Source organism: Oligoflexus sp. (genome assembly GCF_035712445.1).
Lineage (GTDB): Bacteria > Bdellovibrionota_B > Oligoflexia > Oligoflexales > Oligoflexaceae > Oligoflexus.
The window spans coordinates 1-56,230 of record NZ_DASTAT010000025.1; the positions used below are offsets into that span (position 1 = coordinate 1).

Consider the following 56,230-nt stretch of genomic DNA (forward strand, 5'->3'; position numbering starts at 1 on the left):
CCTTTGAATTCTTGAGAATTTTCAATGTTTGCCAGACTCTCGATAAAGTTCGCGTGAGCATCGTAGTAGGCGCGAAGGCCTTTTTCATTCAAGCCTGTGACCCAGTTCCTCATGTGAGTGCCAGGGCTGGCTGATGTCATCAAGTGAATATTATTCAAAGCAACCTTCTTCACCAGTTCGTCCGACCACCACTGGCGCCCTGCGATTAGATTTTCGATTGTTCCATTTTCCATTATGCGCAAGGCTTTTTTGGAAATCAATGCATCCAAAATTTCCCTGCCGAACTTGCCAAATTCTTCGATGACAAGGCTGCGGGTAGCCCCTACGGTTTCCGTGGCGAAGGCGAAAATGCGATAACGGTCGATATCCGTCAGAGCAAAGGCAATGATGTCAAGCAACTCATCGGTTTGTTGTTCCGTTAGTTTACTGTCTGCCATTTCCTGGACTTCAGCCGGATAGAATTCACCAAGGATCTCCAGGTATTTGTCCGGCTCGATCACCTTCAGGATGCGCTTGGCATCGAAGAACGACAGGCTTTTCTGTTCGCCCGCCTGAAGTCTGTAAACGATCGTATAATCAACGCCGACCTGCTTGGCCAACCATCTCACACTCTCATTTTTTTTGGCGACAAAGGCTTTGATTTTTTCCTGAAGGAAAAAACAAATCGGATGAGCCATAAATAGCTGCTCCCAGGTCGATGAGTTGTGATTGTCTTATTATGTAGTAATTCTATCGCAGCAAGAAGTCAAATTGTACGTGCATGATGGTGAATATTCGTTGTTCTTCGTGAATGTGAATAGTCAATCGTGCGTGGTTTGCGATTGCAAAAGCCGGCAAAAAATGCTGTCACTTCTTCCCGACAATTTTGCAAATGATAAATGACGCATCTTTGATTTCATTATTTAAAAAAGGCGGAGCCTATTTTTTAGGCTCGCGGATTTTGCAATGGCTGAAGAATGTACACGCGGAAAGGAAACAAAACTTGCCGCGGCCGTTTGCGGATTGATATTTACGACTTATCACTAAGGTTAGTTCCCTAATGCGCGTGTCAGTTTGAGGAGAGAAACCATGCTCAGGTTTATCGTTTTCAGTAGCATTGCTCCCCTTGGTTTATTCCTTCTGTCATCTGGCTATGGAATGAGCAGACCGTCCGTGCTCACGTATAAGGAATGCGGATTCGGAGGCAATGCGCCTTTCGAACAGTACCTGGTGAAAGCCGAAGAGTTTAAGAAAAAATATGGCGACAAAGCCAAGATCGAATGGATCACCGAAGATAATTGCCAGGGCGTGACACTTCACTATCACCCCTGATGCAAGGCTGAAGATACTTCCAAAGGCGAAAGCTACCGCTTTTCTCCCTTCCCAATATCCCCCTTTCCCGCTCTTTCCCGCGACCGGCGTGCTGGATCCATAGAGGATTCCGGCACCGGTACGGGCTCTTCTCATGCGTTGAGCTGAGATTTCGCTTTTTTGAAAAATGCGTAGCGGGACTTGCTGAACAAATCTTTCCAAGTGCTACATCTTTCGCTCTGACCCCACCACCTTATTTGCCTTCCTTTTTTGAGGCGATTCTGAGGCGATTAAAAAGACCATAAAAATCGCGTATATTCCCAATAATTTCCCTGGTTTTAATAGGTGTTGAAGCGACGGCTGAATCCTGCTAGACACCTTCTGTTGTTCCTATTTCCAATCGCGAGGTTTGCTGTGTCGCTCGCAGAATCAAGCCCTTATTTTTCCCAGATGGCCGGTGGTGATTACCTTCAAATCATTGCCCGTGCTGTGGATTCGCGTGATGCGAAGCTGAATCCTGAGGATATCCCTTGGGTCATCGGGGCTTTGACTTTGGTCGGACGCAACATGGAAGCGGATGGTATCCTGCAACGCTGGATGCCGCGCCTGTCAACGGCTCAGCTGATCATTGCGCGTTGTTTCCTGGGCTCCGCTTTTTGCCGTGAAGGTCGTCAGGATCTTTCACGCAAACTTTTCATCAGCAACCTTCGCGACGCCAAAGCCCTCGGCGACAGCCAATCGCTCTGCTTTGCCTATCAGGGTCTTGGATTTTACCGCTATCGTCAGGGCCGTTTGCATGCCACGCGGCTTTGGGCTCAGGCCGGAGCGAAAGAGGCGATTGCCGCCGACTTTGATTACGGTTATGTCCTCACCATGGAACTCCTGGGACATTCCCAATTGAATCTTGGTCAGATCCACAGCGGTTTCCGCACGCTGTCGATGGCTCGGCAGAAAGCCCAGGCTTTGGGTCGGGGCGCGCTGCTTCAGGCCATGGATCATACCATGGTCATGTACCGCTCGGCCTTCGGCCTCGGCAAGCACAGTGACGAAATCGTGACTGTCCTGCAGGAAACGATCACCCGCTCGTCCTATGAAGACAGCTATACCCAGGCGTCCCTCAATCTCGAGCTGTCCCGGGTTTTGCTCCTTCGCGGACAGCTGCGGCGATCAAAGGCTCTTTTGGAGCGAACGAGCGAACTCGTCTATCGCATCGATAATCCCAATCTGGAAATGAATCATAACCTTCTGCTGGCGCATATCCTCCGAAAGCAGGGTGAAACGCATCAGGCGCTTAGTCTGGTCCGTGCCGCACGGCATCGGGCCCAGTCCCGCTCCGATCTGAGGCAGCATATTCGCGCCCTTGGGTTCGAAGCGCAGCTGCTTGGTGAAATGGGCCGTGTCTTTGATCAGCAGGCCCTACTTCCCGATATTGAAGCTCTTACACGGCGCTGCGGTGGTTTGATCAGCTGGCGGATGCTGCAGCGCATGCGCGGAACTCCGGGCAATAACAGTCGGCCGGGTGATGATCCCCTGGGCGATCTTGTGGATCAGGTGAAATTTTATCCGGCTGCGGCAATGCAGGACGTGGTGCGCAGCGGCTGGCTCGGCTTCCTTCCGAATGTTTTGGGATTAAGGCCGCATGAATCGGCTTTGGTTTTTGATGTGGAGCCGGGCTCGGTCACGATCGTGGATCGTGGTGAGGTCGTTCATCATGTCGAGGGCTGCTCAGGCCTCATGCGCAAACTTATCAAGTGGCTGGCCAAAGGGGAAAGCGCCAAGGAACGCCTGACGTCTTCACTGTGGGGTCGTTCCTATGATCCAGCGCGTCATGACAAACAGATTTACGGATTGGTGGCCAAGACCCGACGTTTTCTGGGAGCCTATGGGGAGTGGATTGAAGCGAGTGAAAGTGGCTACCGTCTGCGTCCGCAGATCCGGGTTTTGACCCAGGACCTTCGCACGCCGCAGCCGATTTCTCTTTTGCAAAACGATGCCTCCGAGCAGGAAGCGCTGCCGGCATTGAATGTTCGTCAGGCCACAGTGCTGAGTTGGATGCGCGCCGGCGAGATCATCGAACCCAAAGCCATCTGCGATCGCCTCAAGGTTTCCGATGCCACGGCGAGTCGGGATTTAGCGAAACTATTGGAGCTGGGCCTTGCCTATCGCATGGGCAAAGGCCGCACCACACGATATGCCTACGGGCCTACGTAAACAGGACAGGAGTATGCAACATGGGTACACAAGTGGGAAACGCAACGCCGATTGACGACGTCGCAGCCGCTGCCTCGGATGCGAGGATTGAAGAGAACGCAAGCGAGGCCGCAGCCGTGGACGAAGCCAGCTGGACGGAAGCAGGTGGCAACGATTACTGAGGTCGATTTACGCCGCGCCCTTGAGAAGGCGGCGCAGAGTTAAACCATGCAGTGTGAGTGCCGTCATTACGTGGATTCCCGGCAGCCAGATGTAGGGAAAATAGGCGACAAAGGTATTGGCCGGTTCATTCAAAAATACACGGAAGGGGAGCGGTGCGGAGAGCACGGCGATGCTGACGATATTGATGAGGAGCACGAGGCCGAGGATGGACTGTGCCCACGCCCATCGTTTCACCTGCGGAACATGATTCCAAAATCCTGCCAGAAGTAGAGCGGTGATGGCGGAAAGCATATCCAGGTTGCGCCCATGCCAGGTCATTTGAATGGGCGCGAGTCCCTCACGCCAGGCAAGATCCAAAAGAATTTCAGGCAGTATGCGAAAACCCTGCAGTCCGATCAAAACGCGCAGGGGGACGTGTTGAACCACGCTTCCACCCCAGGGTGACAACGTTACCCCCAGGCTCGTGATCAAAAGAGCCGCGATGAAAAAGAAAAAACGCGGCGGCATGGAGTTGAAATCCGCAAGAACCCCGGATGCCCCGAGTATGCCGCTCAAAAGAAAAATCAAGGCATAGCCCCCGACTCCTGACCTCAGGTCCGCCGGGTCCGGGAGATATCGTTTCATGGTAAAAATCATGAGCGCAGCCGTCAGGAAAGCGGAGACGATCGAAAAGCCTGCTGTCATGTCATAAACCTCCTTAAGACCTTATCCGACTTTTTTATCCCCACCCGCAATATTTGCTTCGGCCGGGCGTCCTCGCGACAGCCGGAACCCTTTACCCGGCCTGGAATACACCTTAAAATTGAGACAAATCATGCGCCTGCCATGGATCATGGCCTTTCTGACTCTTGCAGTCGCCTGCGGACCGCAGCACGACGAATCCGTGAGTGAAACAAAATGGTTGACCGGAGCTGGACCCGCTCGCGGTCACGAGGATATTACGCGCTTGGCCGTAGACGAGGCGAATGATGCCCTGCAGGGGTTGATCGGCCAAAGGCCTTATCCGAAGATCGCCAAAGGCGTGGCCGGTGCGGATACCGGGAACATGATGGTGCTTGGCAATTATGAATCGGACTTTGATACGCCGAGGATGAGGGACTTTCATCAGGTCGGCAAAGTCGATTGGCATAATGAGGGGCGCATCCAGCATATTCACAGCTTGCGGGATTTCGTCGACCAGGTGCCTTTGGATCTGCGCCCATCCTGCGAAGCGATTCGGAGCAACATCATCCAGGCGGCTCGCCTTGGCATCGAGCGGTATCAAGCCGGTGATGTGGAAACAGGCCGCTACTGGCTTGGCCATGCGACTCATGTTATTCAGGACAGTTTTTCAGTAGCCCACGCGAAACGTGATAAGGCCGATCCTCGACATATTTTGGATATCTGCGTCTATGGATTCAAATATGGAAATGTCTGTGAGCATGCTTCCGTCGATCTTGATGATCGTGTCTGGCGCTCCACTTTTTCCTGTGAATGGAATCCGAACAAGCGTGATAAGGGCTGTCTGAAGGATGAAGCGCAGAATGCCGTGAACGCCACGGCGGCCTTTTTAGTCAACGCCGGTGAAGCTATTTTTGCTGGAAAACCTTTGGACGAAAGCTTGCAAGGCTATTTCGCCTGCGACACCGCCGGCCCGCGATAGGAGTTTGGATCATGAAATTACAATGGAAAATTTTGGGCGTCTCGGCCCTGCTGTGTACTTTAGGTTCCGCGTGCGGGGACATTGTCAAAACCCGCAACCCCATCAAAAAAGTCAACACACCGGAACCGGAGGAAAAAGAGTCGAGCCTTTATGGAGTCTGCACGAATTTCCAGGGCGCCTGGACAGTCCAGTGCCCCCAGCCCATCGAGGGTGTGCCAGCTTCCTTTCACATGCTTCAGTATTTCTGCGATCTCTTCATCGCTCATCCTCACGACCTTTCTTTTGAAGGCCAAGCCTTGAGCTGGTCGGATGCTCGCGACTCCATCACGCTGCGTTCGGAAAACGATACCCTTGTCCTTGAGAAAAAAGACGGTGTACGCCAGGGAACCTGGACCCGCGGCGGGCAAAGCTGCACGATGAGCTGGCGGCGTAAACCTTAAGTAATTCCGGATGCGTCTTCGCCTTTGTTCCCTTATTAATTCCGGATGCGTCTTCCTCCTTGTTCCCTTATCATGCGAAAAAATGCAAGGAGAGGGGACACTGTGGAAGCCTGGCAAACTCATGAGGTGACGAATCAGTCACCCGCGCTTTTGGACTACAATCTTTATCTTCAGGATCATGCTCTGCGCGAGGCCTTGCAGCGCGAAGGTGCGTCTTGGGCTGCTCCACAATTGGAGCAGTGGGGCGCTGAACTCGGTCGCGCTGAGGCCCATGACAACGGTCGCCTGGCCAACGAATATCCGCCCGTACTGAAAACTTTTGATGCCCGCGGTCATCGCGTGGACCAGGTGGAGTTTCATCCGGCCTGGCATCAGCTTTTGCATGATGTCGCCCGACGTGGTCTTCATACAGGCCCATGGTCCGAGACGCGACCTTCGGCCCATGTGGCCCGGGCTGCGGCCTATCTTCTGCAAACGCAGGTGGAAACGGGAACGCTTTGTCCCACGACCATGACCTATGGTGTGATCCCTGTGCTGCGCAAAGGTCCGACCTGGGTGCAGAGCTGGCTTTCGACTCTCTATTCCAAAGAACATGATCCCAGGGACCTGCCCTTTTCCATGAAAAAAGGCGGACTTCTGGGAATGGGCATGACCGAGAAACAGGGCGGCTCGGATGTCAGGAGCAATAGCACGGAAGCGCGGCGCTTGAACGGCGACGAATATCTTCTGCGCGGTCACAAATGGTTTTTCTCGGCTCCCATGTGCGATGCGCATCTGGTCCTGGCTCGCAGCTCATCCGGTTTATCCTGTTTCTTCGTTCCCCGCTGGCGACCGGATGGCAGTAAGAATGCGATTCACATTCAAAGACTGAAACATAAACTCGGCAATCGTTCGAACGCATCCAGCGAAGTGGAATTCCATGATGCATGGGCTATCCTTTTAGGTGAAGAGGGGCGGGGCGTTCCCACCATTATTGAAATGGGCACCTACACAAGGCTCGACTGCGCGATCGGAACAGCTGGACTGATGCGCCAGGGCTTAAGTCAGGCCTTGCATCATGCCAACCATAGACAGACCTTTGGCAAAAAGCTGTGTCACCACCCGCTCATGCAGAATGTCCTCGCTGATCTGGCTCTTGAATCCGAGGCTGCAACAGCGCTTGCCATGCGTCTTGCGCGCGCTTTCGATCAGCAGGAAGATGAAGCGGAAACGATAGTCCGTCGCCTTCTGACACCCGCGGCCAAATTCTGGGTGTGCAAGCGCGGCTGTGAATTCATGGAAGAGGCCATGGAGGTGCTCGGCGGCAATGGTTACTGCGAGGACTATAATCTGCCGCGCATGTATCGCGAGATGCCGGTGAATTCCATCTGGGAAGGTTCCGGCAATATCATGTGCCTGGATGTTCTGCGTGCTCTGCAGAAAAATCCGCGAGCCATGGATGTGCTCGCCCATGAAATGCAAGCAGGCGCCGCGCACCCGCTTTTGGATCGGCATCGCGATGGAATCATGCAGCGCCTGAAAACGGAAACGGCCCAGGAAGCCATGGCCCGTCGCCTGACCCAGGACCTTATCCTTGGCGTCCAGGCTGCACTCCTTCTACGCCATGCCCCGCCTTATGTTGCCGAGGCCTTCTGCCAGTCGCGTCTGGCTCATGACTGGGGTTATACTTACGGCAGTCTTGGTCCGACTGTTCATTTTTCTGCAATACTGGAAAGGGCCTGGCCCACGCGCGGGTAGCTTTTTGCAGGTTTTTATCAGCCAGTTTGTACCGAAGCGGGGATTGCCTACGAAACCGTCCCCAGCTTCTGAACTTTTCCATGCGTTTCCCCAGGCCTTTGGTTAAGCTGAGGCCGGAAACGTCCAGCCAAGAGTTGTGGTATGAGCAGCACGCTAAAGCTTCGTTCGGAATGGCCCGGCCAGTGTCAAAGACTGATTGTGAAGATTGGTTCGGCGGCGCTGGCGCATCCGGAAACGGGTGTCGATCAGAAAAAAATTGAGCAGATCGTCGCCGACTGCGCCCGGCTTTTGCAGCAGGGGATCGAAGTGATCGTCGTCAGCTCGGGCGCGATCTCCATCGGGCGTCGTCATATCCCGGCCGAGGCGGATGGCAGCATCGCCTATCTGCAGGCCTGCAGTGCCATCGGTCAGCCGCTCCTCATGCGCTGCTATACCCAGGCCTTTCATCACCATCAGAAGCAGTGCGCCCAGGTCCTGCTCACGCACGAGGATGTGCGCGATAGCAAAAGAAAATTGAACCTGAAAAACATGATGAACAAACTGCTTGAAGCCGGCATCACTCCGATTCTGAATGAGAATGATTCGGTGAGTTATGCCGAAATCACAGTCGGTGACAACGATCAGCTGGCGGCCATGACCAGTGAGATGATGGATGCCGATGGGCTGATCATACTCACCACGCCCGATGGTCTTTACGATCGTGATCCAGGTTTGGGTGACGCTCAGAATCTGCGGCTGGTGGCTTTTGATGAGCGATTTGAAAAGCTGAATCTGGCCGGAAAAACCAGCGTCGGACGCGGCGGTATGCTGACGAAGCTGGAAGCCGTGAGAAAGCTCACGCCCCTTGGTATTCCCGTGATCCTGGCCACCTTTAAAAAGGATCAGCCCGTGATCGCCGCGCTGGAAGGCGGCGGAACATTTTTTGAAGTCAGTCCGCAGGCCACACGCAAATCCAGGCACCGCTGGCTGACGGCAAGCGCAAGGCTCGGCGCCACGATTAAAATTGATCGCGGTGCCAGTGAAGCTGTCTTGAATAATCGTTCTCTTCTGCCTTCTGGTATCCATCGCGTCGAGGGTAGTTTCAAACGGGGTGATTGTGTCAAAATCCTTTGCGGCAATCGCATCGTGGCCCTGGGGCTGGTGGAATATTCAGCCAGTGAACTCCGGAAAATTCAGGGCCGTCAGAGCCAGGAGATTGCCACGATCCTGGGCCACTGCCCGTCGAAAGTTGCCGTTCATAAAGACAACCTCGTGATTCGGGAGGAAAACCATGAGTGACTTCACTCGGGATGATTTATTGGAAAAAGCCCGCGCTGCGCATGACAGTGCTGTCAGGTTGCGCCGCTATCAGGAAAAAGATCGGCGGAATGCGATCCTTGCCATTAAAGATGCCTTGATCGCTTCCCGCGCTGATATTTTAAAAGCCAACGAGAAGGATATTGTCGCCGCGCGTCGGCACGATCTGTCCGAGGCCATGATTGATCGACTCACCCTGACCGAAAGCCGGCTCAGATCATTGGCGGATGCCCTGCAAACCATAGCCGAAAGCCAGCCGGTCCTTGGGCGAATCGATGAGCAGCACACCCGCGCGGATGGACTTATCGTTCAGAAAAAGCGGATACCCTTGGGCGTGATCGGCGTTATTTTTGAAAGCCGGCCGAATGTTCTGATTGATTGCACTGCCCTGGCTATCAAATCAGGCAATGCCATTCTTTTAAAAGGCGGCAGCGACGCCGCGCATTCCAATGCTATCCTCGGGCAGCTGGTGCAGGGTGCGATGGCTCCCTTTATCCCCCGGGAATCGGTGCAGGTGATTCCGAGCGGGGATCGACAGCTCACCATGGAAATGGTGAAGCTGGTTGGACTGATCGATCTGATTATACCCCGCGGCGGCGAAGGATTGATTCGCATGATCCAGGAGCATGCAAGGATTCCTGTGATTGCTCATGCCAAGGGACTTTGTCATCTTTACATCCATGCTGATGCCCCCCTGGATAAGGCCCGCGCTATCGCGTTAAATGCCAAGGTGCAAAGGCCTTCCGTCTGCAATGCCATCGAAACGATGCTGGTTCATGAGCAGCATGCCGGCGCTTATCTGAGTGATCTTCTGCGCGCCCTGACCGAGGCCGGTGTGCGTCTGCGCGTCGATGAAAAAATCTGGCAGCTGGGTCCGGAGTCAGGCTGGGAAAAAGCCGTGGCCGAAGATTGGGACACGGAATATCTGGACAAGATCCTTTCGGTGCGTCTGGTCGCTTCCGAAGATGAGGCGATTGATCACATCCTTCAGCACGGCAGTCATCATACCGAGGCGATTGTCTGTCAGGATCAAGGGGTCATCCAAAAATTTGAAGATGCTCTGGACTCATCCTGCCTTGCCATCAATGCCAGCACCCGCTTCAATGATGGCGGCGAATTGGGACTGGGGGCGGAAATCGGCATCTCGACCACCAAGCTCCATGCTTACGGACCCATGGGCGCAAGGGAATTGACGACGACGCGCTTTGTGGTGCAAGGTACGGGTCACTGCCGCAGTTAAGTTGTGTACCGGTATTCAATAAAAAAAGCATATGCTTATAAGCAAATTGTGCTTGTGGAAATTCGAGCGCTCACCTACTTCTGAGCTACATTTCGCATGAGAAAGGGCCTGAAGTATGAAGCCAATCGCAATTTTCTACGAGCACCCCGACTGGTTTAAACCTCTTTTCGCCGAGTTGGATCGCCGCCAGCTGCCTTATGTGAAAATCCCTGCGGACCAGCATGGCTTTGCTTTGGCCTCTTCGGAAGCACCTTACTCCCTGGTGTTCAACCGGGCCAGCCCCTCCGCCTATCTGCGCGGACGCGGCAATATTACGTTCTACACTCAGGACTGGCTCGGCCAGCTCGAAAGCCAGGGTATACCTGTGGTCAACGGGACCAAGGTCTACGGCTATGAAATTTCGAAAATCCGTCAGCTGCAGCTTTTGGAGCAGCTGAAAATCCGATATCCGAAATCCTGGGCCATCAATCATCCAAGCGCAGCTTTGGAAGCGGCCAAGGACCTTCGTTTCCCCATCGTTGTGAAGGCCAATATCGGCGGCAGCGGCGCGGGTATCGTTCGCTATGATAGCTTCGCGGATTTGGAGTCAGCCGTGAACGAAGGTACGGTGCCGATGGGCATCGACGGTGCGGCCTTGGTGCAGGAATATGCGAAACCGGAAGGCGGACACATCGTTCGCATCGAAGTACTGAATGGCGAATATCTTTACGCCATCCGCGTCTATCCACCGCAAGGCACCTTCGATTTGTGCCCTGCTGATGCCTGCCAGACCTCGGACGGTCGGGAGCTGGTGCGTGCGGCCTGTGCGATCGATGCACCCAAACGCGGCTTGCGTGTGGAGCGTGCGGATCCTCCACGCGAGATGATTGATGCGGCCGTGAAGATTGCCCGTACGATTGATCTGGATGTCGGCGGTATCGAATACCTTGTCGATGAACGCGACGGCCAGGCTTATATTTACGATATCAACGCGCTGTCCAACTTCGTTGCGGATGCCGTGAATGTGATCGGCTTTGATCCCTTCGCCAAACTCGTGGATTATCTTGAATTCCGGGCCCGGAGGTCGGAATCATGAAATACGGGTTTTGGATGCCGGTCTTTGGCGGCTGGCTGCGCAACGTGGAAGACGAGGGCATGGAGGCGAGCTGGGATTACGTCAAGCGTCTGACCCAGGCCGCGGAAAAGCTCGGTTATGATTTGACTCTGATCGCCGAACTCATGCTGAACGACATCAAAGGCATTCAGGCTCCGTCCATGGATGCCTGGACTACGGCTGCGGCCTTGGCTGCCGTTACGGAAAAACTGGAACTTCTGGTGGCCGTGCGTCCGACCTATCATGCGCCGGGACCTTTTGCGAAACAGGTGGCGCAGATCGATCAGATTTCGCAGGGCCGGCTCTCGTTAAACGTGGTTTCCTCCTGGTGGAAGGACGAAGCCAAACGCTTTGGAATTCCTTTCGACGTGCATGACGATCGTTACGCGCGGACCACGGAATGGCTCCAGATTTTGGATGCTGCGTTTCATGAACCTGAAGTGTCCTTCCACGGCCGTTATTATGATATCGAAGGTTTGATCGTGGAACCCAAGCCGGTACGCAAACCCCGGCCTTTGATCTATGCCGGCGGAGAATCGGAAGCGGCCAAGAATATGATCGCCCGCATGGCCGATGTTTACGTGATGCACGGTGATCCCCCCGAGCGCCTTCAGCCCAAAATTGCGGATATGAAGCGCCGCCGTGAATCCTTTGGTTTGCCGCCGATGCAATTCGGTGTAGCCGCGTATTCCATCATCCGCAGCACGAAGGCGGAAGTGGACAAGGAAATCGCCCGCATCACGGACGTCTCGCCGGGATCGAGCGGCTATGCGAACTATCAGGATTTTATCCAGAATTCGCAGCTGGATCAGGTGCTCAACCTCGAAGATTACTCCGTATCGAATCGCGGATTGAAATCTGGACTGATGGGAACGCCTCAGCAGGTGATTGACCGCATCGGATCCTTTGCGGATGTGGGTGTGGACCTTTTCCTTCTGCAGTGCAGCCCTCAGTTGGAAGAGATGCAGCGCTTCTCGGAAGATATTATTCAAAAACTTTGAAGCCATGATTATAAAAAGCCCTGGCGGACGATGTCAGGGCTTTCTTGCGTCTCCCGCAACAGGGCCAGGACGAATGAACTGAAATTGCCCCGACTCCGGCAGCCCGTGATCTTGAGCACGCTTTGTTTCTGAAAAAAACAGACAAAAGTGACTTAGTGCTTGTGAAAATAGCTCCCAGTGCTAAATAGAGGCTGCACGCACAATGGGAGACCGCTCACATGAAACGCACACAACTCGCTTGTCTTTTGTCCCTGCTCATCAGCACCTCGTCGCTGGTCGCCGCACCGTTTCCCTTCTTTGAAGGCAAGGTTCAGGTGCCCTTCAGCAATCATGGTTCGCTCAGCGTTGAAGTCCTGGATCAACGCTTTTTGAAAACCACCGACAACGGCAACCCCCACAGTGAAGAAATCGTTCTTGATTTGCAGACCGGTCGCATTGAAACGACCACGGTTGACTACACTCCGAATGAAACCAAAGTAACCACAAGCTATGAACCCGCTGATCAAGGCGGAGCTTATCTGCCCTATCGTCGGCAGCTGACCGCGTTGATCGGTGATGTGGCTGGGGTTCAGCAAAGGCTTGGTTATTTGGGTAAAGAGGTTAAGCAGGCACGGAATCCTGAGATGATCGCTGTCCAGCAGTATCTCGAGGATATTCGCAAAGCATCCGATGATAGCGCCCCTGATTCTGTGGCCCTGACCTGGATTCCCCGCGATCTTCGTCGCGATGTGACCTATTCCATCACAGTGGAATATCTGGCTCGCGAGAATCGCCAGCTTCTCGCGGAAGCTTTCGGAGGTCAGCCGTCCTGGAATAAATCGACGAGCGTTCCCGTTTCGAAAGGCTATCAGACCAAGGATATAATCATCAAGATTCCTGCGGATGCACCTCTTGACATTGCTGGTTCCATCGGTGCGGCCCTTGTTCCTGCTGGCGCCAAGGCTTCGGATGATAAGTTGGCTGAAAGTTATCTGCCGGCCAGCTTTAAAAAGACACTCATGATCGTCAGCACGAGCGCCTCGTTTCTTCCGTTCAACAGTCCGCGTTTGGCTGTCTATACCAACTTCTTCTGTCCGAAAGACTGCGAAGTTCGCGTGGACATTTTCAATTCCGCCGGACAGTGGATCACCAGCGCTAGCACACCGGCCGAGACCTCTTCCAATCCCTTTGTTGAGCAGTTCAAACAGGTTAACATTCCTGCCTCGATGCTTCCCGTCGGTCAGGACTTTACCTACTTTGTGAAGATCCTGCCACTCGGTGGAAGCTGGGATCAGTACTACGACCAGATGCGCGGCAGCTTTAAAATCGGCAACTAAATGGTCAGGGTGAATGGGGTCTCTCGTTCACCCTTTTGATTCCCCTTGCGCCCGCACTGGGAATAATATGTAGTAAACTTACACAATCCCCGCCAGAAAATCTGGACAAGTAGCCAAATAAGCGTAATTTTAGCTGTTTTGGCTGCATAGTCAGTGGTTTTATGTTGCTTTCCAACGACCAATTGCTAGATTGCGCCTCGCAATGACTAGCTTGGTCATAAAGACTCAACCCTACTTGGAAAGCACACACACTATGAAGCACGGTATGCCTGCCCTCGCCGCCCTCATCTTTTTGAATGGCTGTGGTCAACCGAATCACACCAGCACAACTCAGGAAGCCTGGAATCGCCGCAATGATCCGACCATCATGGGACTCGATGTGCTGACACGCAAATATCAGTACGAGACCAAATTCGATCAACTGGCGTTGAGCGCTGCTCTTCCGAAAACTCCCTGGAGCGATTATTACTGGCCGACGTATAAAGGTGGCCTCACCTATCGTTGGGCCCAGAACAGTGATGATCAGGCTCGCTATGCGTATGCGACCAAAGCATTTTCTGAACTGACAGCAGCCGAGATCGCCGTGCTTTCTCCTGCAGAAAAATATGACCTCTATATGGGCTTTGATGACTATCGCACAACACGCGCCGAGCGCGAGCGCACCGGAGCCCTGAAGCGCATTCCAGGACAGGAAGGTTACGATCCCGAACTGAGCCCGATTCCAGGCTGGGAAGGCCTTTGCCATGCCTGGGCGCCGGCGACTCTGGCCTTTGATGAACCTCGCGCTGTGACCTTGAAAAATAGAGCCGGCGTGGACATTCCTTTCGCCTCCTCCGACATCAACGGTCTTCTCACCATGTTCCTTCATCACGCACCTTCACCTCGCGTCAGCTTTTTGGGTGGACGCTGTGAAGAGGATCTCAGCTCCATTCAGGACCAGATTGATGAGATCCAGTATGCTTATGAAGGCAGCCCTTACGCCAGCTGGACTGAAGAACAGAAGACAGCGGAAATCAAAAAACTGCAGGACGAGCTGACCGCCAAGGGTGAGCAGATCGAATGCCGGGATACCAATGCCGGCGCGTTCCACCTTGTGATCACCAACCAGATCGCAAAACTGAAAGAAGGCTTCGTTGCGGACGTCACGCGTGATGATGAAGTCTGGAATCAGGCGGTCTATGGTTACGAAGTGAAGGTTGAAGAAGAAAAAAATGGCCGCTCACCCGACGCCGCACCGCGGACCGTCAAGGAAGTGACTGTGACCACCACCATGAAATACATCGTGGAAGTCGGTTATCATCAGGAACGCGGCGGCTATGATCACGAATCTTCGGAAGCCCTTGTCGATTATCGTTATCGCCTGGAACTCGACCGCGCCGGCAACATCATCGGCGGGAAATGGTTGAGCTATGAACGTCCTGACTTCCTTTGGAAGCAGGAAACACCCAAGTTCGAAGGCGAATTCACAGGCGTTGAAGAAATCTATAACGCGGCTCGCGCACTTTAATACTTATGCTCCGCGCTCCCTGGATACGTCCAGGGAGTTTTTTTGCCTTCATCATTGACCATACAGCCAACAAATAATTCAAAGTCTTTTGCAAGAGCCTGACTGGAGTGATTTTGCCGTCTCGCAGCGGATTTTTCTGTTGCTAGACTAAGAGCGCAGTCATAAAGAGGTGGGGTTCATGCGCAGGCTTCGTTGTCTTCCGTTTTTTATTCTGATCATAAGCTGCGGTTTTGATCAAAGGACGAGCCGGCTCGCAGCAGGTCGTGAAGCCAGGTATCTTCTTGCGACCCCTGAAAATCTTTCCGATGGGTTTTGGAACGCCATCAAAAATCCTGCACTCCCGCAGGACTTTCTTCTGCAAAGGCAGGCAGGCTGGGACTTCTGGGCAGAAATGCTCCGCCCCTTGCATGCGGCATCCCACCCTAATTTTTTGGTCTGGCAGAGCTGGTATGGACGCGAGGACCTGCAGCGCATCTTTCGGCATCTTTACGAAAATCTTGGACCCGCCGGCCGCCGTGAACGTCGCGAACTATCCCCGACTGTCATTCAGGACGGCATCCGCTGGAACGATGAGCTGCAGTTTCATGATGCGGGTTGGGATGCAAGGCGCTTTGAAGAATGGTTCGCGCGTTATGATACGGACGAAAAGAAGCGCTCCATCCCTGGCATGCAGAAGATCCTTTTCAACCAGACCGCCCTCACTTTTCTTTTGCAGAATTATGAGCGTCTTGAAATTTGTCAAAAAGAACGGCAAAGGCAAGGAACCTGCGAAGACCTTCACTGGCCGGAGCGGGCGGTCTTTTTGAAGACGGCCTGGCGGCGGAGCGAGCAGGGCTTTCTGGTCGAGCGATTTCCCACCGCTGTGGATGATCTGCGGCAGCAGTGGCAGGAGCCCCAGTGGACAGCCGGTGAACGGTACGAGCCCGCAGCGGACGAATCGTTCGCAGTGCGTCTGCCGTCCGGGCAAAAATTTCATCTTACGGGTTTACACGCGTCCTTGCGTCTTGAGGCGAATTGGTATTGGACTTCCCTTTGGCTTGGCCCGAAGGGCGCGGACGATTTCGCCAGCGATCAGGGTGATCGTTTGAATGCTTCATGGAAGCCGTATCGACTCTGCAGCGTGTACGGCTGGTCAGAGCCTTTGCGTGAGCAGACGATGGATGATCACTGGCCGCAGCCCCTTGCCAAGGTCGCCCAGCTGATGGTGGATCAAAAATTATTCAATTGGTGCAGCAATCCCTATCTGGAGCCTGGACCTAACAATCACAAGACGAACTGCATCGGCTGCCATCAGTATGCCGGCCTGAATTGGACCCAGCAGGATTTTCGGCAGCGCCTGACCGATGACTTCACGAGCCTGGTTCAACGCAATTCTGTTCATGGTCCCGCGGATTTTGTCTGGTCGCTTTACGCCGGCCCGGAGCCCCTGATTCAGCCCCTGATGGACGATATCGAATTTTTCGATGTTTACGATCCTTATCAATAACAGGAGTCTTGTCATGAAAATGGTCTCTCTCGCTTTTGGGGTGCTTGGCACCTTCCTGCTTTCGGCCGGACCGCTTCAGGCTCAGGATGGATTTGAACGCGCGCAGAAGGTGGCGGGCATACTCGGCATCGGCCGTGATGGTGCCTGCAGCTCATGCCACGCGATGAATTCCGAGCAGACCATGCGGCGCTGGGCGCGCAGTTACTATCGGGTGGAGCAGCTCTGTCTCGATGATCAGGCTCTGACGCCGAAGGAAAGACTCTACTGCCTTGCGGATCAGCCCGTGGATCAGGAGCTGAATATCAAAGCCTCCAAACTGGGTTTCTGGAGCGCGGGCCTGCATCTGGGCACCATGAACACGATCATGCACGATGCGCTGGGTTCCGAAGGCGCCCAGGCGCTGCAGGATAAATTGCGTCAGAGCACTATGATGCCGCTGCGCGCCCCCACACTCCTGACCGAAGCCGACTTCGGACTGGTGCAGGAATGGGTGTCGCAGGGCATGCCTTACCTGAATGAACTGCTGTCGCCTTACCAGGGTCCAACCCAATGTGAATCCATGCTGGCTCCTGGAATGAAGGATCATTTGATTCAGATGAAGAACTGGGGCTGGAAGAAGCGCAACGAAGATCGCGGAATGCTGATGTTTGCCTGCTGCAGCGATCAGAGATCCTGCTTCCGTCAGCAGCGCAATGGCCAGGACATATTCCCCGATGTGGGTGCCATCCCGGAATTTGCAGCCTGGAAAGCGGATTCCAGCGCTGAATTCCGCCTACTGACGGAAGTGGGTCAGGATACGGATTACTGGATTCGTTCATCCGCTGATGGCCGTTTCATTGCCTATGGTGGTTCACCGAGCGGCGTGGTTGATCTGCAAAGTCTTCTGACCCAGGGCGATCTTCGCCGAATTTCCGTGGACGCCTTTTATGATCCGGCTTTTTTTCCTGATGATTCCGCGTTTGTGTTTCAAGGCTATGGCACAGGCATCTGTTCAACCAGTCTTTTGAAAAATCCTTTGACCACGTCGATCGACTTTTCGGAAGATGCGTGCACTGCGGGTGATGATGTCAGGATTCCTTTGTACCAGGCCGTAGGCGCAAGTCTGGATGGGGCCGACTACCTGGCGGCGACTGGTGATTTCCGCAGTGATGATGGCAGCGGTGGGGTTCCGTATCGGGTTGCAGATGGGCGTTCCAAATTGCTGCTGCAGCCTTTGGAATTCGATGGCTCCCGCTGGAGCCGCGGCGAAGCCCAGAGTTTTGATACGCCCTGGGAAAAGGATTGGGGCCTTGCACCTTCGAATCAGCTTCTTTTGAGTCGCCTGGAAGGGCGCGTGGATAATGAGCTGAGGCATATCGGTTATCAGCTTTATCAGCTGCGGAAGGATGTGAGCAATCCCGAAGCTCCCAGCTATGGCAAGGACCTTGTCGGTCGCCTCTGTTTCGATGGTTTGAAAGTCGGCTTCTCGTTCGATGATCGCTTCATTGCGAGCTATGGCTATATCAAGCCCGATCAGTATGCGCTGCTCGGTTATGCAAGCGCCGATGATCCTGAATTTCAATCCCGTTTGAATGCAGGCACGGCCAATGTTTTCCTGTTTGATCTGTGGACGCAGAAGCTGCATGTCGTCACGCACATGGGCCCAGGACAGTACGCGCTCTTCCCTCACTTCCGTTCAGACGGTTGGATGTATTTCATGGTTTATGATCAAAATAGTGGCAAACGCCGCTTTGTGACTGTGAACAATGCCATTCTCCTTCAGGAACAAGCACCTCTGCCTTGAACACAGGCATTCCAGGTCCGATCCCGGACCTGGGCATTTTCATCCCGTTGATAAGCATGAATCGTAGCCGATGGGGGAGACCTTGATGAACTCTTGTCACTTATGAGAGCGAGGTCTTAATGAAACATTTACAAAGGCTTTGGGCGTTTGCTTCGATCCTTGCGCTGCCTTATGCCCCCAGCTTCGCGGCGACTCTGGACTGTCTCACGGGAGAGCCAACAGCCGAAGAGATTCAAAGCTGGCGTCAGGATGCAGCGCTGCAGCTGGAGCAGGGATTGATCACCGAGCGTGGTCTTGCGACGCAGATTCGAACCTGCTTTGGCGCGCAGGTCCCGGTCTGCCTGCAGAAGATGAATGACTATGTGACTCGTAATGATACGGCGCCTGCATCCATGGATAGCCCTGTCCGTTCCTCGGCCGCGAAACAGCCTCCCTCGGAACTTTTTCTGAATGGTACGGCCAATTTCGAATACAAAATTCCCGAGGACATCGAGGAACGCGCGGCCACACTCGGCTGGCCCGCTGTTCGTTATAAAAGTCGGCATTCTGGAGGATTTGATCGTGATACCTCGTCCCTGCTCATGATCCATGTGCCGGGTGATCGCGTGAATCCGCCGGTGAATTATGATCGCTGGCTTAACTTTGCGCTTCCCGAAGATCCTGAAGACCAGGCCATGAATCCGACTCCGGCTTCGCCTCTACCGTCTGCGGCGGACTATGCTGCCGAAGGTCGCGGTGAAGTCTCTCTTCCCAAAGTTTTCACCATGGTGTCCCTGGATCGGCGTCTGGATAATAAGCCGGCTCAGGTTTATTTCCAGCGCTTTCTGCGCAACGGGCGCGGCAGCATAGCGTTTAAACCCGAAGGCAATTCCGATCCGAAACGCTGCATCAGCTGTCATCCCAATGGTCTGAGGGCCATCAGTCCGCTTGGATATCATGTGCGAAAGGATGAAAATATGATGAACGAGGAAGCCTGGAAAACCGTGCAGGTGATCAATGAAGCCATGGTGAAGGCGGCAGGGCAGAAAACGGTGAGCTGGCGTGATGCTCCTGTGAGTGCCTCGTCCACACAGCGCAAAAATCTTTTGAATCCCTCTGCCCATGGCCCAGGCGTTGGACCTTTGGCTCCTTTGAACGGTCGCAGCCGCACTGTGGAATTTATCAATCAGTGTGCGCAGCGCCGCCGCTCGATTGACCTGCGTGATATCTTTGGACGTGCACCCGGCCGCGGCAATGTCTATCGCCTTTCGAGCCGTCCCCAGATTGATGCTGCCAAGGTTTTGCGCTTTATGAGCTGCGGCGGCTGTCATGGCAATGCCTCCCGCGCACCCCTGAACACCCTGACGGATTGGGCTCAGATCGACTTTAAAATTCTGGTCGATCAGTCGATGCCGCTCGGTGCCCATAGAAATCCCCTGGAGTCGAACACAGGGAATGTTCAGGATGCTCTGAACGCGGACGAGCGTATCGCCCTGGCCAACTGTCTGCAGGCGGAATTCGAGCTGGAAGTGCAGGAAAAAACCGCCTGGCTGACGCAAGGGACGTGTCAGTGAGTTTGGGAATGGGATAAGATAAGGCTTTATCCCAGAGAGGACGATGATGGAGAATATTTTTCATCCGTTGATAAATCTTTCGTCTCCGTTTTGTCCTCTTTATCTTCTGCCTACGGTCGGGTTCGCTGTTCTCTGGCTTCGCCATTCTCAAAGCTGGACGTTTCAAGAGGCGGTCGATTACCTTTGGCAACAAGGTCGCGAGAACAGGCGCTTCATCGGCAGGGATGGACTGTGGGCTCTCTTTCAGATGCTTTGCCTCAGAGTGCCTTTGGCCGCCTGGCATTTGGCACTCTTTCAATGGGCTTATGAAGCGACCTTGGGGCTTTCTCCAGGCGCCGGCTGGGGTTTTGCCTTGGATCACGTGTGGGAAGCTTTGCTGGGAACCGTCCTGACCATGCTGGCCATTGATTTCGCCGCCTATGCCATGCATCGTGCTCTGCATGATCTGCCCGGACTCTGGTGGATTCATAGGCTCCATCACGCCACCGAGTTTCTGACTCCTTTTTCCACTCTGCGGCAGAACCCGCTGGAGCCTCTTCTTTTGAGTGGTGCGCGGGGTTTGGCCGCAGGCGTGATGTTGGGCGTTTTGCACCTTCTTCTGCCGAATGAAACACCGATCTGGACTATTGCTGGAATGGGGCCGGGATTTTTTCTTTATATGTTTACCGTCAATCTTCATCACGCACCGCTGCCGATTCGCTATCCCAAGGCCCTGCGCATGATTTTGATCAGCCCTCATATCCACCACATCCATCACAGCAAGGCACCGGAGCATCACGGGAAAAATTTTGGAGTGATTTTTTCGTTCTGGGATCGGTGGCTGGGAACCTATTGGGATCAGGAGGTGGGCCTTGGAGAATTGCAGTTCGGAATCGAGGCGTGATGCCGAACCCGAAAGTTCGGCTTTGCATCATTACCAGGCGCCGCCCATGCCGGATTCCTGCTTTTCCTCGTGAGCTGCTTTTGCTTTCTCCCACACGCCGCCCTGGGCCGTGCAGTCCTTTTCCTTTTCCTTCGGTTTCTTGCCTTTGACTTTGACTTCGGCGCCATCTTTCATGCAGACCCGCTTGGCTTTTGCAGCGGCGGGATTGGCAACGGAAAGACCTGCAATGCAAACGAACAGAGCAGCGACATAGGACGCGATTCTCATAGAGACCCTCTTAGGGTTGGATGATTGGGGACGTAGGAAAATGCTAGCAAATGACGGGACGAGGGACCACAGTTTCTTAAAAAATCCAGGGCAGGTGGCCGTCGTCGGGGACGGTGGAATCGTCGGTGTGCATCGTCGTTGTGCGGCAGGTCTCCTGCGGCGGACCATGAACACGGCCGCAGGTCTTGCAGGGTTTACGCCGCCGGAGCAGAAGCAGCCGGCCGGCCGAAGCCTGAGTGATCCTGGGCTTTTTTGCTGACTCGGGCGCCGGCTGCGAGGATTCTGATGTGTGTCTATTGGACATGCAAACCCCAAAGGAGATCGTTCGACACGAACAGAACGCGGCTCATGGAATTTTGCTGCATCGTCCTTGGGGTGCTGTCCTCGTCCCTTAGCGTCGGCTCCGAGCCTGGCAGGATGCGGCGTCGGTCCGGTCGTATTGATTCCAGCCCAGTTCCACAGCGAAGAGCGATCCATCTGCCATGCGCTTGTCATTCTTCTGCATGTGAATCCAACGCTTGGGATTGAACTTCAGTGTGTTCTCGCGATCGAGCGTCTCATAGGGTTGATTCTGATCGCGGCGCGGCTTCGGAGCCTTGGGAGCCTCGCAGCGCCAGCTGTTGTCCACGAGCATGCCGCTGCACTGGTAACGGAAATCTTCGAAGGGGCCGTAAACGGTTTGTTCCCAAACTTCATTGGCCGCATCTTTCAAACGCCATTCTTCCCGCCAGTGAATTTGCTCGCTGCCTTCGATGACGAGATAGCGTCGCAGATGCCAGACAGCATCGGCCTGACTTAAATCCGCGCGTTCCAGGACGGGTTGATAGAAGGCATCATGATCACCGTTCTCCACGAAGTTAAAGCGAACCGAAAAACAGCCCGCCATATTCTGGATGAAGGATGGAGCCGTGTCGGCAGCGGCCCAGGTGCTCATTCCCAAAAGATAGCCAAGCAGTCCCAACTTGATAAGGCGCATTTTTTCATCACTCCTGCTGAACATGTGGAGACTCATCATAGCAGAATGCAAAATAAAGAAACGAAGGAAAATTACCTGGCCCACTCTGCGGATTATCGCGGGAATGAAGAAAGCGGAAGGTGGATTCACGCAAGGCGTATCCGATGATGAGACGAACAGGCAGCGTCTGCTGGTTTTGTCATCAGAGGCTTCACGGACGGTGAGTCGTTCACAGATTCGCCTGAACCTGATGGCCTCTTCGCGGACGTGAAACCTGGGATCGAACCCTGGAGCCAGGGTCGATCGCGATCGAGGATAGAGCGGGCCCTCAGTGACGTCTATTCACTGGGTGTCGTGGCGCTGGGATCGAAGGGGTCGATAGTATCGGTAGGATCGATGCCGGTAATTTCCGCGATGCACGAGACAGCGCCTGTCATGATCACCTGCGTGTCTCCGCTTTGCGCGGCCTGTTTGAAGATGGCCTCATTCTGCACGGCATAGTCGGCAATGCAGGCCATCAGATCATAAAAAAGACAAACGCTTTGATTCAGAATGCCGGTTTCGCCGTCCATAAAAGAACCTTGGAAGGCTTCCTTGATGTCATCCTTTTGCGCCTGGCTCAAAGGCGTGCCGCTCAGCTGCTCCCATGCTGCGAAGTATCGGGCGAAGGCATTGCTCGCGCTGCAGGATGTGGAGGTGAATTCAAAGCTTTGATAGGTGAATCCACCCGTGGCGCCATAGGTCTCATTGATGAATGCAGCTGCGCGCGCGGGCACGGCCAAGGGAACCGCAGGCCAAAAGCCAGCGGAAGGAAAGGTGCCGGCGCTGAACCCTCCACCACCGGATGAGCCGCCACTGGCACCGACGAGCTGAGTCTTCTGAGCAAAACGCAGGGAACTCATGCGCAAGGCTTCCTGGGAAACCTGAAGGTCCTTGCCATGGGATCCGCGGCAGCTCATTGTATTCAAGCCTGCGACAGCCAGAAGGCCGAGCAGGCACGAGTATTTCCGCATGCGTGGGACCTCAGTAATAGAAATTGACGGCTAATTTCCCGGTTCCGGTTGCATAGGCGCTCTTGCCATCGGGAAGGGTATTGAAGCCAAAGCCGCCTTCACCGGATACCGAAAAATCCTTCAGCAGAACAAACTCAAGGCCAAGTCCACCGGCAAGACCAAAAAGAGTATCGTCCTTACCTTTATTCGCGGCGCCTCCGTTCTTGCCAAGGCTCAGCTGACCAAAACCATAAAGATGGAGACGATCCTTCTGCGCGAAGTAGCTCATGTATTTGCCGGCCAGGCCAAACGATGAGGTCTCTGCAGCCGAGTCACCGCCCAACAGCAGATAAGCGCCGACAGCGGTATTGGGAGCGGTAAAATACTTGGCTCCGACATAGCCTGCGCCCATGGGGCTATTGCCATCGGGAAAACCAAAGCTGAAGCCATAGCGGCCTTCGGACAGATCAAGGCCGTCACCACTCATATGCGTCGAAGGCGGATTATGATGCATCATGGGTGCTGGTTCAACAGGAGCAGGAGGCGGAGGTGGCGGTGCAGGAATTTTAGGCTTTTTTGCGCCTGTCGGGGTCTGAGCTGCTGCCAGGGATGCACTCAACACGAGGGTTGAAATCGAAGCCGAAAAAGTCCAACGCAAGGGATGCCTCCTTCAGGTATACCATTTTTTGTTCGATCATGTGCTGGTCATGGTACCTTTGATTGCTTGCGCGGATCAAGCGGGATTGCATCATAATGAAGGGGAGACGAAGGCCGCGTGAACGTCATGTATCCACGCGGCGCTTTCCAGGAAGTTTAAAACTGAGGATGGGCATCAGCGCAGGGATGCGCAGGATGGCTTCTGTCTCTATCCGCGTTCACGCCGCGGTAATAATCGGAAAGTTGGATCTGGTATTTCTCGTCGACAGCATGATGCTTGTCATATGCGGGTGAGTTTTTCACCTGATCACGGGTCATGCCGACCACGATTTGCCGTTCAGGCCAATCGACTTTTTGAATCAACGCGCGATCGATGACGACAAGGCCGCCTGGCCACCAAAGGCGGGTATCAGCGATCAGATGCGTGATGCGCCAGGATTCAGGTTCCAGCAAAAGATCCTCGACCTGGCCGATATCGCCATCGCTCGCATGAAGTCCATAATTCTTCAAATCCACGAAACTGCGAAGATTCGGTTCGCCGTGACTCTGCTCTTCAAATTCCTTCTCGAACTGCGATGAAGCGGGACCACCATTGGGAGCCGAGGCATCACGCGGGAAACTGTAGGTCTTCGACCAGGGAAAAAGTCCCGTGGGCGCCATCCAGTAGGGTGACCAACCATAGTACTGGCTCAACTGGATTTCGCTCATGCGGGACAGAGGCTGGCCCTGCTCCGCCGCGGGGCTGTTTTCAATCTGCATTTGCGAAAGTCGAGTGACCATGGCGCCGCGCGCCTCATCAAACGCGACCAGCGATTCGGAGCCGATCAGAACATCGCGGCCTGTCAGCCAACCCCCGGTATCCACCACGAGGTACCGCAAGGTCCAGCTGGAATCATCAAAGTAAAGATCCTTGATGCGACCAACCACTCCATCCGTCGCTTCCACTTTTTGATTCAGTATCGAATCCGCCCGGTAAAGCATGAGTTACCCTTTCTTTCTTATTTTTGCGGCTGTTTTTTGGCGTCAGTTTGCGATGGGCCCTGAGCTGTGACCCCTTGAATGACTCCGCAGGCGATACGATCACCGGCTGCTCCGGCTGGCTGCGATTTTTCATCATCAACTTTCGCATGGACCACCACAGCCTTGCCGATGATGCTGTTCCAATCGGTAAAGCCATTGACATTGGGAACATCCAAAGTGAGATAGCCGACGCCATCTCCTTTCACTGTGATATTGCCCAAATCGCCCACGTGGCGAGCTTGAGCCGTGGGGCCCGCGTGAGGCGCGCCCGTGGGATTGAAGTGCCCACCTGCGGAGGAAGCATCGGCAGCGCTGCAATCGCCTTTCTCATGAATATGAATGCCGTGCTTGCCAGGTGTGCCACCTGTGATGGAGGCAATCACCTGCACAGCATTTTGCACGCGGCTAAAAATCACGGTTCCCGATAGTTTTGATCCGCTTTTCGGAGCCAATGTGGCTTCAGCAAAAGTGACTCCTTGCTTCAGGTCCGAGGCCATTTTTGCTTCGGTCCTTTGCTCGGCGTTCTGTTTGAGATCGCGGGTATTTTGGGTCTGAGCCCAGGCTGGGGCAGTGACGAGGGTCAGGGCAAGTACGCAGAATTCTTTCTTCATGATTCCGTCTCCTGAAAAGAAAAAGGCCAGATAAGTGGGACCGGATGGGTCCTATCTTTATATAGCCGAGTCTTTTTGCAGAAAACAGTGTTGCAAATATGTGATGAGGATGCGGGATATTTCCTGCAGGTCAGGCGGGCGTTGCTCCGAGCGATTGACGCAAAGCCTCATGATTCTGGGCGACCGAGGCCAGGGTCACGCTATCAAGCGTTTGCAGAAAAGCATCGCGGGCTTTGAAGAGCGCCGGCTGAAGGCCACAGATTCCGGTGATCGGACAGGTGTTCGATGTGCTGCTGAAGCATTCGACAACTTCGAAGTGAGGCTCCATGCGGCGGATGACTTCACCCATGGAAATCAATTCCGGATCACGGCCGAGGCGCAGGCCTCCGTTGCGGCCGCGTGTCGTCGCAATAAACCCAAGCTGTCCCAAACGATGCACGACCTTGACGAGATGATTTTCAGAAATTTTAAAAGCACGCGCAATCTCTTCGATGGACGAGCGCGGAGCGTCACGGGCGGCCAGATATATAAGGACGCGACAGGCGTAATCTGCATGCAGTGAGAGTTGCACAGGTTTCGAAGCTCCCTTTTCTTTTTAGGGTTGCCAACTTAGGATCTAAAGATATATTACGGTTACACCTTATTCAATCTCAAAATGGAGTTTAACATTTATGACAACGCTTTATCAAAAACTTGGTGGTCAGGGCGCTGTTGACGCCGTCGTCGAAACGTTTTATCGCCGGGTTTTGACGGATGAACGCGTGATGGATTTTTTCGATGATATCGATATGGATGAGCAGATCACCAAGCAGAAAGCATTTCTGACCATGGTGTTTGGCGGCCCTGTGGCTTATAGCGGAAAAGATATGCGCGATGGTCATCGCCATCTTGTGGCCCGCGGTCTGAATGATCAGCATGTCGATGCCGTGGTTGAACTTCTTGCGGCCTCGCTTGCCGAGCACGGCGTGAATGCCGACGACATTGAAGAGGTGGCCAAGATCGCGAACAGCGTTCGCAATGATGTTTTGAATCGCCCCAATTGAGTAACGCGATGAACTTTCATATTCAGTATCAGGGACGCACGGTGCCCTTGAATCAAGGTGAAACCGTCCTGGAGGCTTTGGAAAGAACAGGGATTGACGTCCCATCTTCATGTCGGGCAGGGGCCTGTCAGACCTGTATGATGCGGGCCACGGAAGGTTCGGTGCCGCATGCGGCGCAGGCGGGGCTGAAAGAGACTCTGAAAAAAAGTGGACACTTTTTATCCTGCATCTGTCGCCCGGCTCAAAATCTGGTCTGCGAACCCGCGCATACTGCGGATTTTCGCGGGCCTGTGACGATCCAGGAGATCAGGCCACTCGGACCGGATGTGGTGCTCGTTCAGTTAAGCCGTCCTCCGAATTTTGATTTCAATCCGGGACAGTTTGTGACTCTGCGTCGCGCCGATGCTGTTTCACGCAGCTACTCGATCGCTTCCCAGCGGGCGGCGCTGGATACGCTGGACATTCATGTCCGCCGTGTGCCCCAGGGACAGCTGAGCGGTTGGTTTCATCAGGAGGCGAGGCCTGGTGATGAACTCTGGCTCGAAGGGCCCAAGGGAGACTGCTTCTATTATCCGGGCAATCCTGAGGAACCCCTGCTTTTGATCGGAACAGGCACCGGGATGGCTCCGCTTTTTGCGGTAGCCCTGGACGCCTGTCAGCAGGGGCATACCGGGCCCATCTCCATTTATCATGGAGCGCTTTCCGCAGACCGTTTCTATCTGGTTGAAGAACTGCAGGAACTGACCCGCGCGTTTCCGCAGATTAGCTATGTGCGCTGCGTTCTGAAAGGCCCGGCCGAGTCCGGCATTCAGGTGGGTGAATTGAAGGATATCGTTCTGTCTGGACTCACTGATCCCAAACAGAAGCGGGTCTATCTTTGCGGGGATCCGGGGCTGGTCCGAATTCTGAAGAAACAGATTTTCCTGGCTGGAGTCAGCATGAATCGCTTGCATGCGGATCCTTTTGTCGGCACGGGTGCCTGACGACAGGGCGCTCGAAATTTTCTCGACATTGTTCCGGCTTTTTATGTTCTGCCAAACAAGATCGATTTTTGCGCCCGGCTTTTCTCAGCTCCTCAACCTGTGCAGCCGATACGTAAAGGCTGAGCAAGATGAGGAAAGCCCTATGATTCTGCATGTTTTTATGTGCTTTATGGCCTTCGCGATGACCCTGTCCCTGGAGGCCAATCCGAGGCGTCCTGTGACCCAAGGCGTTTTGGATTTAACCGATTGGGATGCGAAGCAGCATCCGGTGATCCCGATGGGCGGCGAATGGGAATTCTATTGGTCGCAGCTTTTGGAGCCTCAGGATTTTGCGAGCGGAAGACCGAGCGGCCTTGAATATCTGGGAGTGCCCGGGGGTTGGTATCGGCATTCCGAGCATCCGGAAAAAGGCTACGCAACGTATCGACTGCATGTGAAGTTGAAAGAACCGCAGGAGATCGCCTTTGCCTGGCCTCCTTTCTGGTCGGCCTCGAAACTCTTTGTGGATGGCGAGCTGATCGCCACGAACGGTCGTGTGGGTCCGAGCGATGATCCCAAGCATTACGAACCAGGTGTCCGTTCCGGCCGTCAGGTGTTTACGCCGCGCTCCGCGGAATTTGATATCGTGGTGCAGACGGCCAGTTTTGAATTCTTTGTCACGGGCATCGCTGCGACGCCCCACATGGGAACTCTGGAAGGCCTTACGCAGCTGCGGGAACGTGAAATCTTCGTCGATCTTTTTCTGATCGGCAGTCTCATGATCATGGCCATCTATCATTTCTGCCTCTATGCCTTGCGAACCCAAGCGCGCTCGACGCTTTGTTTTGGAATGATCTGCCTCTCGTCCTCTTTCTATATGTTTGCCGCCTCCAGCCGTTCCCTTTTGGTTATGTTTCCTGAGCTTTCCTTCCGCACACAGATTGTACTGTTCAACTCCTGGATTGCGGGCATGCCGTTTTTCGCTTACTTCACCTATGAACTCTTTCCCAAATTCTTCTCAAAACGCATGGTTTATTTCGCTGCTTTGACGGCCTTTCCCTTCTACACGTTCATCCACCTCACCGAGCCGCGAACTTTTGTGGATCTGACCGTCTTCATGCAGCTCGTCGCGATGACGATAGGCGTCTATTCCGTCTATGCCGTAACCCGCGCAGTCCGGGCCCATGCCGAAGGCTCTCTGCTCTTTTTAAGCGGCACAGCGATCTTCGTCACCGCATCGTTCCATGACATTGCGCTCGCCAGCGGCCGCTTCACCTTTGAATCGTATCCTATGGGCAGCGTGGGCATGTTCTCCTTCATCTGCTTTCAATCCATCCTCCTGGCTCGGCGCTTTTCCCATGCCTTTGTCCGGGTTGAAGTTTCAGAAATGGAAATTCGCAAACTTTCCGATGATTTGCGGGTGGAGCGCGATCATGTTGTCTCGATGAATGCCAATCTGGAAAACATCGTGGACGAGAAGACCCGTGATATCCGTTCGATCATGGCCCATATTCAGCTGGGCATCTTCGCGATAACCCGCGATGGGTTCCGCATCCATAAGGACTACTCGCAGCATCTGAAGCAGCTCTTCGAACGGGAGGAGCTTGCCGACGCGGATGCCTGCACCGTGCTCTTCGAAGGCGTGAATCTGAGTTCGGATGAAGTCAGCCAGGCTGTGAATGCTCTCGCGGCCTCGCTGGGTGAAACTTTGCTGGCTTATGAAATGAATGCGCATTGCCTGCCGCGCGAGATCAAAAGGCGCCGGGCGGATGGCCAGGATCGTACCCTGGATCTTTCGTGGAACCCGATTGCCAATGACGAGGATGTCATTGAGAAGATACTGGTCACCGTGCGGGACGTGACGGAACTGCGGGCCCTGGAGGAAGAGGCTCATGATCGCAAAGAGGAGCTGCAGTTCATCGGCGAACTGATCAACGTCACGCCGGAAGCGTTCCGGCGCTTCATTCAGAGCTGTCATGATTTCATCTATGAAAACAGAAAGCTCCTCAATTCGCAGAGCCTTTATCAAAAGGATCTTGAGGTGCTGAAGGTCCTCTTCATCAACATGCATACCATGAAAGGGGCCGCGCGTTCCCTTTACTTTAAGAAGATGACTCGCATCTTCCATGATGTGGAGCAGTATTATGCGCTGCTGCAGCGCGATCCGCAGACCCGCTGGGATATCGAGAAGATGAAGCGGGATCTCGATGAAGTCGAGCACATCGTGAATACCTACGCCGAAATCAATAAGGATAAGCTCGGCCGCAAATCCGGGGATGAAAGGGATATAGAACTGACGGAAGGCCAGGTCATCAGTCTCTATCGGAATCTTTCGTTCTTTGAAGCTGATTACAGAGAGCTTGTTCGGGCCAAGGATGCCAGCGTTTTGAGCCAAATGAAAAATTCCCTCTTTCCTTTGATCTTCACTCCGGCGGAAAGCGTTCTGATCGAGATTTGCCAGTGCGTCAGCACCTTGGCCAAGGATTTGGAGAAGGCGAGGCCGGTGGTCCGCATCCAGGCGGAAAACTTTTTCATGACAAGGCGCGGCGAAGATCTTTTGCGCCGCGTTTTCGTGCATATCCTGCGGAACTCGATGGATCATGGGATTGAAAAGCCCGATGTGCGCAAAGGCAAAGGCAAAGGCAAAGGCAAGCTTGAAGCCGGCCTTATCACGATTACGATGGAAAAGCTTTCGGACGTCGTCGTCCTCCGTTATCAGGACGATGGACGCGGGCTTGATATCGAAGCCATCCGCAGCCGGGCCAGAAGCCAGAAATTGAGCGAGTATCATGATCAACTGTCGCTGCAGGACGCGGCCGAACTGATTTTCTGCTCGGGTCTCTCCACGGCCACCAAGGTTGGGGATATTTCGGGCCGTGGCGTGGGCATGGATGCCGTCCGCAAATACTTGCGCAAGGAACATGGTGACATCGAACTGCAATTGATCGATCCGCGCTCCGTGACAGGAGGGTACTATCCCTTCCTTTTCGTTATGCGACTGCCCCTGGATCTTTTTGCATCGGCCGAGGCGATCCCGGTGGAGGAGGCAGCGTGAGAAAAGACCCAGACAGCGCGCAGCGTTAGCACGAAAATTTAACTCATCTCGTTGCGGATTTTGACCGATAGGGAAGCAAATGGCAACGCGGACCTAAGGGGTAAATTTATGAAATCGTTAGTAATATTTTTGGCTGCCTGCGGGATTTTAACCGCCTGTAAGGATGATTCTTCCCAAAAAAGCGAAGAGCAGGGGCCCACGGCCGCTGCGGAATCGACCCCGGTGGTAGAGGATACTTCGCAAAGCGATTTCAGTCGCTACTGTCGCGAAGAGGTCGAGAAGGGTGCGGGCAGCGAGATCAGCGTTTATACCAAGCTTTTCAACGCCCGAAACTGCACCGAGCTGGAGCTGAACCTGCAAAAACAGGCTCAACCTTATCTAGCCAAGAAAGATATTAGCGATCTGAAGCCCCTCAGCTTTTTTACTCATTTCACCTCACTTGATTTGGCTGATAACAGGATCACGGATCTGAGTGCTCTGAGTGCCATGAAGAAACTCGATCGCGTCGACATCTCGGGAAACCCTGTCAGCAGCCTCGCCCCCCTGGGTGGGTTGACTCAACTGCGGACGCTTAACGCCAATGCCATCAAGGCCACCGACTGGAGCAGCGTCGCGCCTCTGACCGCCCTTACGACTCTTTGGGTCAAAGGCAATGCGCTGACGGATATCAGCTTTGTTTCCGGTATGAAGGCCCTGCAGGATCTTCGACTTTCTGAAAACAGCATCAGCGATCTGAGCGCTCTTTCCGGGCTGACCAAGGTCACGATGCTCGAAATCAAAAAGAACAGGATCACCGCGCTGACGCCTCTGGGTTCCATGGTGGAGATGCGGGAGCTTCTTTTGAACGACAATCAGATTACGTCGCTCGCACCGCTTACGACCATGACCGGACTTGTCACGCTGGAAGCCCGCAACAATCAGATCGCGGACCTTTCCCCGGCGCTCAGTCTGACCAAACTCAGCTATCTTTTGGTTTCCGGTAACCAGATCAGCACCGTAGCCCCCGTGAAGGATATCAAGGTGGTTTCCGAGATCGACCTTGCGAACAATCCTTTGGGAACGAGCGTGGCAAAAACAGCAGCCAATTGTCCCGCCGATGCGACTACCAATATTTATATTCGTGAATTTTGCACGGCTACACCCTGAGCTTGGGCTTCGTCACAAGCGAAAGGCGGAGTTTAGTCTTCGCCTCTTCATCACAAGCGAAAGGCGGAGTTTAGTCTTCGCCTCTTCGTTATAGGCTCCCATAATTTGCAAAGCGTTGGCTTGACCAACGGAAAATATAAGAGATGAACATGAGAAGGATAAGCAGGGGACCGGCGCTGGACCAGCTGGGGTCGATGAACAGCTGAATGACGGAGCGCTGGAACAGGGCGAGCATCACGCAGCCTGGTATCATGCCGATGAGTGTGAGCAGAAGAAAACGAAGAAAGGGCACTCCAGCGGCACCAGCGGCCGCATTCACCAGCATATGCGGGGCAATGGGCATCGTCTGCAGCAGGCAAAGTGCAGCAAGGTCGCCCTTTTCCAGAGCTTTATGCAGGGCGGGAAAAAAAACACGACCAAGAGTCCGACCACCTGCATAGGCCACGGATACAAAGATGATCACAGCGACAACGATATAGGGCAAAGCCTCCAAACTTGGAAAAAAGCCAGCGGCCAACAGAATAAGCAGATTGATCGGGGCAAAAACAAGATAGGCAAGCAGATAAAGGAGAGGGATCAGCAGCAGCCCCGAGAACTGAATGGTCATGCCATGCCAGGGGCTTTCCTGCAGCGGCTGCACCATCCACACATGGGACGCGGCAATGCTGACAGCGGCGAGTCCCGTCATGACAAAGGTCAGAACCCGCGACGGAATTTTCAAAGGTCGCTGAATCGCTTCGAGCGTCCGCCCCCAACGGTCCAAAGCCAGTTCCATAGAGGTCGGCTGATCCATATCGAGCCACTGCGCATCCACCCAGGGAATGAAGTCTTCAGGCGCAAGGCGAATCTTGAAATCGGCCAGATGCTTATAGGGCGAAATCATACGCAGACTTTCAATCAGCGGCGTCAGGGAAGCAGCGTGTTCGAATTTTCGCAGCGCATAGTCCACCCTGTCATTGGCATAGTGGGCTATGATGAAGGCAACGGCCTGCCGAATGCTTGCCTGAAGATGAGGCCGATCACGGGCATCAATCGTTACGTTGCATTCGGTATCGAGTCCCATCGAGCGGTTATTGAGATTGGCCGAACCCAAAGTCAGAAAGCAGTCATCCACCACCATCAGCTTGCTGTGCACGGTCACGTACTTATAGATGGGCAGCAGTTCACGGTCGAAGGGATAAAGGATCCTCAGCTTTCCCTTGTGATCGTGATTCGTCATCTCCGTCAGCGCCAGGGCCTGCAGGTGGGTCATGGTTTTTTTTTCGAGCCAGGGTCCGAGGCGCTCGGGAAGTATGATGAAAATATCCGGGGGCATGGGACGCGACAGCACGCCGCAGAGGACCTCCACAAGGTGTCGTGAAGTCAGGTACTGCGTTTCAATGAAGACGTATTTTTCAGCGCTTCGTAAAAGGTCCTTATAGAGTTCCGCAATCTCAAGCGTCGCCCGCGCCTTGCGAAAACCAGGATCGGTGACCGAGATGCTGACGGGAGTATTCCGGAACGTGGCAATGGCGTCGCGCCCGTCCAATTCTATCGGGGCCATCCCGATACTCGCATCGACGGGTCGCAGCTTCTCTTGCGTCAGCTTCCTCCAACGTTCACGAAAAAGCCAGGCGAGTTGCACGGCCGCAGGACCGGAGAGCCCCAGCTGCGTATCATGATAGGGCTGATAGGAGTGTCCTTCTGGATCCTTGCGCAAAGGATCCAGAGCCCTATGTCGGCAGCTATCCCAGCGGCGTATGGTCAGATCAATGCCGCCCACGAAAGCCAGCTGATCATCCACGACCACAACTTTTTGATGATGCGATCCCCCCAGCGGATGACGGGAGTCGGCTCGAAAATGAAGACGGGGATGAGTCCATCCGGTGAACTTGAAATTCTGCAGCCTCTCCCGCTCCATGATGTAAAGCGGAGCCGGTCGCCAGGTCAGCAGATGAATATGAAGCTCAGGCGTCTTTTGCAGAATTCTTTGTAGAAACGCCAGCAGAGTCCAGTCCTGATGGGAATCTTCCGGCCGGGGCCGCAGCTGGGTCTGGGTATGCAGGTCCCAGCCCAGGATATAGATCGAATGCCTGGCTTGCGCGCAGGCGTGAATGAAAGCATGGAAATAGGCTTCGCCATCACAGTAGAGGCAGCAGTCATTGCCCTGACTGGAGGATGAGGAGTTTTTTTCAGTCCAAAATGAATCTTGCCGAGCCGTCATTTGGTATTTATCCGTGAGCACATGAGTTGATCAAAGTCATTCTCATGCAAGACTCAATCCTTAAAGGGCTGCTGCAGGACGCCTCATGGGTACCTGGCGTAGTCCGCTGGGCAGAGCGCGCTCACCCCGGCCTGACCCCTTCATGATAGGCAGTATCCTTGTTCACCAGCCAAGGTTCACAGAGCGTTTGACCTCGTGCAATATTCGCGACACAGAGCATTGCGGTCATCATCGGCATGACCCTGGTTGTTATATTTATGCATTCCATTCCGTCCCACCAGGTGCAGGCTCGGGTAGGATGGAGCGATTGCCGTCCGCAGCGTGTCCACATGCCGGGCATACTCATCATCCCAAACAAGAAGCATTCCAGCCCATAGATAGCGCAGCTGCTGTGCCGCAGCCGAGGAAATCACCTCATCGACCATGAGGACCTGTTGTGTTCCATCAACACCCTCATGAATCAATTTCCAGCCACCGTCCCAGGATTCCAGACTCTTCATGGTTTGCCCCATTCGAAAGGATTCGATCAAGGTTTTGATCACAGCCCCTTTCTCTTCCATCCCCTGGTTTTCCCGGTCTTTGAAGGAGGAGAGGACGCGGAATCCCGCCGCATTTGCAAAGCAGGCAAGCGGCTGTGAGGCCCGCAGGTCCGGTCCACATTACCGATGAGCTTTCGTGTCTTGAGCGTGCGGTACGTTTCAAGTGTGTTTGAGAGGGCGCTGCATGAAAGCCTCTGCAAGAAACTAAGCAGCATCCTGTAGGCCTGAATTTTTGTGCCTTGCAATCAAAGCGGTCCTCTCTCAAAGTTGTATCGTCTCCATGCTTCCAATGATAAAGGGAGGAATCTTTATGAACACCAGACGGCATCCTTGGGCCACCTATGGGCTGGCCATAGCCGGCAGTTATTATGCGGTCCGCGCGCTGCGCACGGCCTTTCGACTTCAGAGCCTTCGCGGCAAGATCGTGCTGATCACCGGCGGCTCCAAAGGCCTCGGCATGATTCTGGCGCGGGATTTTGCTTTGAAGGGAGCACGCGTTGCGATCTGTGCACGCAGCGTTGATGAGCTGGAAAAAGCCCGATCCTGGATCCATAAAGAAGCAGCGGCTGCAATTCTGGCTGTTCCCTGCGATGTTTCGCAACGCGATGAAGTGGAGCGGATGATCAAGCATGTCCAGCGTGTCTATGGGCCGATTGATATCCTCATCAACAATGCGGGCACCATCGCCGTCGCGCCTTTGGAAGCAACCACGGTCCAGGACTTTGAGAAGGCTCAGAACGTCATGTTCTGGGGAATGCTCTATCCGATCCTGGCTGTGCTGCCCACCATGCGTGAGAAAAAATCCGGACAGATCGTGAATATCACATCCATCGGATCCATGATCAGCATTCCGCATATGATTCCCTATAGCAGCGCGAAGTTCGCAGCGCTTGGACTGTCGCTTGGTCTTTGCACGGAACTGAAGCCCTCTGGGATACAGGTGACGACGATACTTCCTGGACTGATGCGCACGGGCTCTTTCATCAACGCGGAATTCAACGGGCGAAAGGAGGCTGAATACAAATGGTTCTCGATCGCCGCCTCCTTGCCTTTCCTCTCAATCTCGGCCGAACGCGCCGCCCGCAAAATCATGAATGCGGTCGTGAATAGGGACAGTCTTCGCATCCTGGGACTGCCGGCGCAGATCGCAGCGACGATCCAGGCGAACTTTCCGCGGTTGGCCGTTCAGGGTTTGAGTCTGATCAATAAGCTTTTGCCCAAAGCCGATAGCCGCATGCAGAGCTATGAGGCCCCAACCGCCGGACGGAACCTTAAGGCCAGCGAGCCGGTGTCGCTGCGAGTTCTGAAGGGCCTTGGCCATTCTGCTGTTCAAAGCTATCAAACCTGATCCTCGACATCGCCTCAGGCTCCAGTCTAGAATAAGCCATTCAAAAAAGATCCTGTCCAGGTGCCGTCCTCTGATGGCGCCCGGGCACATGCTTATGGACGATGGCTGCTGCCTGTGGAGAACTTGGCGAAAAACCTGATTGATATCGGACGTGCGCCCTCGGTCAAGGTCTGGCAGGCTCCTTCGGGGACCGAACATTCGCGCCAGCTTTGGGCCGCGGAACTTCATTATCTGGATGGGCTCTGGTACATCTACTATGCGGCGTCTGATGGCAACAATGCCACGCATCGCATGTACGTTTTGGAAAGCATAGGTCAGGATCCCACCGGGCCTTACCGCTTCAAAGGCAGGATCGCAGCGGCTACCGATCGCTGGGCCATAGACGGAACTGTCCTGGAGCCAGGAGACGGCCGCCGCTATTTTGTTTGGTCGGGCTGGGACGGGGACGAGAATATCCAGCAGAACCTTTACATCGCGCCCATGCAGAATCCATGGACCCTGGGGAGTGCTGATCCCAATACCCTGCGCATGGAAGCCGAGCAGGCGAACCTTAAGAATGTGACCACCCGACGCGCGAGCCAGGCTTCGGGAGGCGAGGCGGTGGCGCCACGGGACCAGGCGGGCAGTTTTCTTGAGTTTCATTTTGAGATGCCGCGCAGTGGAACCTATCAGCTTGATATTCGTTATGCCAGTGGCGCAGGACGCGACAGCACGCATGAAATGAGTGTCAATGGTGGACTGCAAACCTTGCGTTATCCGCCCTCGGGCTGGAACAATTTTCAGACTCTTCAGGTCTTTGTTCCGCTTGTCGCTGGATTCAATCGCATACGCTTCATCCATGGCGCAGGGGGCGCGGAGCTGGATGTCATCGAGGTGAAAACTATCGGCAGTGACCGCGTGGTCCTTTCCATGCCCGAGGCTGAATTCGAGCGCCTTGGCGGTCCCGCTTATATTAATGAAGGGCCCCAGGTCCTTATGCGAAACGGTAAAATACACATTATTTATTCGGCAAGCGCAAGCTGGAGCGATGACTACAATCTCGCTCAGCTGAGCTTTCAGGGCGGCGACCTTTTGAATCGCAACCGCTGGGTCAAGCGAGGGTCGGTATTCGCACGCACGGCTGCTGTCTTTGCTCCGGGACATGCGTCTTTTACGAAGTCTCCCGATGGTCAGGAGATGATCTATCACGCAGCCCGGTATCAGGGAGCCGGGTGGGATCGTGATGTGCGGGCGCAGCCTTTCACCTGGGATGCCGCGGACAATCCGGTTTTTGGTCGACCGTATTCTTTGGTCGACCAACTGCCCTGGCCGTCGGGGTCCCTTGTGCATTGAAGCGGTGCATAAAAATTTGATTTCCCTTCACAGCGGCTTTTCGTTACAACAGTGTCATGCAAGGCAGGGCATAAGTATAAGCGGATGAACATCAAGGAAGATGGGGCATGGAAGATTACTACAAATTTTTTAAAGACGACATGATGGAAGAGGAACTCGTCGAAGACGAGCATGAACCTTTGACCAGCGCTTTGAAGGAAATCATAGGCGATGGCGCGGAACTGAAAAAACTACTGCTGGCCGCGAGTGAAGACGGTTTTGCCGCGCATCGCGACGAAGGTTATGAAGAGGAGGACGACGGAGAGGATTTTGAAGTGACCGAATATCCGACTTACAGCCTGATCGGCTGTGACCTCTCCACTTCGGATGTTTACAAGATTCAGGATCCTGATTCCAACCGCAGGCCTTGATTTCAAGGCGAGGGACGCAGGACTTTGCGATGCATCATTTCCCGGAGAAAGTCCTGCGCCTCCGAATCCTGCGCTTTGAGAGGCGCAGGATTTTGAAAGCCTTCCAGGAGTGCTTTCTGCTGGGAACCCAAAGCCAGGCGGAAATAAAGCGAACGCTCCGGGTTTTGAAAACGGTATTCCAAGACGAAGGCTTCCCCGCTGGGAACAAAACTCACATTGGGGCTCAGGCTGAACAGCCCCTCTGGGTCAGCCCACAGCGCATCATGAGCCGTGAGGCAGTCCTCCCAAAGCGCCGCGAGATCAAGAACCTCTTCCCACTCCGCGTCGTCCTCTTCGACGATATCTTTTTGCTCCTCGGGAACGGCGCGCATAAGGGCCTGATCAAAAAGGTGAGGCTCTTTTATGTTTTCCTGCTGCGCAATCGACCAGAGCTGATCCTGATGCCGGTGAATCACCGCCGCGCAGGCCAGGAGTATGTCTTTCTCATGACCCCAGCCTTGGCCCCAGATCTTTTTTAAAGCCTCGGGATGCCAGCCTTGGGAAGTGGAAGCCCGCGAAATCTCCAATGCGAGTTCGTCGAGCGCACGCAGCGAAGCATCCAGATCAAAGCCCACCTGCCGGAGGGCCCATTGCGCCAGCCGCATTTCCAGCTGCGTACCCAGCGTTTGAATCTGGCTCCAGAACAGCTCGCCCGCGTGGCCGTGGTCCTTTTTGCAGAAATACGTGGAGCACACGGAATTCCTGAAGGCATGCACACGGCAGTAGCCGCTTGCCGGATCCAGCATGGGGCAGAGCACCTTCTGACTCTTGCCGAAAACATCGTGATATTCGTCATCGACGAAATCAAGCCATTGCCGCGGCGAGCTGTGCATGCCCTCCGGCAGGACCATCCCGCGCTGCAGAAGGTCATCGACCGCGCGTTCCCCGTCCGCTGTTCGGCAGGCAAGTCCGAGCAGAAAATTGCTGATCCTGGGATGATAGGTGCAGCAGCGATAGTCTGGACGCCAATCATCATGGCAGGATTTCGGGCAGTTCATGCAGCTGGCCTGTCTTTCATCTGGAAAGCGCAGTGCAGAGAGCTTGCCTGGCATCATGGCCCGCCAAATCCCAGGAAAGGTTTGGCGTCCGAGATAGAGCGGCTGCAGCAAAGGATCATCCTTCATAGGAACTCTTCGTTTTCCATTCGCGATAAAGATTTTCGACCTTGCTGCGCGCCCAGGGTGTTCGGCGCAGAAAAGTCAGACTGGATTTCACGCTCGGGTTGACTTGAAAGCAGCGGATGGGAACCTGCTGGCCGAGGTATTCCCAGCCATACTGCGTGACTAACTCAGTCAGAAGGGCTTCAAGAGTGACGCCTTCCAGGGGATCCTTTGATCTTGGCTTATCCAAACGATGGTCCTTGCTCATAGCAAAACAGTTAGGGAAAAGACCCCCCCTCTATATATGCAACGAAGCGCTTTTTGACTAGCGAAGACTTTTTGACGGCAAAGACGCAGGTTTATTCAAGAACGCCGGCATGGATTGCAAGGCCCACATCCATGGTCATGGGAAAATCGCCGGAGCGTTTTGAACGAAGGAAAGCCAGGGAACATTCGATGACGCGCTCACACACGGGTTCAGAAAAAAGCCGGGTCGGCAGCGTGGAGCTCCAATCCAAAAGTCCCCAGTCCATGGGATCCAGGAATTGGGCGATGATCGACGCCTTTTTCACTTCACCGCGTTCCATCTGGGGATGGGCCGTGTGCCCCAGTCGTGTAATGCGACGCAGGGCCTGAATTTTTCCATAGTCGGTGCTTTCATGGAAAAAGTCGAAGAAGACTTCCGCAATGCTCTCGGGTGTGTCGAGCTGCAGAAAATCCCCTCGTTTGCCGAAGTATGTGCTTTTCCACTTCTGCACATCGATCAGAAAAAGAATGGACAGCGTGGCATTTTTTTCGATATAGGAATCACGACTGAGGCTGCCGGGCACGAGACGTTGTCCCATTTCCATCAGCTCAGCGCTGAGTCTTTCGAGATTCGGATTCGATACGGCTTCGCGAAACTCAAGATGGCACGATTCAAAACCTGCATTCATGTTCTTGGGCCCCGTCTGCTTAGTGAGCTATAGATTAACAGTTATACAAGCTCCGGCCGGCCGGTACGAAGTTCTATTTGAAAATTGCTGCAAATATGGCGAATGCAAAATCGTTCACGCTGACCATTGCGTGCAGTTTGCTCATCTTAAGAGCCCATAATAATTCGCCAAAACCTGGACTGAGAGGAAACGCGACGACAGGATCGAGGGTGGTGGCGCGCAGGAAATTTTGCGATTTCAAAATGCCTCTTCATGCATGTTTATCAGGCAATCTTCTCGATGCGCGTCTGTATGCTTTGCAGGGCATCGGGGTTGGGAAGCACGATTTCAATCCGCAGGCCTTGGCCGCTGCGGCTCGTGATATGTATCGAGCCCTTCATGGCTTTGACGGCGTCGGCAAGAGCCGACATTCCGACTCCACGCCCTGAAATGGTCGTAATTTCGTCTGCCGTGGAAAAACCAGGCATGAAGATAAGTTGAGACAGTTCGGATTCGTTTGCCTTGGCAGCATCCGCAGAAGTAAGCAGATCATTTTTCAAGGCTTTGTCACGGATGCGATCATAGTCCAGGCCGCGGCCGTCGTCCTCGCATACGATGCGGAATTGTTCTTTATCCAAGGTGAAAATAATCTGCAAATGCCCCACTTTATCCTTGTCGCCGCGATCTTCGGGCAGTTCAATGCCGTGATCCACTGCATTGCGGACGAGGTGAATCAAATTCCGCAGGACTGGTGCGTAGGATTCATCAATGCGAATATGCTGACCTTCGATAGTGCACTGCAGCTCCTTGCCGAGCTTGCGCGCGATATAGGACGCGGTCATAGGCAGGGGGCCTGTATAGCTGCGAATCGGCTTCTGATGAGACCGCTGGTAGAGTTTGATCAGATCGGAATGCTGCGGATCCGGAACGTTACGATTGATGTACTGAATGATTTCCCTATAGTCATCGGGATGCATTTCCAGGACATCGGTTTCCAAGCTATCGACGCGCAGGATTTTATCGTTTTCACTGAGGAACTCATCCATCATCTCGGAAAGTCCCTGAAGCTCATCGGCCTCCACCTTGGACTTGCTTTCCAGTTCGTGAATGCGATCCGCCAGGGCTGTGATCCCGAATGTCCCGAGATTACCTTTGAGTGTATGCAGGAAGATGCGAACCGGACCCTGCTCACCCGACTCGATGGCTGCGACCGCGACCGCGACCGCAAGGCTTTCGCGGAAGTCCTTCAGGAAGACTTTGAAGGCCTCGCGTTCCTGGATGATCGACAAGAGGGTCTCATTATATTGAACCCTTTTCTCGGCTTCCTGCAGGCTGCTGACGTCATGAATGGTGAAAAGAATCGCTTTGATGCGGCCATTGTCCTTGTGCCGAAGCTCAGCTCCGGACACACCCAGGGTCAGACCATTGATACGAACCCGCGGCGGAATTTGCGAGAGACTCACTGCTGCCGGGAGTTGATCTTCAAAAACCTGGGCGACAGCCTGCTTGAAACAGACGCGGGTCTGATCATCGGTCACCAGGACTTCACTCAGAAGCTGGCCAGCGTGCAGTTTCACCCCGAGAAGATGATGACAGGATACAGTAAAGCCCGGCAGAAGACGGCCGGAGCGATCAATCAGCAAAAATCCAGAACTCACGTTGGCGAGGATGGTATTGATCTGCTCGGTGCGTTCCTCGACCTTCTGTTCCAGCGCTTCATTCAATGCTCGTTCTTTCCGTTCGGCCTCTTCCGCCTGATCAAAGGCTCGATTGAAACGACGGGAGAGGAGGACGGCCTGCGAGAAGGTCAGCAGAAAACTTCCGACATGCGAAAGGGGAACGGTATCTATCAGCTGCTGCGTTTTCAGAATATCATTGGTCGCGGTCAGGAAAAAGGCACCGAATCCTGCCAGGAAGACCCGAGCCCCCTCGCGCTTTCGCTTTATGGCAAAACCGATAGCCACGATCTGGCTCAAGCCCGCGATCAGGATCAGAACCTGATAGAAAAGCAAAAAGTGCGGATAGACCTTGGCCGGCGTGATGACGATCAGCCCAAGCCAAATCAGGGTGAGGATCGCGCTCGGGATGTTCAGCTTTCTCAAAAATTCCTGGGGGAAGAGTTCGCGGATCAAATAGATCAGGGATACAAAGCCAAGGGCGATACCGGAATATTCAATTTTGATCTGCAGCTCAAGCGGAGTTTCAGGAAAACTGAAAGTCAGGAGTTCCGCATTGCCGGCAGACAGGGAGCGGAAGCCGAGCGAAAAGGCAAAAAGACCAAAATAGAAGGTGCTCATGCTGCTGGGCCGGAGCCACCAAAGATAGAAATGATAGAAGGCCATGATCAGCATGGCGCCAAAGGTAATGCTGTCGAGCACCACATCCAGGATATAATCCTTCAGGATCGAAACCTTCGGACCGATGATGACGCCCCCGTTACCCCCGTGATCTATGGTGGAAAAATTGGACTGCTGGATGGTGATGGTATTGACGCCCGGCTTTGGAAGAAAGGTGTGAAAGATAAGCCGCTGGCGCGCCTTGGTTTCTTTCCCATCGCGGGATAATTCGCCGATGCGCGCGATCTCTTCATCGTTCACCCAAACGCGAATAGCGGAACGCAGCTCAGGAAAACGGAGGGTATAGATCTGCTCAGGATGAGCCGTGAATCTGAGGTGATAGGTGGCAAAGCCTTCTGAGCCTTCGACCACACCTGGAATACCCAGTTTCGACCAGCTGGTGTCGGGCGCAACATAAGCCGAGACTCTGCCCTTCGCGGCGCGGAGGTCATCCGGGGTCAGATACTGCTGCCAGTAAAATTCCCATTCCCCGCCAAGCTTCAGTGAATCGCGATGCTCCCAGGTTTCTGTGGTCAGATCACAAAAACCTTTCTGCGCGCAGGCGCTGCCCTGGGGCGCACCCAGGGCGAAACCCAGAACGGCCAGGAGGAGGATACGAATGTGGGGCCACACCATCATCAGCTTCAGCCTCTATGAATCTGATCAGTTCTTCGGTTCGCCTCCAGAATTTATGTAGTTTCGAGGTTCGCTGAGTTTTGTCTTTCGATAAAAAACCCGCATTTTTATGCCGGGAGTCCTGGTCTTCGGAGGGTCTAACAAAACGAACTTTCCACGCGAATTGGACTGCGCTATCCTCCCCCCTTTCACAGTCCTGGAGTCGTCCGAATGAATGCTCAGTCCTATCGCGTTGATCAGCTGCCCCTCCCGTTTCCCTTCTATTTGAAAGCCGTCCTGGGTCGCCGGCAGTATAAGGAAGGCCAGAGCCTGCCGGCGACGCGCATCGAATGGTCGAACTTTGAATTTTCGGCAAGCGCTGTCGCGGCCTATGCGAAAATCTGCGCCTGGCCATGGTCAGGACGGGAGCTGCCGCTTCTTTTCCCGCACTCCTATTTCGGTCCTTTGCATCTGAAGATGCTCACCGACGAAAATTTTCCGCTCAGGGTTTTAGGAGGCGTTCATCTGCGCAATCATGTGATTCAGCGAAGGCCTCTACTTTTACGGCAGCGTTATGATGCGGCGCTTTTTTTCACAGAATCCCGGCGACGTCCCCAGGGTCTGGAAGTTGATTTTAAGACGGAGATCACGCAGGGTCCTGCTCTCGTCTGGGAAAGCAGCACGACTTTTCTTTTCCGTCGCAAGTTCAAAAGCGAGGATGCCGAACATTCCCGGGCCAGCCTTCTGCAGCATCTTCCCGATCCGCAGGACAAGGCTTCATTTCCAGTCCCTGCTCTGAGCGGCAAACAGTTCGGCTGGATCACCAAGGATATCAATCCCATTCATATGTCGCGCTACCTCGCCAAGGCCTTTGGTTTTGAGCGGGATCTCTGCCACGGTATGTGGGCCTTGAGTCGAAGCCTTCCTTTAGTGGACGGTGTCGATTGGCAAATGCCCCTACGGAATGATGTCAGTTTCAAAGGTCCGCTTTACATGGAACGTGACATCACCGTCAGAGTCAGTCGCAGTCAGCCGGAGCTGTTTGAGCTTCATAGTGCGGGTAACGAAAGACCCTGTGTCCTGGGTTCTTTCAAAAACGTGAAGGAAGATGAAAAATTGTGAAGTGGAATGGGCAAAAATAACGACATGTTTTCCATAGCCCTTTGTTCGGATCTCCTTCATAATCGCTCCCATTCAACGGAATAAATTCCTTATATTTCGCAGGAGCAGGACCATGAGACTTTGGGCAACATTCGTTATGGGTTTGTATGCATGTACTCAGGCCGCCGTAGCCGCGGAACAGAAGACGATTCCACCCATTCCCGCAAACTGCGCTGCAGGCGTTGCGGATAAGGGCTATTGCTCGGAGGCCGTGATTCCCACAGGAGGCTTTCCCTTCTCGATCCGCTTTTTCGTGGTTGTGGAAAAGGAAGTCTATCCCTCGGGTGATGAACTTTTAGCCAAATACCTGGCCTTCGATCAGTGGCCAGCCTATGCCGCGTCCACCGGCTCCGATAATTTGATATTCGCAAAGAGCGTGCGTATGGCGGATAAGGTCGATGCTCAGAGCCAGCCTGTCTTGCGCCAGTACTTTGATTACAAGCTGAAGTCACCGATTGGCTATCAAAGGATTCGAGGCATCATGCATAATCAGCGTTTGAAAGAAGCCTATGCCGGGGCGGAGTCCACTACGGAATTTGTGGTGCAGACATCCGGCCCGCAGGAGGTTCCCGCCGGAGAAAAGCCGCTCAATGGTGCGGAAGGATTGAAGCTGCAGACCGGATCTTTAAATCTTGTGTCCTGTGAAGGCACGGGCCTCTGTTCCGATCAGCAGTGGATCGTCATCTATGAATCCACGATCACGCCTGCCATCAACCTTCTGCCCAAAGTCGTTTCCGCATCCGTGGAAAAAGGCATAGCCGATGTGATTGTCGGCATGCTCTTCAACTGAATCATGGAGCCCTATGCTTGCGTGGGGCTTATTTCGCTGTCTTCACGCGATCGGCTCTTTCCTGGGTCACAGCCTTGCGCGTGATTTTCGCGACCAGCGACGGCAGATACATTCCGAGTTTATTCGCAATCTGCGCCCGTTTCGGCAGGACGATGATATCCTCGTTGCGTTCGATAGCCGCAAGAGCTTCCTGGACAAAGCGATCGACTGGATACGGTGGTCCGCCTAGCTGCCCTAAAAAGCGCCGCACGTTGGGTCGCCAGTCGAGGCTTGGAAGACCGGCATTTTCCGTGCGGTCAAGCAGCGGCGTTTCGATTGCAGCGGGACAGAGAGCGCTGACGCGAACTCCATAGGTTTCAGCTTCAAAACGCAGACTGCGGGTCAGACCCACGACCGCGTGTTTGGTCATGCAGTAAGGCGCGAACAGTGGAACGGCTCCGAGTCCGGCCAGGGACGCCGTGTTGATAATATGACCGCTGCGTTGCTTGACCATGATGGGGTAGGCGCCTTGAATCCCATGAATCACGCCACGGATGTTGATATCAATAATGCGGTTCCAGGCTTCAAGCGGAATTTCATAGGCCTCGCCATAGATTCCAATGCCGGCGTTATTGAACAGAAAATCCAGGCGGCCATGGCGTTTGGCAACATCCTCGCATAGGGCGGCCACGGCGCGTGGATCACATACATCCAGGGTCAGCGCTTCCGCTCGGCTGCCACAGGCTTTGGCTGTCTCACGCACCGCGGCCCCTTCGATATCCGTGGCGATCACAAGGGCCTGACGCCTTGCCAATTCCAATGCGAGCTCCTTGCCAATGCCCGATCCTGCGCCTGTTATGATAACTGTCTTCCCTTGCCAATAGCTCATCTAGAGTCCGCCTTTCCCTGTGAGAGACTGTGAATTGTGCATTCCTTATGGTGGATCCTTTCGGCCGATCCTGCAAGAGCCGGGCATTGAACCAGCTATGTCATTGAATTCAAAGATGTTTATCCAGGAATTCGTTTTTTCTTGCAAACTGCGGTCAATTGGCGTATTACGGGTTCATGCAGCCAAAGTGGCTGCGCTGAGCTGTTGCTGTTGTGAGGTTATTCATGAGCGCACGTCGAACCAAAAAGCTGAAGAAATTCATCCTGCCTTTGACCTTCGTGGTCGGACTCGCGTCCTTTCCCTTGGGCCAGTTTCTTTTTCATCAAAGCAAAAAAGCCGCGACATCCGTCGGTCTTTTGGAGAAGAAGACCGAGAGAAAGTCTTCACGACATGTGAAAGCACAAAAAAGAAGCCATAAGATTGCACGGAATAAAGCGAAGACGCAGAAGAAGATCGCGCGCGGACGTTCGAAGCCTCAGCGGGAACGCTACGCGCACTGAAATAAGTTGCGGTTAGCGGCCGGCGAGAGCCGCTTTGATATCCGCAATGTTGCTTGCTGTAAATACGGGCTGCACACCGCGATGAGCGACTTTGGCTCCCGTCGTATCATCGATGGTCGATGTCTTGGTCAGAAGTATTCCATTATCCTTGTGACAACCTGCAGTCTCACAGTTGGCAGTCAGGATTGCAAGTCCACTGGTTGCATTGCCTGCTGCGGCTGGAGGCGTTCCAGCTGGGGGCGTTGTCCCAGTTCCGGGTGTGCCGGTCGCAGGCTGAGGCGTTCCTGTCGTCCCTGGTTTTGGAGTGGCAGAGGCTCCACTTCCCAATTTTTCCTTATAATCGGTGGCTGTTGGTTTCGCTGGAGCACATCCGATCCAAGTGCATGCTGATACCAGGAGCAGAGTTTTCAGTCCTAAGCCGTACATGATTTCAACCTCATCGTAATAATCGCGGGCCCGCGAAAGAGTATCGGCTTTTCAAAGCGGAAACTTGAATATTAAATTTTTTAGGCGTGATATCCGCGAGAAATTGCTGAAAAGGCAGGGAAAGGGACCTCTGCAGCAGCAGCAGTCCCTTCGGAATTTCAGATCTCTTTGATCAGGTCTTGATCCTGCAAACGGACCTGAGGGCCATAGAGCCCCTCCGGTTTCCGCGTGCCGGCGCTGATGACCATGGCGACCTCAGCCTTGGCAGGCAGGTTCAAAACCTTCTTCACTCGCACAGCATCAAAACCACCCATGGGGCAGGTATCGTAGCCGTGAGCGGTCAGCGACAGCATCAGGGTCTGAGCAGCAAGAGCCGCCTGGGTGTGACCGAAGATGCGATGGTCCGCTTCATTCACCGGCGTCCGCACCGTGGGTTTTTTAAGTCCGGTCACGAAAAAGCTGATTCTGCGCAAGATGTTCATCAGCCCCAGAGGACCGCGCGTCATGATTTTGGGAATAAGGGTTTTATAATAAAAGTCGACGGAAGCCGGCAGTTTCCGATCGCCCGCGGTCATGACGTTCAGGAGCTTTTGCAGATTTGATTGCCAAAGATCCGAGCGGGCCGCGACGACGATCAATTCCCCGGCAGTGGTCGCTGCAGGTTGTCCAAGACAGGCCTCTGCCAGCGCCTTTCTCCGCTCGGGATCGCGCACCCAATAAAGCTCGTAGGTTTGAAGATTGGACGAGCTAGGAGCCAGAGTCGCTTCCTTCAAAGCTTCCCGCATCACAGCCTCAGGAATGGGATCGCCTGTATAAATACGGATGGAACGGCGGGCTCTTAAAACCTTCTGGAATGATTCGAGATGGCTGCCCGCGAATTCAGGCGAGGGTACAAGAGAGGCATCCTCGGGGGGACTGAAACGTGCGCTACTCATGCTTTTAAAGACGTCAGACTTGGAACTCATGGGCTTTTCTCCAGCTCAGGGAAGGACCTCGATCTGAGGGGGAATGTAAGCATAGCCTTGGGTCTTGGCAATAGGTCTTTTGCGATTAAGTTGTGTGAAATATGAATCCGGCGGAGTTTCGGGGTCTTGGGGTCAAGAGAGGGCAGAGGTACCAGGCGCGTTAAGACCTCTGCCCCCGAGTGGCACCCTCCCACGGGGGGAGGAGTTGAAGTTGAGATCAAGGCATCAGCATCGAAGATTGGACAGGAGCGTCGACGTTCACGGGTTCGGCGGCGGCAGTCTTTCCTATTTCAGGATGCGTGCCTTTCCTGGGACATCCGCCAAGTCCTTGAGATTTGAAAAGGCAGCGGGATCCATCGGAGCAGGAGCGGGTCCAGCTGCCAGGCTACTTTTTACGCCTTTTCCAAAGACTCCAGGACCTTGGCAGAAAGGGGCTTTTCAATTCTGAACGATCAATCCGTGAGGCCCGAGGACAGTCCACTCAAATGATGGGAATGGATGGTTTTTTATGGAGTGGATGCGCAAGGGATCACTCAGGACTGTCCGATGTTTAAGCTTGAAGAAGGCCGATTTCCATCAGGACTTTTTTCACCAGCTGATGCCAATTTATTCGGGCTCCCATGCGTGCAAGCACGCTTTCGCCTAGGATGGAGCCAGCATTCGTGAAGACATAGCGCGGATCCAGCTGGACCTTCTTCGTCAATCCCTTCTTCAAAAAGTATTCCGCAAGGTTCACATGGCCCTCTTCAAAAAAAGTCCTTTCCCTATCGAAGGCATAGGGAGCCATGAGTGAGGGGCTGATCGCTTTGACAAACTCCTCGAAGGGCATATCCCTCCGATCAAAGAGCCGAAGGGTCATGGCCAGTTCGTAGAGGCTGGCGTCATCACCTTGGAAGCGACTGACCATGATGGCTCCGTAAACTGTCTTCAGGTCCTGGGGAATTTCCATGCAGGCGCCGAAATCAAGGACGGTGATGGTCTCCGGAGTCACGATGAAATTAGCAAGGTTCGGGTCGATATGCTGATTGCCGTGTTTCAGAAGAGCCAGAAGGCTGAAGCGGAGGATCCTCCTGGCGGCGGCATTCAGCTCCTCCTGCCCGGCTGTTTCGATGAAGTGATCCAATCTGTGACCTTCCGCAAATTCCGTGACCAGGACCTGATCGGTGCTGAGATCCTTCAAAACCCTGGGAATCCGAATCTCGGGATCACCGGCGAAGGATTGAGCAAAGCGTTCCTGTGCGGCGGCCTCCTGCTGATAGTCACATTCCCTTTCGAAACGTTTGGTGAACTGCTCGATCATCACGTGCAGGTGTTCGGCAGGAATGAACTGCCGCAAAAGTGGAGCGAAGAGTTTCACCAGACGTAAATCCGAACGAACGGCGTCTTCGATTCCCGGATATTTGAACTTGATCGCCAGCTGAGTCCCATCGTGCATGACGCCGCGATAGACCTGGCCTATGGACGCAACAGCGATGGGGTGGGCATCGAATTCTTTGAGAACACGATCCAGCGGCTGACGCCAGGCTTTGGCCAGTTGCTCTTCAATGTCCGGCAGCGGCAGCGGCCGGGCATCATCATGGATACGCTGCATGATGGCCTGAGCATCCTTATCGACGAAGTAGCTGGCCGCGATCATCTGCGCGATTTTCATGGCCGGGCCCTTGAGTTCGCCCAGGACCAGCTCGAAGTCCTTCATGAAATCTCGAAACACTTGCTGCTGCTGTTGAGCAAAGGCTTCAGGCTCCAGATTTCGAAGATAGAGTTTTGCGACATGAATGGAGCAGCGGGCCATGGTCTGCGCCACTTTCAAAAAGCGCGGCGTGGTTCCCGTATAAAGTTTCTGCTGACCGCGGAACGCTTCCTTGCTGACGACGATCGGCAGGGATTCGCTCATATCGCGCATGACGCCCAGGACGTCGGGGAACTGCCCATCGGAGAGGCGGAGAGACTGCGTGCGGTATTCCTCATGCAAGACAGAGGCGAAGGTCAGCTGCTTGATGCGGATCAGCCAGCGAATCGCACAGGCTAAAAACAGGAGAGAACACTCGGGATCGGGGGACGCAGCGAGTGTCGTCAGGCGTTTTCCGAGTATTTCGAAACGCTGCTGAAGGGGTGTGCTCTGATCATGGAGAAGCTTCAAGGTACTGAGCAGCTGCCAGGCGAAATCCGTGCTGACTTTCCATTTGCCGGCGTCCTTTAAAAATTCCCGTCCTGGGCAGGCTCCCAGCCACAGAAGACTAAGGCCAAGGCTCGGGCTATCCAGATCCTGACCTTGGGCATTTAAAAATTCATTCAGAATTTTCGCGTCCGCCCCTTTTTGTATGCGAGCGAGTACGTGTATCCACTGATAAAGGGTAGCTGCCTCAGGATTGTCCGTGAATTCCTGAAGAAAGGCAGTGGCGTGAAGCAGAGCCTCGTCGCCTTCGCCGCTCAAACGATAGGCGCGGATCAGAAGCTGCCAGGCCTTGTCGCGGGCGAAGGTCGGATCCATTTCGATCATCAGGGCTGTATGCAAAGCGACTTTGGCTGTTCGCAGATGGCCGAGCATCCAGGCCTGCTTTCCACGCAGCCACGCGCTGGGTTCATCATGGCTGCGACCATCGCGGCCCATATATTCACCGAGCATGATCTGAACGGTGCTTTCCCAGGCCTGTCCGCTCTGGGCGGTGTTCTGGGCCATGGCCTGATAAAGACGGAAATAGAGATGGCTGTGATGCGAGGTGACCGGACGTATCTGACAGAATCCGAGGCAGGTTTCCGCGAGTTCCAAAAGCCGGGTCTTGTCGCGATCCTTGATCGACGGGACGTTTTGATTCAGATCGAGGGCCAGCAGCACGCGGAAGTAAGTGTCGAGAGCATCCGCTTCGGTCTGGATGCGCGCGGACTCCAGATCGGAAAAAAGTTGGAGCAGGGCTTCTTTTTTCGAGCCGAGCGCGAGATATTTCTGCCGGACTTTCGTCTCGCAGTTTTGCAGCAGCTCGGTTGAAATCTTATATTTCGCCATCGCGACCCTTGCGTCCTGTTCGGGGTTCCTTGGCTTTTTTCGGTTTTTTTGTGAAAGACCTGAGGCAGAGATTCTTACAGAACGTAAGAAGTCCCAGGCTGGGGTACCTGGGACGGAATGCGGCCCTGGGGGCTTATTTAAGGATTTCCACCAGCGCGCTCAGATAAAGCTGAGCATTATCCACGCCATCATTAGTGGTATCCGCCGTATCCTTGGGCCATTTGTTGGCTGCGGCCACCGTCCTATGCTGCAGGATGGTTTGCGCACTGGTGATCTGCTGAGCAGTTCGACCTTTCTTGGCCGACGCATTCAAGGCCCCATGACAGCCCGCGCAGCCACCCTGATTATTGGGTGCCGCGTAGAGATTGGTCATGGCCGTTTTTTCTGCCGCATTGGGCAAGGTACGGGGTGGGGCAAGGGGAGCCGGTTCCGGTGTCTTCGCGTCAGCCGGCGTGCTGGTCGTGTTGCCGTTTGCCTCCGGCCTCTCCGTGCGGGCTGCTGTTTCCATTGTCTTCGGTTTGCTTTCCGCTGGAGTTCCTGCGCGTGTTTGCTCAGCAGGATGATATTCAGGGGCGGAGGGCCCACACGCTGTCAGTAAAAAAATAAGCGCGGATTCCTTTGCGAAACGAGACATCCCAAACATGATGCGTGCCATGGGCCCTCCTAAAACTGTGGTCTTCCCGGATGAATTGCAAGCCTCTCGCCGCCGGCCTTGTGCTTCAAATCATGCCTCTTCTTTCCCCAACCCGCGTTGTGAGCCCTTACAGTCAGGAGTCATCCCGCGCCTCCCGTTTTCGAAAGTTCATGCTATTTCAATGTTTTAATGCAAGCTGGTCGCAGGCTTCGCGAAAGTTTTGGTTTTTTGCAGGATCCAACGGCCACAAAAATCCAGGATCACTGCCGAAATCCAGACCCATAACCTGGCAGCAGACCCCACCCAGCAATCCCGGTCCAGTCCTCCCCTCCCGGCGCTGTTACAAGGTGCCTTCGTCTGAACTCCTCTCACGGCATGGAGGCATTCTCATGAATCAAAACACAGTCTTCGTGATCCTGAAGTTTGTTCCCGGCCAAGGACCTCAGCCCTGCTACGCTCACAAAACCATGGAAACAGCCTCCGCCGCTGCCGAGAAGTTGAACCAGGGTGCGCCCGGATCCTATTCCGTCGTTCCCATGTGGGTGGAAGACTAAGGAAAACTCTTCGCCATCTTATGAATTTCGCCGCACTTTTCAAAATTCTGGATCTTTGCTATCCCTGTTAGCGCTTGCAAAGGGGGCGAGGTGATCCAGAATAAATTTCGAAATGGCGCTTTGACATTTTCGGTTGTGGAGCAGGGTGAAGGTACCCCGGTCATTCTTCTGCATGGCTTTCCCGATCATGCCCGGACCTTTCGCTTGCAGCTGCCTGCATTGGCTGCGGCTGGGTATCGAGCCATGGCCCCGACCATGAGGGGGTATGAACCTTCGTCACAGCCTAAGGATGGGGACTATCGGCTCGAACGTTTGGCGGAAGATGTTCTGGCCTTCATCGAGCAGTCGGGACGTGAGAGGGTTCACCTTGTGGGCCATGATTGGGGTGCGGTTGTGAGCTACTGGGTGGCTGCAATGGCTCCTGATAGACTTCTGTCTTTGACGACGCTCGCGATTCCCACACCTGGGCGCCTTGTAAGCCATGGTCTTCGTGCTTTGCCTCAGCAGATTCTAAAATCCTGGTACATTCTTTTCTTTCAGTTACCCCTCGTGTCTGATTTTGTCGTGGAATTTCGCGACTGGGCGTTTGTGGAATGGCTCTGGCGGCGGTGGTCTCCAGACTGGCGTTTGCCTGAAGCGGAGATGCAGGCCTTGAAGTCGAGTCTGCGTCAGCCGGGGGTGAAACGGGCGGCGCTGGGATACTACCGCGCGCTCCTGGATCGACATTCGGTGCGGGAGGCTCGGGCGACCGTCCGACTCCTTAAAAAGACGATTCAGGTTCCGACTCTGGCATTGACTGGGGAAAACGATGGCTGCATGGATACGCGTTTGCACGACATCCTTATGAAGCCAGCGGATTTTCCAGCAGGACTTGAGATCATGCGCGTTTCGGGAGCGGGACATTTTTTGCAGCAGGAACGGCCGGAGCTCATCAATCAAAAACTTATCGAGCATTTCAAAGCTTCAGAGCGCAGGACGCTCTAAAGCCAAGGGTGCCTCCGCCTTTTCATACGAACCCGTGCTGCAAGTGTAACCAAGGCGACCTGATTCGTTGAGCAGCGTCTGACCCCGGGATATCACCGAGAAAGTCCAAACGAATTCACAGCCACGAGCCAGGCGTGAAAGTGTAATCTCTCCCTTCTTCTCAAAGGTCGCTTCCTTCGTCACGATTTTCCATGAATACCCATCCTTATGAGGGACGAGATCACTCGCACCAACTCCGGGCACGGTCACGCGACCATTTTGAAGATTGAAGTAGATACCCTTGTGCCACTGAGGGGAAAGGGTCGAACGGAGCACCAAATAGCCGTTTTCATGGCTGTTTGTATAGTGAAGGTCTTTTGTCGGAATGACGGAGGAATCCAAAAGAACCAAACCGGATTCGGGCAGGTCCTGGAATTTCGTTTTCCCGGCGTAAGCTTTTGTTCCGAGCAGGAGCAGAAGGAACAGGGTGGAAAGTCTTTGAAATTTCATCATGTCGATGCTCCTCATGGTCGTGAACGCGACGTCCGGAAGCATGACAAAAGGCTTTTCTCGATATTGCAGGGAACGATTGGCAATCGGGGTTCAATCAGGGGAGCCGTGACTTCCTCGCTGGGAAGCACAGCCTTGAAGAAGCGAAGATCAGTGAAGCGCGATGGAATTTTTGTCCGTCGCCCATTCCTGCATCGCCTGCCGACCAGGACGATCAATGTGAACCTTGTCATCAACCGAAGTTACCCAGCTGATGGGAATGTAATGGTGCTGGCCGCTCTCGTCCTTTGCGAGTTTGATCACGTCTTTACCTTCCATATGATCCACTGTTGCAAACTGACCGTTCTGAGAACACACGACAGGGGTATGCGGTTTAATTTGGCTTGCATCGATCATGACTTGACTCCTTGTCTGAATTTTAAAGCCAATTTATCTATGCATTCCCTGTGCCAGCATTTTAATTTTGAGCCTTCTTTTCAAAAAACATCAGATCTATATAAAGAGCGGCGGCCAGCAGCAAACGACGCATATCCTCATTGAGACTGGGGTCCTCTATCTCAAGCGAGAACGTGTCCTTATCCGTGAAGGCTTCTGCCAGCAGTCCTGACCATTTTTTCCTGACAACGGCCACCTGGCGGCCATTACGCTCAAAAGGGAAGGTCCAGATCTTCCATATGGGGGATGAGACTGTCATGACCACCTGGTCACTTGCATCCCGCACGTCGAACTTTTTACTCAGTATGGCAAAGCGTTTCACAACCCGGCCGAGGCTGCGGCCCTGGCTGTCAGCGACCATGAGTTCCTCGAAGTACCAGCGGAAAGGATGCACGGCGCGCATGAATTCCTGACGGTCAGGCGTAAAGAAATGCAGTTCGAAGCGGCGCCAATGGCCCAGCAGCTGCCTCAGCATCAGGCCGACGATCCCGCGTCCCTGTTCGGCGGCGAAGGCCAGGGCTTGTCCGGAGCTTGATATAACCTCGTATTTATTCCGAGTCTCAAATCCAAACCACTCCGCAAGTTCATGACGCTGCCTGACAAGCACCTGGCTGTGCTGCGACATATTAGGGCCGGGACGGTTGCTCATGGCTTCTCCTTTATTTCCATTCACGCAAAACCTTGCGACCAGCATATCACGCTTTGCCTGCGTGATTTAACCCGTAAGCACCTTGGAAATCGCGATGCAGCGTCGGGCATGTGGCTTGCATTTCCTTTCGGTATCACACGGGAGAGGAAAACCCTATGAAAATAGCCCTCATACTTGTGTCCACACTTCATGCTGTAATCCATGGCCTGGGCTTTGCGAAAGCTTTTCAATGGCTGCCCCTGCCGCAACGGACTCTACCCATCTCGCGTCCTGCAGGTATTGAGCTCGCCGCCTTTCGCTATTGGTGGGTACTGGCCGTGCTCGCGCTCACTTCATCTCAGCTCCTGATTTTTTCAAGCTGGTCTTCTGCCAAATACGGAACGATTGTGAATGTCGGCGTTCTCGTGGGCCTTGGTTCATGGGCCTTCGAACGCAAATGGAATCGGCTGAGGGATGACCTTTTGCAGGATATACCAGGACATGATCCCGTGATGATCACGGAGGAATCCCTGCGTCCTCTGCCGTGTCCAGTTCAAAACTGGCTCCGCTGGTCAGGGATGGTCGGCCGATCCGAAATCATTTCTTTGACCATGAAGCAGAAAGGCTCTTTAAGGCTAAAACCAGAAGCCACGCAATGGCTCCCGTGCGAATCGGAACAGCTCATCGTTACACCGGGCCAAGGCTTTGTATGGAAGGTACGCACCCGCATGAAGGGCCTTCCCGTCCTGGGCATCGACTCCTTCAACAAGGGCAAGGGATCGACGTGGATCGGTTTATTCGGCTTGATTCCCATCGCCAACGTTGCCGGCGATTCCAAAACCAATCAGGCTGCCCTGCAAAGATTTTTAGGTGAAATCGCCTGGGTTCCTTCGGCCGCCTTGCATCCTTCGATTGTCTGGAAGGAAAGGGATGAATTCAGCGCCGAGGCGACCATGACCTGGGCCGGCACACAGGGTTCGGCTGTCTTTTATTTTCGCCCGGATGGCGAACCCTCTGGAATTGTCGCCCAAAGGTTCAAGGATGTGCACGATGAAAAACCGCTGGAATGGGTGGCTGACATGATCGCATCGCGGGAATTTGCGGGGCTCAGAATACCGGCGCGACTCAAGGTTACCTGGATGCTGCCTTCAGGGCCTTTTACCTGGTACGAATTTGAAATTGTGGAGGCGCGTTATGATGAATTCAAGCGCACTCATCCTTGGATTCCGATGGACTGGTATAGGGCTCAGATCGAGAGTCACCCGCTAAAGGGCTGCTGCCAGGGCGAATCCAGGCAGGCGTCTAAACCTTGGACAGGGCCGGGCGAGGCATTTCGACGTTTCTTCTGAGGTTTCCCATGCATGAACCAGGTGGTGTGAGGCTTGCACAAGGGGCCGTGAGTTCCTTCTGTGCAGTGACCTTATGCCTGCTGAACTGTTTTTGCGTGGAGTTGTTAGAATGGGCCGCACCAATTGGAAACGTTTCTCTCTCGTCCTCCTGACGCTGATTTCTGGACCTGGATGCCGTGATAGCAACGCACCGGAAATTTCAGTCCGCAACCCGACCTCGACCCAACCGTCTCCCACGGATGATCGCAACCCGACCCCGACTCAACCCACGGGTGATCGCAACCCAGGCGCGACCAAGCCCACGGGTGATCGCAACCCAGGCGCGACCCAGCCCACGGGTAATCGCAACCCAGGCGCGACCCAGCCCACATCCACGGGTGATCAGACCAAACAACCGCCGATGGAAACGAAGAAGAGTCTCATCACTTTAAGTAGGATTGATAAGTTCAACGGGCAGGACTGGGCCGTAGTCTTGCTTACGGTGCAGGATGCAGAAAGCAGCGCGATTAAATTTGCCGAGACCTTCCTCAATTCATCCCAGGCACCAGTCCTCGAAGTGCCTTATGGCTCCTACATCATCACCGTGGAATACTTTCTGGATGCTGCGAAAACCCAGAGCCTTGCGCGCAGCTGCGAAGCCGATCGGACTCGCATCCATAAGGTTAATCAGGAAGGCTATAGCGCCACCCTTATGGTGTGTACATACCCAGGGCCCGTATCGCCTGTTGATTCGGATATCGTGATTCGTCCTGTTGTGATCCCGAATTAAATCCCTGGTTTTGCCTCTACGCCAGGGTTGGTGGCCAGGGTCGTAGAAAGTTTCTGACTTAAGACGTTTCTCAGGTCCACCACCAAATTATTGATTTCGACGACATTTGAAACATAACGAACGCCGTGACTATAATCCGCATACTCGGCCCCATGAACTGTGGAAAGCGGTTGAATGGGTTTGCCGCGGTTCACATGCCAGCCATAGATGGCCACAGCCTGAGGTTTTTTGATCAGGCGGAGGCTTTGAACCACATCCTTCTTATGACCGGCCACCAGCATCCCTGGTTTCCATGAGCTACGCTCCAGCTGATTTTGAACCAAAGAATTATGCTCAAAGAAGTAACGTACGCTGCTCATCTCGCGACCGCTGGGGAGTGTTGTCGGTTTCAGTTTCACCTGGGCCTGAGCGTAAATATCATCCACCATCGGCTGGGTGGGAAGACTCAGATTCAGTTTTTGAGCCAGGGTGCGGATGCTGTTCATATTCA

General features: G+C 54.1%; 57 protein-coding genes (1 of these 57 cut by a window edge). 31 read left to right on the forward strand and 26 right to left on the reverse strand.

Translation table 11 applies throughout. From position 1 onward, the window contains the following. Positions 1–677, reverse strand: a 677-nt coding sequence (locus tag VFO10_RS04830; protein WP_325137618.1) for a hypothetical protein, incomplete at its 3' end; no start/stop codon positions are given. 391 nt (positions 678–1,068) lie between these two features. On the opposite strand from VFO10_RS04830, the gene VFO10_RS04835 reads away from it, so the two are divergent. The 3 genes from VFO10_RS04835 (at position 1,069) to VFO10_RS04845 (ending at position 3,662) form a co-directional block, all read left to right on the forward strand. Next, positions 1,069–1,311 (forward strand): hypothetical protein, encoded by a 243-nt coding sequence (locus VFO10_RS04835; RefSeq protein ID WP_325137620.1) that lies wholly within the window; start codon positions 1,069–1,071, stop codon positions 1,309–1,311. A gap of 393 nt (positions 1,312–1,704) precedes the next feature. After that, positions 1,705–3,501 (forward strand): DeoR family transcriptional regulator, encoded by a 1,797-nt coding sequence (locus VFO10_RS04840; protein ID WP_325137621.1) that lies wholly within the window; start codon positions 1,705–1,707, stop codon positions 3,499–3,501. Between the two features lie 20 nt (positions 3,502–3,521). Then, positions 3,522–3,662 (forward strand): hypothetical protein, encoded by a 141-nt coding sequence (locus tag VFO10_RS04845; RefSeq protein ID WP_325137622.1) that lies wholly within the window; start codon positions 3,522–3,524, stop codon positions 3,660–3,662. 7 nt (positions 3,663–3,669) lie between these two features. Here the strand turns inward: VFO10_RS04845 and VFO10_RS04850 are convergent, their stop codons facing one another. Then, positions 3,670–4,347, reverse strand: a complete 678-nt coding sequence (locus tag VFO10_RS04850) for a hypothetical protein (RefSeq protein WP_325137623.1) — start codon at positions 4,345–4,347, stop codon at positions 3,670–3,672. 130 nt (positions 4,348–4,477) lie between these two features. Between VFO10_RS04850 and VFO10_RS04855 the strand changes: the two genes are divergently transcribed. The 13 genes from VFO10_RS04855 (at position 4,478) to VFO10_RS04915 (ending at position 20,640) form a co-directional block, all read left to right on the forward strand. Continuing rightward, positions 4,478–5,305 (forward strand): hypothetical protein, encoded by an 828-nt coding sequence (locus VFO10_RS04855; protein ID WP_325137625.1) that lies wholly within the window; start codon positions 4,478–4,480, stop codon positions 5,303–5,305. 11 nt (positions 5,306–5,316) lie between these two features. Further along, positions 5,317–5,745 (forward strand): hypothetical protein, encoded by a 429-nt coding sequence (locus tag VFO10_RS04860; RefSeq protein ID WP_325137626.1) that lies wholly within the window; start codon positions 5,317–5,319, stop codon positions 5,743–5,745. A 102-nt stretch (positions 5,746–5,847) separates the two neighbouring features. After that, the gene (locus tag VFO10_RS04865) at positions 5,848–7,482 is read left to right on the forward strand and encodes an isovaleryl-CoA dehydrogenase (RefSeq protein ID WP_325137627.1); all 1,635 of its coding nucleotides are present in this window, start codon (positions 5,848–5,850) and stop codon (positions 7,480–7,482) included. 141 nt (positions 7,483–7,623) lie between these two features. Next, positions 7,624–8,760, forward strand: a complete 1,137-nt coding sequence (proB, locus tag VFO10_RS04870) for a glutamate 5-kinase (protein ID WP_325137629.1) — start codon at positions 7,624–7,626, stop codon at positions 8,758–8,760. Further along, positions 8,753–10,018, forward strand: a complete 1,266-nt coding sequence (locus VFO10_RS04875) for a glutamate-5-semialdehyde dehydrogenase (protein ID WP_325137630.1) — start codon at positions 8,753–8,755, stop codon at positions 10,016–10,018. The genes proB and VFO10_RS04875 overlap by 8 nt, the downstream gene beginning before the upstream one ends. A 115-nt stretch (positions 10,019–10,133) precedes the next feature. Next, positions 10,134–11,093 (forward strand): hypothetical protein, encoded by a 960-nt coding sequence (locus tag VFO10_RS04880; protein WP_325137632.1) that lies wholly within the window; start codon positions 10,134–10,136, stop codon positions 11,091–11,093. Further along, on the forward strand, positions 11,090–12,112 hold the full coding sequence (locus VFO10_RS04885; RefSeq protein WP_325137633.1) for an LLM class flavin-dependent oxidoreductase: 1,023 nt from the start codon (positions 11,090–11,092) through the stop codon (positions 12,110–12,112). The genes VFO10_RS04880 and VFO10_RS04885 overlap by 4 nt, the downstream gene beginning before the upstream one ends. 218 nt (positions 12,113–12,330) lie before the next feature. Then, a complete protein-coding gene (locus VFO10_RS04890) occupies positions 12,331–13,428 on the forward strand; it encodes a hypothetical protein (protein WP_325137636.1) in 1,098 nt (365 codons plus the stop codon). Positions 13,429–13,681: 253 nt separating this feature from the next. After that, positions 13,682–14,935 (forward strand): hypothetical protein, encoded by a 1,254-nt coding sequence (locus VFO10_RS04895; protein ID WP_325137637.1) that lies wholly within the window; start codon positions 13,682–13,684, stop codon positions 14,933–14,935. Positions 14,936–15,113: 178 nt separating this feature from the next. Next, positions 15,114–16,421, forward strand: a complete 1,308-nt coding sequence (locus VFO10_RS04900) for a hypothetical protein (protein WP_325137639.1) — start codon at positions 15,114–15,116, stop codon at positions 16,419–16,421. A 13-nt stretch (positions 16,422–16,434) separates the two neighbouring features. Continuing rightward, the gene (locus VFO10_RS04905; RefSeq protein ID WP_325137641.1) at positions 16,435–18,204 is read left to right on the forward strand and encodes a hypothetical protein; all 1,770 of its coding nucleotides are present in this window, start codon (positions 16,435–16,437) and stop codon (positions 18,202–18,204) included. A gap of 119 nt (positions 18,205–18,323) precedes the next feature. After that, complete coding sequence (locus VFO10_RS04910) at positions 18,324–19,757, forward strand: hypothetical protein (protein WP_325137643.1); 1,434 nt, start codon at positions 18,324–18,326, stop codon at positions 19,755–19,757. A gap of 43 nt (positions 19,758–19,800) precedes the next feature. Further along, positions 19,801–20,640 (forward strand): sterol desaturase family protein, encoded by an 840-nt coding sequence (locus tag VFO10_RS04915; RefSeq protein ID WP_325137645.1) that lies wholly within the window; start codon positions 19,801–19,803, stop codon positions 20,638–20,640. Positions 20,641–20,670: 30 nt separating this feature from the next. Here the strand turns inward: VFO10_RS04915 and VFO10_RS04920 are convergent, their stop codons facing one another. The 3 genes from VFO10_RS04920 to VFO10_RS04930 all read right to left on the reverse strand — a co-directional run bounded on the left by VFO10_RS04920 (position 20,671) and on the right by VFO10_RS04930 (position 21,883). Continuing rightward, positions 20,671–20,907 (reverse strand): hypothetical protein, encoded by a 237-nt coding sequence (locus VFO10_RS04920; RefSeq protein WP_325137647.1) that lies wholly within the window; start codon positions 20,905–20,907, stop codon positions 20,671–20,673. A 76-nt stretch (positions 20,908–20,983) separates the two neighbouring features. Further along, positions 20,984–21,211 (reverse strand): hypothetical protein, encoded by a 228-nt coding sequence (locus VFO10_RS04925; protein ID WP_325137649.1) that lies wholly within the window; start codon positions 21,209–21,211, stop codon positions 20,984–20,986. An 87-nt stretch (positions 21,212–21,298) separates the two neighbouring features. After that, positions 21,299–21,883, reverse strand: a complete 585-nt coding sequence (locus VFO10_RS04930; protein ID WP_325137651.1) for a DUF6607 family protein — start codon at positions 21,881–21,883, stop codon at positions 21,299–21,301. Positions 21,884–21,986: 103 nt separating this feature from the next. Here VFO10_RS04930 and VFO10_RS04935 point away from each other — a divergent pair, with 103 nt between their 5' ends. After that, positions 21,987–22,133, forward strand: a complete 147-nt coding sequence (locus tag VFO10_RS04935; protein WP_325137653.1) for a hypothetical protein — start codon at positions 21,987–21,989, stop codon at positions 22,131–22,133. Positions 22,134–22,200: 67 nt separating this feature from the next. Here the strand turns inward: VFO10_RS04935 and VFO10_RS04940 are convergent, their stop codons facing one another. The 5 genes from VFO10_RS04940 to VFO10_RS04960 all read right to left on the reverse strand — a co-directional run bounded on the left by VFO10_RS04940 (position 22,201) and on the right by VFO10_RS04960 (position 25,713). Further along, positions 22,201–22,875, reverse strand: coding sequence for a hypothetical protein (locus tag VFO10_RS04940; RefSeq protein WP_325137655.1), 675 nt, complete (start codon positions 22,873–22,875; stop codon positions 22,201–22,203). A 10-nt stretch (positions 22,876–22,885) separates the two neighbouring features. Next, a complete protein-coding gene (locus tag VFO10_RS04945; protein WP_325137657.1) occupies positions 22,886–23,512 on the reverse strand; it encodes a hypothetical protein in 627 nt (208 codons plus the stop codon). 155 nt (positions 23,513–23,667) lie between these two features. Next, positions 23,668–24,492 (reverse strand): PRC-barrel domain-containing protein, encoded by an 825-nt coding sequence (locus VFO10_RS04950; protein ID WP_325137659.1) that lies wholly within the window; start codon positions 24,490–24,492, stop codon positions 23,668–23,670. Between the two features lie 17 nt (positions 24,493–24,509). Further along, positions 24,510–25,142, reverse strand: a complete 633-nt coding sequence (locus VFO10_RS04955; protein WP_325137661.1) for a superoxide dismutase family protein — start codon at positions 25,140–25,142, stop codon at positions 24,510–24,512. A 130-nt stretch (positions 25,143–25,272) separates the two neighbouring features. Beyond that, positions 25,273–25,713: an Rrf2 family transcriptional regulator gene (locus VFO10_RS04960; protein ID WP_325137663.1), complete on the reverse strand. Its 441-nt coding sequence runs from the start codon at positions 25,711–25,713 to the stop codon at positions 25,273–25,275. A gap of 100 nt (positions 25,714–25,813) precedes the next feature. On the opposite strand from VFO10_RS04960, the gene VFO10_RS04965 reads away from it, so the two are divergent. From VFO10_RS04965 to VFO10_RS04980, 4 genes are all read left to right on the forward strand, one after another. Further along, the gene (locus VFO10_RS04965) at positions 25,814–26,185 is read left to right on the forward strand and encodes a group 1 truncated hemoglobin (RefSeq protein ID WP_325137665.1); all 372 of its coding nucleotides are present in this window, start codon (positions 25,814–25,816) and stop codon (positions 26,183–26,185) included. An 8-nt stretch (positions 26,186–26,193) separates the two neighbouring features. Beyond that, complete coding sequence (locus VFO10_RS04970; protein ID WP_325137666.1) at positions 26,194–27,168, forward strand: 2Fe-2S iron-sulfur cluster-binding protein; 975 nt, start codon at positions 26,194–26,196, stop codon at positions 27,166–27,168. Positions 27,169–27,310: 142 nt separating this feature from the next. Next, the gene (locus tag VFO10_RS04975) at positions 27,311–30,202 is read left to right on the forward strand and encodes a 7TM diverse intracellular signaling domain-containing protein (RefSeq protein ID WP_325137668.1); all 2,892 of its coding nucleotides are present in this window, start codon (positions 27,311–27,313) and stop codon (positions 30,200–30,202) included. Between the two features lie 108 nt (positions 30,203–30,310). After that, positions 30,311–31,348 (forward strand): leucine-rich repeat domain-containing protein, encoded by a 1,038-nt coding sequence (locus VFO10_RS04980; RefSeq protein ID WP_325137669.1) that lies wholly within the window; start codon positions 30,311–30,313, stop codon positions 31,346–31,348. A gap of 88 nt (positions 31,349–31,436) precedes the next feature. Here VFO10_RS04980 and VFO10_RS04985 read toward each other — a convergent pair whose 3' ends face one another. Continuing rightward, entirely contained in the window at positions 31,437–33,551 is a 2,115-nt protein-coding gene (locus tag VFO10_RS04985) for a phospholipase D-like domain-containing protein (protein WP_325137671.1), read from the reverse strand. A 176-nt stretch (positions 33,552–33,727) separates the two neighbouring features. Next, on the reverse strand, positions 33,728–34,111 hold the full coding sequence (locus VFO10_RS04990; RefSeq protein ID WP_325137673.1) for a hypothetical protein: 384 nt from the start codon (positions 34,109–34,111) through the stop codon (positions 33,728–33,730). Between the two features lie 289 nt (positions 34,112–34,400). Between VFO10_RS04990 and VFO10_RS04995 the strand changes: the two genes are divergently transcribed. The 3 genes from VFO10_RS04995 (at position 34,401) to VFO10_RS05005 (ending at position 37,180) form a co-directional block, all read left to right on the forward strand. Continuing rightward, a complete protein-coding gene (locus VFO10_RS04995) occupies positions 34,401–35,438 on the forward strand; it encodes an SDR family NAD(P)-dependent oxidoreductase (protein ID WP_325137676.1) in 1,038 nt (345 codons plus the stop codon). 123 nt (positions 35,439–35,561) lie between these two features. Continuing rightward, entirely contained in the window at positions 35,562–36,770 is a 1,209-nt protein-coding gene (locus tag VFO10_RS05000; protein WP_325137679.1) for a family 43 glycosylhydrolase, read from the forward strand. Positions 36,771–36,877: 107 nt separating this feature from the next. After that, complete coding sequence (locus VFO10_RS05005) at positions 36,878–37,180, forward strand: hypothetical protein (protein ID WP_325137681.1); 303 nt, start codon at positions 36,878–36,880, stop codon at positions 37,178–37,180. 2 nt (positions 37,181–37,182) lie between these two features. Here the strand turns inward: VFO10_RS05005 and VFO10_RS05010 are convergent, their stop codons facing one another. The 5 genes from VFO10_RS05010 to VFO10_RS05030 form a co-directional block, all read right to left on the reverse strand. Continuing rightward, the gene (locus tag VFO10_RS05010) at positions 37,183–38,343 is read right to left on the reverse strand and encodes a hypothetical protein (RefSeq protein WP_325137683.1); all 1,161 of its coding nucleotides are present in this window, start codon (positions 38,341–38,343) and stop codon (positions 37,183–37,185) included. Then, positions 38,333–38,569: a VF530 family protein gene (locus VFO10_RS05015; RefSeq protein WP_325137685.1), complete on the reverse strand. Its 237-nt coding sequence runs from the start codon at positions 38,567–38,569 to the stop codon at positions 38,333–38,335. Before VFO10_RS05015 ends, VFO10_RS05010 begins: the two co-directional genes overlap by 11 nt. Before the next feature lie 109 nt (positions 38,570–38,678). Further along, positions 38,679–39,254, reverse strand: coding sequence for a hypothetical protein (locus VFO10_RS05020; protein ID WP_325137687.1), 576 nt, complete (start codon positions 39,252–39,254; stop codon positions 38,679–38,681). 73 nt (positions 39,255–39,327) lie between these two features. Then, positions 39,328–39,495: a hypothetical protein gene (locus VFO10_RS05025; protein WP_325137688.1), complete on the reverse strand. Its 168-nt coding sequence runs from the start codon at positions 39,493–39,495 to the stop codon at positions 39,328–39,330. 22 nt (positions 39,496–39,517) lie between these two features. Then, the gene (locus tag VFO10_RS05030; RefSeq protein ID WP_325137691.1) at positions 39,518–42,208 is read right to left on the reverse strand and encodes a 7TM diverse intracellular signaling domain-containing protein; all 2,691 of its coding nucleotides are present in this window, start codon (positions 42,206–42,208) and stop codon (positions 39,518–39,520) included. A gap of 207 nt (positions 42,209–42,415) precedes the next feature. Here VFO10_RS05030 and VFO10_RS05035 point away from each other — a divergent pair, with 207 nt between their 5' ends. Both VFO10_RS05035 and VFO10_RS05040 read left to right on the forward strand, forming a co-directional pair. Continuing rightward, entirely contained in the window at positions 42,416–43,306 is an 891-nt protein-coding gene (locus VFO10_RS05035) for a MaoC/PaaZ C-terminal domain-containing protein (protein WP_325137693.1), read from the forward strand. A gap of 112 nt (positions 43,307–43,418) precedes the next feature. Then, positions 43,419–44,135, forward strand: coding sequence for a hypothetical protein (locus VFO10_RS05040; RefSeq protein ID WP_325137695.1), 717 nt, complete (start codon positions 43,419–43,421; stop codon positions 44,133–44,135). A 28-nt stretch (positions 44,136–44,163) separates the two neighbouring features. Here the strand turns inward: VFO10_RS05040 and VFO10_RS05045 are convergent, their stop codons facing one another. Then, positions 44,164–45,003, reverse strand: a complete 840-nt coding sequence (locus VFO10_RS05045; protein ID WP_325137697.1) for an SDR family oxidoreductase — start codon at positions 45,001–45,003, stop codon at positions 44,164–44,166. A gap of 224 nt (positions 45,004–45,227) precedes the next feature. On the opposite strand from VFO10_RS05045, the gene VFO10_RS05050 reads away from it, so the two are divergent. After that, complete coding sequence (locus VFO10_RS05050) at positions 45,228–45,503, forward strand: hypothetical protein (RefSeq protein WP_325137699.1); 276 nt, start codon at positions 45,228–45,230, stop codon at positions 45,501–45,503. A gap of 12 nt (positions 45,504–45,515) precedes the next feature. On the opposite strand, the gene VFO10_RS05055 is transcribed toward VFO10_RS05050, so the two are convergent. From VFO10_RS05055 to VFO10_RS05070, 4 genes are all read right to left on the reverse strand, one after another. Next, the gene (locus VFO10_RS05055; RefSeq protein WP_325137702.1) at positions 45,516–45,929 is read right to left on the reverse strand and encodes a hypothetical protein; all 414 of its coding nucleotides are present in this window, start codon (positions 45,927–45,929) and stop codon (positions 45,516–45,518) included. 158 nt (positions 45,930–46,087) lie between these two features. Continuing rightward, positions 46,088–46,894, reverse strand: coding sequence for a nitroreductase family protein (locus tag VFO10_RS05060; protein ID WP_325137704.1), 807 nt, complete (start codon positions 46,892–46,894; stop codon positions 46,088–46,090). Positions 46,895–47,444: 550 nt separating this feature from the next. Next, on the reverse strand, positions 47,445–49,898 hold the full coding sequence (locus VFO10_RS05065; protein ID WP_325137706.1) for an AarF/ABC1/UbiB kinase family protein: 2,454 nt from the start codon (positions 49,896–49,898) through the stop codon (positions 47,445–47,447). 133 nt (positions 49,899–50,031) lie between these two features. Next, positions 50,032–50,553 carry a hypothetical protein gene (locus VFO10_RS05070; protein ID WP_325137708.1) on the reverse strand — a complete coding sequence of 174 codons (522 nt, stop codon included), beginning with the start codon at positions 50,551–50,553 and terminating at the stop codon, positions 50,032–50,034. A 368-nt stretch (positions 50,554–50,921) separates the two neighbouring features. Between VFO10_RS05070 and VFO10_RS05075 the strand changes: the two genes are divergently transcribed. Then, positions 50,922–51,086, forward strand: a complete 165-nt coding sequence (locus tag VFO10_RS05075) for a hypothetical protein (RefSeq protein WP_325137710.1) — start codon at positions 50,922–50,924, stop codon at positions 51,084–51,086. Between the two features lie 90 nt (positions 51,087–51,176). After that, positions 51,177–52,070, forward strand: a complete 894-nt coding sequence (locus tag VFO10_RS05080) for an alpha/beta hydrolase (protein ID WP_325137712.1) — start codon at positions 51,177–51,179, stop codon at positions 52,068–52,070. Here VFO10_RS05080 and VFO10_RS05085 read toward each other — a convergent pair. From VFO10_RS05085 to VFO10_RS05095, 3 genes are all read right to left on the reverse strand, one after another. After that, on the reverse strand, positions 52,050–52,562 hold the full coding sequence (locus VFO10_RS05085; protein WP_325137714.1) for a hypothetical protein: 513 nt from the start codon (positions 52,560–52,562) through the stop codon (positions 52,050–52,052). The two genes, VFO10_RS05080 and VFO10_RS05085, sit on opposite strands and share 21 nt — an antisense overlap. Positions 52,563–52,709: 147 nt before the next feature. Further along, a complete protein-coding gene (locus tag VFO10_RS05090) occupies positions 52,710–52,955 on the reverse strand; it encodes a DUF2171 domain-containing protein (protein WP_325137716.1) in 246 nt (81 codons plus the stop codon). Positions 52,956–53,016: 61 nt separating this feature from the next. After that, a complete protein-coding gene (locus VFO10_RS05095; RefSeq protein ID WP_325137717.1) occupies positions 53,017–53,643 on the reverse strand; it encodes a phospholipid scramblase-related protein in 627 nt (208 codons plus the stop codon). A 155-nt stretch (positions 53,644–53,798) separates the two neighbouring features. Here VFO10_RS05095 and VFO10_RS05100 point away from each other — a divergent pair, with 155 nt between their 5' ends. After that, on the forward strand, positions 53,799–54,971 hold the full coding sequence (locus VFO10_RS05100) for a DUF6544 family protein (RefSeq protein WP_325137719.1): 1,173 nt from the start codon (positions 53,799–53,801) through the stop codon (positions 54,969–54,971). A 109-nt stretch (positions 54,972–55,080) separates the two neighbouring features. Beyond that, positions 55,081–55,740 (forward strand): hypothetical protein, encoded by a 660-nt coding sequence (locus VFO10_RS05105; protein ID WP_325137721.1) that lies wholly within the window; start codon positions 55,081–55,083, stop codon positions 55,738–55,740. On the opposite strand, the gene VFO10_RS05110 is transcribed toward VFO10_RS05105, so the two are convergent. Next, positions 55,737–56,230 carry the 3' portion of a hypothetical protein gene (locus tag VFO10_RS05110; protein WP_325137724.1) on the reverse strand. Its footprint extends 355 nt past the window's final position, so only the last 494 of its 849 coding nucleotides appear in the window; its start codon lies off the right edge, out of view; its stop codon occupies positions 55,737–55,739. The two genes, VFO10_RS05105 and VFO10_RS05110, sit on opposite strands and share 4 nt — an antisense overlap.

What these genes read in the sequence shown, in the direction of transcription:
- VFO10_RS04860 (WP_325137626.1), top strand. Translation starts at nt 5,317, where the DNA reads ATGAAATTACAATGGAAAATTTTGGGCGTCTCGGCCCTGCTGTGTACT.
- proB (WP_325137629.1), top strand. Translation starts at nt 7,624, where the DNA reads ATGAGCAGCACGCTAAAGCTTCGTTCGGAATGGCCCGGCCAGTGTCAA.
- VFO10_RS04955 (WP_325137661.1), bottom strand. Translation starts at nt 25,142, where the DNA reads ATGAAGAAAGAATTCTGCGTACTTGCCCTGACCCTCGTCACTGCCCCA.
- VFO10_RS04925 (WP_325137649.1), bottom strand. Translation starts at nt 21,211, where the DNA reads ATGTCCAATAGACACACATCAGAATCCTCGCAGCCGGCGCCCGAGTCA.
- VFO10_RS04880 (WP_325137632.1), top strand. Translation starts at nt 10,134, where the DNA reads ATGAAGCCAATCGCAATTTTCTACGAGCACCCCGACTGGTTTAAACCT.
- VFO10_RS04905 (WP_325137641.1), top strand. Translation starts at nt 16,435, where the DNA reads ATGAAAATGGTCTCTCTCGCTTTTGGGGTGCTTGGCACCTTCCTGCTT.
- VFO10_RS05050 (WP_325137699.1), top strand. Translation starts at nt 45,228, where the DNA reads ATGAGCGCACGTCGAACCAAAAAGCTGAAGAAATTCATCCTGCCTTTG.
- VFO10_RS04930 (WP_325137651.1), bottom strand. Translation starts at nt 21,883, where the DNA reads ATGCGCCTTATCAAGTTGGGACTGCTTGGCTATCTTTTGGGAATGAGC.
- VFO10_RS04890 (WP_325137636.1), top strand. Translation starts at nt 12,331, where the DNA reads ATGAAACGCACACAACTCGCTTGTCTTTTGTCCCTGCTCATCAGCACC.
- VFO10_RS05095 (WP_325137717.1), bottom strand. Translation starts at nt 53,643, where the DNA reads ATGAGCAACCGTCCCGGCCCTAATATGTCGCAGCACAGCCAGGTGCTT.
- VFO10_RS05100 (WP_325137719.1), top strand. Translation starts at nt 53,799, where the DNA reads ATGAAAATAGCCCTCATACTTGTGTCCACACTTCATGCTGTAATCCAT.
- VFO10_RS04965 (WP_325137665.1), top strand. Translation starts at nt 25,814, where the DNA reads ATGACAACGCTTTATCAAAAACTTGGTGGTCAGGGCGCTGTTGACGCC.
- VFO10_RS04990 (WP_325137673.1), bottom strand. Translation starts at nt 34,111, where the DNA reads ATGGAAGAGAAAGGGGCTGTGATCAAAACCTTGATCGAATCCTTTCGA.
- VFO10_RS04910 (WP_325137643.1), top strand. Translation starts at nt 18,324, where the DNA reads ATGAAACATTTACAAAGGCTTTGGGCGTTTGCTTCGATCCTTGCGCTG.
- VFO10_RS04935 (WP_325137653.1), top strand. Translation starts at nt 21,987, where the DNA reads ATGAAGAAAGCGGAAGGTGGATTCACGCAAGGCGTATCCGATGATGAG.
- VFO10_RS04895 (WP_325137637.1), top strand. Translation starts at nt 13,682, where the DNA reads ATGAAGCACGGTATGCCTGCCCTCGCCGCCCTCATCTTTTTGAATGGC.
- VFO10_RS04980 (WP_325137669.1), top strand. Translation starts at nt 30,311, where the DNA reads ATGAAATCGTTAGTAATATTTTTGGCTGCCTGCGGGATTTTAACCGCC.
- VFO10_RS04845 (WP_325137622.1), top strand. Translation starts at nt 3,522, where the DNA reads ATGGGTACACAAGTGGGAAACGCAACGCCGATTGACGACGTCGCAGCC.
- VFO10_RS05060 (WP_325137704.1), bottom strand. Translation starts at nt 46,894, where the DNA reads ATGAGTTCCAAGTCTGACGTCTTTAAAAGCATGAGTAGCGCACGTTTC.
- VFO10_RS04900 (WP_325137639.1), top strand. Translation starts at nt 15,114, where the DNA reads ATGCGCAGGCTTCGTTGTCTTCCGTTTTTTATTCTGATCATAAGCTGC.
- VFO10_RS04920 (WP_325137647.1), bottom strand. Translation starts at nt 20,907, where the DNA reads ATGAGAATCGCGTCCTATGTCGCTGCTCTGTTCGTTTGCATTGCAGGT.
- VFO10_RS05070 (WP_325137708.1), bottom strand. Translation starts at nt 50,553, where the DNA reads ATGGCACGCATCATGTTTGGGATGTCTCGTTTCGCAAAGGAATCCGCG.
- VFO10_RS04950 (WP_325137659.1), bottom strand. Translation starts at nt 24,492, where the DNA reads ATGCTTTACCGGGCGGATTCGATACTGAATCAAAAAGTGGAAGCGACG.
- VFO10_RS05075 (WP_325137710.1), top strand. Translation starts at nt 50,922, where the DNA reads ATGAATCAAAACACAGTCTTCGTGATCCTGAAGTTTGTTCCCGGCCAA.
- VFO10_RS05040 (WP_325137695.1), top strand. Translation starts at nt 43,419, where the DNA reads ATGAGACTTTGGGCAACATTCGTTATGGGTTTGTATGCATGTACTCAG.
- VFO10_RS05005 (WP_325137681.1), top strand. Translation starts at nt 36,878, where the DNA reads ATGGAAGATTACTACAAATTTTTTAAAGACGACATGATGGAAGAGGAA.
- VFO10_RS05030 (WP_325137691.1), bottom strand. Translation starts at nt 42,208, where the DNA reads ATGATGGTGTGGCCCCACATTCGTATCCTCCTCCTGGCCGTTCTGGGT.
- VFO10_RS04855 (WP_325137625.1), top strand. Translation starts at nt 4,478, where the DNA reads ATGCGCCTGCCATGGATCATGGCCTTTCTGACTCTTGCAGTCGCCTGC.
- VFO10_RS05010 (WP_325137683.1), bottom strand. Translation starts at nt 38,343, where the DNA reads ATGAAGGATGATCCTTTGCTGCAGCCGCTCTATCTCGGACGCCAAACC.
- VFO10_RS05065 (WP_325137706.1), bottom strand. Translation starts at nt 49,898, where the DNA reads ATGGCGAAATATAAGATTTCAACCGAGCTGCTGCAAAACTGCGAGACG.
- VFO10_RS04875 (WP_325137630.1), top strand. Translation starts at nt 8,753, where the DNA reads ATGAGTGACTTCACTCGGGATGATTTATTGGAAAAAGCCCGCGCTGCG.
- VFO10_RS04835 (WP_325137620.1), top strand. Translation starts at nt 1,069, where the DNA reads ATGCTCAGGTTTATCGTTTTCAGTAGCATTGCTCCCCTTGGTTTATTC.
- VFO10_RS05085 (WP_325137714.1), bottom strand. Translation starts at nt 52,562, where the DNA reads ATGATGAAATTTCAAAGACTTTCCACCCTGTTCCTTCTGCTCCTGCTC.
- VFO10_RS04995 (WP_325137676.1), top strand. Translation starts at nt 34,401, where the DNA reads ATGAACACCAGACGGCATCCTTGGGCCACCTATGGGCTGGCCATAGCC.
- VFO10_RS05035 (WP_325137693.1), top strand. Translation starts at nt 42,416, where the DNA reads ATGAATGCTCAGTCCTATCGCGTTGATCAGCTGCCCCTCCCGTTTCCC.
- VFO10_RS05055 (WP_325137702.1), bottom strand. Translation starts at nt 45,929, where the DNA reads ATGTACGGCTTAGGACTGAAAACTCTGCTCCTGGTATCAGCATGCACT.
- VFO10_RS05090 (WP_325137716.1), bottom strand. Translation starts at nt 52,955, where the DNA reads ATGATCGATGCAAGCCAAATTAAACCGCATACCCCTGTCGTGTGTTCT.
- VFO10_RS04985 (WP_325137671.1), bottom strand. Translation starts at nt 33,551, where the DNA reads ATGACGGCTCGGCAAGATTCATTTTGGACTGAAAAAAACTCCTCATCC.
- VFO10_RS04915 (WP_325137645.1), top strand. Translation starts at nt 19,801, where the DNA reads ATGATGGAGAATATTTTTCATCCGTTGATAAATCTTTCGTCTCCGTTT.
- VFO10_RS04970 (WP_325137666.1), top strand. Translation starts at nt 26,194, where the DNA reads ATGAACTTTCATATTCAGTATCAGGGACGCACGGTGCCCTTGAATCAA.
- VFO10_RS05020 (WP_325137687.1), bottom strand. Translation starts at nt 39,254, where the DNA reads ATGAATGCAGGTTTTGAATCGTGCCATCTTGAGTTTCGCGAAGCCGTA.
- VFO10_RS04940 (WP_325137655.1), bottom strand. Translation starts at nt 22,875, where the DNA reads ATGCGGAAATACTCGTGCCTGCTCGGCCTTCTGGCTGTCGCAGGCTTG.
- VFO10_RS04885 (WP_325137633.1), top strand. Translation starts at nt 11,090, where the DNA reads ATGAAATACGGGTTTTGGATGCCGGTCTTTGGCGGCTGGCTGCGCAAC.
- VFO10_RS04975 (WP_325137668.1), top strand. Translation starts at nt 27,311, where the DNA reads ATGATTCTGCATGTTTTTATGTGCTTTATGGCCTTCGCGATGACCCTG.
- VFO10_RS05045 (WP_325137697.1), bottom strand. Translation starts at nt 45,003, where the DNA reads ATGAGCTATTGGCAAGGGAAGACAGTTATCATAACAGGCGCAGGATCG.
- VFO10_RS04850 (WP_325137623.1), bottom strand. Translation starts at nt 4,347, where the DNA reads ATGACAGCAGGCTTTTCGATCGTCTCCGCTTTCCTGACGGCTGCGCTC.
- VFO10_RS05105 (WP_325137721.1), top strand. Translation starts at nt 55,081, where the DNA reads ATGGGCCGCACCAATTGGAAACGTTTCTCTCTCGTCCTCCTGACGCTG.